Source organism: Phormidium tenue FACHB-1052, assembly GCF_014696675.1.
Lineage (GTDB): Bacteria > Cyanobacteriota > Cyanobacteriia > Phormidesmidales > Phormidesmidaceae > Nodosilinea > Nodosilinea tenuis_A.
The window spans coordinates 54,315-111,985 of the sequence record NZ_JACJQN010000014.1 but is presented as its reverse complement, the minus strand read 5'-3'; the positions used below and the strand labels follow the sequence as shown (position 1 = coordinate 111,985).

General features: G+C 56.7%; 43 protein-coding genes and 2 riboswitches (2 of these 45 cut by a window edge). Of the genes, 18 read left to right on the top strand and 25 right to left on the bottom strand.

All coding sequences use genetic code 11. The features are described from left to right. Positions 1-340: the final stretch of a D-Ala-D-Ala carboxypeptidase family metallohydrolase gene (locus H6G07_RS18615; protein ID WP_073608096.1), read on the top strand. 1,208 nt of this gene lie to the left of the window's left edge; the window shows 340 of its 1,548 coding nt (coding positions 1,209-1,548); its start codon lies off the left edge, out of view; its stop codon occupies positions 338-340. Positions 341-515: 175 nt separating this feature from the next. After that, positions 516-2,141 (top strand): alpha/beta hydrolase family protein, encoded by a 1,626-nt coding sequence (locus H6G07_RS18610; RefSeq protein ID WP_139296998.1) that lies wholly within the window; start codon positions 516-518, stop codon positions 2,139-2,141. A 5-nt stretch (positions 2,142-2,146) separates the two neighbouring features. On the opposite strand, the gene H6G07_RS18605 is transcribed toward H6G07_RS18610, so the two are convergent. The 6 genes from H6G07_RS18605 to gltB form a co-directional block, all read right to left on the bottom strand. After that, positions 2,147-2,971, bottom strand: a complete 825-nt coding sequence (locus H6G07_RS18605) for an SDR family oxidoreductase (RefSeq protein ID WP_073608094.1) — start codon at positions 2,969-2,971, stop codon at positions 2,147-2,149. Continuing rightward, on the bottom strand, positions 2,968-3,621 hold the full coding sequence (gene rnc, locus H6G07_RS18600; protein WP_073608093.1) for a ribonuclease III: 654 nt from the start codon (positions 3,619-3,621) through the stop codon (positions 2,968-2,970). The genes H6G07_RS18605 and rnc overlap by 4 nt, the downstream gene beginning before the upstream one ends. A gap of 189 nt (positions 3,622-3,810) precedes the next feature. Then, positions 3,811-4,824 carry a hypothetical protein gene (locus tag H6G07_RS18595; protein ID WP_073608092.1) on the bottom strand — a complete coding sequence of 338 codons (1,014 nt, stop codon included), beginning with the start codon at positions 4,822-4,824 and terminating at the stop codon, positions 3,811-3,813. A 2-nt stretch (positions 4,825-4,826) separates the two neighbouring features. Beyond that, positions 4,827-5,396 carry a DnaJ domain-containing protein gene (locus tag H6G07_RS18590; protein ID WP_073608091.1) on the bottom strand — a complete coding sequence of 190 codons (570 nt, stop codon included), beginning with the start codon at positions 5,394-5,396 and terminating at the stop codon, positions 4,827-4,829. Between the two features lie 507 nt (positions 5,397-5,903). After that, positions 5,904-7,388 carry a glutamate synthase small subunit gene (gltD, locus tag H6G07_RS18585; protein ID WP_073608090.1) on the bottom strand — a complete coding sequence of 495 codons (1,485 nt, stop codon included), beginning with the start codon at positions 7,386-7,388 and terminating at the stop codon, positions 5,904-5,906. 142 nt (positions 7,389-7,530) lie between these two features. Continuing rightward, positions 7,531-12,141 (bottom strand): glutamate synthase large subunit, encoded by a 4,611-nt coding sequence (gene gltB / locus H6G07_RS18580; protein ID WP_073608089.1) that lies wholly within the window; start codon positions 12,139-12,141, stop codon positions 7,531-7,533. Positions 12,142-13,489: 1,348 nt separating this feature from the next. On the opposite strand from gltB, the gene H6G07_RS18575 reads away from it, so the two are divergent. After that, on the top strand, positions 13,490-14,524 hold the full coding sequence (locus H6G07_RS18575) for a sulfotransferase family protein (RefSeq protein ID WP_084173047.1): 1,035 nt from the start codon (positions 13,490-13,492) through the stop codon (positions 14,522-14,524). A gap of 58 nt (positions 14,525-14,582) precedes the next feature. Here the strand turns inward: H6G07_RS18575 and H6G07_RS18570 are convergent, their stop codons facing one another. Further along, the gene (locus H6G07_RS18570; RefSeq protein WP_139296997.1) at positions 14,583-18,806 is read right to left on the bottom strand and encodes a DEAD/DEAH box helicase; all 4,224 of its coding nucleotides are present in this window, start codon (positions 18,804-18,806) and stop codon (positions 14,583-14,585) included. A 373-nt stretch (positions 18,807-19,179) separates the two neighbouring features. On the opposite strand from H6G07_RS18570, the gene H6G07_RS18565 reads away from it, so the two are divergent. Together H6G07_RS18565 and H6G07_RS18560 are read left to right on the top strand one after the other, a co-directional pair. Beyond that, positions 19,180-19,467, top strand: a complete 288-nt coding sequence (locus H6G07_RS18565; RefSeq protein WP_084173045.1) for an Asr1405/Asl0597 family protein — start codon at positions 19,180-19,182, stop codon at positions 19,465-19,467. Further along, entirely contained in the window at positions 19,464-20,051 is a 588-nt protein-coding gene (locus tag H6G07_RS18560) for a (2Fe-2S) ferredoxin domain-containing protein (protein ID WP_073608087.1), read from the top strand. The genes H6G07_RS18565 and H6G07_RS18560 overlap by 4 nt, the downstream gene beginning before the upstream one ends. Before the next feature lie 203 nt (positions 20,052-20,254). Here H6G07_RS18560 and dpsA read toward each other — a convergent pair whose 3' ends face one another. Further along, on the bottom strand, positions 20,255-20,791 hold the full coding sequence (gene dpsA / locus H6G07_RS18555; protein WP_073608086.1) for a DNA starvation/stress protection protein DpsA: 537 nt from the start codon (positions 20,789-20,791) through the stop codon (positions 20,255-20,257). Between the two features lie 362 nt (positions 20,792-21,153). On the opposite strand from dpsA, the gene H6G07_RS18550 reads away from it, so the two are divergent. Continuing rightward, positions 21,154-21,627, top strand: coding sequence for a Fur family transcriptional regulator (locus tag H6G07_RS18550; protein WP_073608085.1), 474 nt, complete (start codon positions 21,154-21,156; stop codon positions 21,625-21,627). Here the strand turns inward: H6G07_RS18550 and H6G07_RS18545 are convergent. The 4 genes from H6G07_RS18545 to thiC all read right to left on the bottom strand — a co-directional run bounded on the left by H6G07_RS18545 (position 21,613) and on the right by thiC (position 26,332). After that, complete coding sequence (locus H6G07_RS18545; protein ID WP_171972987.1) at positions 21,613-22,269, bottom strand: DNA-3-methyladenine glycosylase family protein; 657 nt, start codon at positions 22,267-22,269, stop codon at positions 21,613-21,615. The genes H6G07_RS18550 and H6G07_RS18545 overlap by 15 nt on opposite strands. Before the next feature lie 40 nt (positions 22,270-22,309). Next, on the bottom strand, positions 22,310-23,197 hold the full coding sequence (locus H6G07_RS18540; RefSeq protein ID WP_073608083.1) for an AEC family transporter: 888 nt from the start codon (positions 23,195-23,197) through the stop codon (positions 22,310-22,312). A gap of 89 nt (positions 23,198-23,286) precedes the next feature. Then, the gene (locus H6G07_RS18535) at positions 23,287-24,765 is read right to left on the bottom strand and encodes a CoA-acylating methylmalonate-semialdehyde dehydrogenase (RefSeq protein WP_073608082.1); all 1,479 of its coding nucleotides are present in this window, start codon (positions 24,763-24,765) and stop codon (positions 23,287-23,289) included. A gap of 196 nt (positions 24,766-24,961) precedes the next feature. Then, the gene (gene thiC, locus H6G07_RS18530; protein ID WP_073608081.1) at positions 24,962-26,332 is read right to left on the bottom strand and encodes a phosphomethylpyrimidine synthase; all 1,371 of its coding nucleotides are present in this window, start codon (positions 26,330-26,332) and stop codon (positions 24,962-24,964) included. 176 nt (positions 26,333-26,508) lie between these two features. After that, a riboswitch (TPP riboswitch) is annotated at positions 26,509-26,606 on the bottom strand. Positions 26,607-26,998: 392 nt separating this feature from the next. On the opposite strand from thiC, the gene H6G07_RS18525 reads away from it, so the two are divergent. Beyond that, entirely contained in the window at positions 26,999-27,535 is a 537-nt protein-coding gene (locus H6G07_RS18525) for a DUF4383 domain-containing protein (protein ID WP_242026861.1), read from the top strand. 297 nt (positions 27,536-27,832) lie between these two features. Here the strand turns inward: H6G07_RS18525 and H6G07_RS18520 are convergent, their stop codons facing one another. The 5 genes from H6G07_RS18520 to egtB all read right to left on the bottom strand — a co-directional run bounded on the left by H6G07_RS18520 (position 27,833) and on the right by egtB (position 33,850). Beyond that, complete coding sequence (locus tag H6G07_RS18520) at positions 27,833-28,813, bottom strand: hypothetical protein (RefSeq protein WP_139296996.1); 981 nt, start codon at positions 28,811-28,813, stop codon at positions 27,833-27,835. Between the two features lie 12 nt (positions 28,814-28,825). Next, complete coding sequence (locus H6G07_RS18515) at positions 28,826-29,089, bottom strand: hypothetical protein (protein ID WP_073608078.1); 264 nt, start codon at positions 29,087-29,089, stop codon at positions 28,826-28,828. 338 nt (positions 29,090-29,427) lie between these two features. Next, a complete protein-coding gene (locus H6G07_RS18510; protein ID WP_073608077.1) occupies positions 29,428-30,933 on the bottom strand; it encodes a sodium:solute symporter family transporter in 1,506 nt (501 codons plus the stop codon). A gap of 175 nt (positions 30,934-31,108) precedes the next feature. Further along, positions 31,109-31,204, bottom strand: a riboswitch (TPP riboswitch). 252 nt (positions 31,205-31,456) lie between these two features. Continuing rightward, on the bottom strand, positions 31,457-32,428 hold the full coding sequence (gene egtD / locus H6G07_RS18505; RefSeq protein WP_073608217.1) for an L-histidine N(alpha)-methyltransferase: 972 nt from the start codon (positions 32,426-32,428) through the stop codon (positions 31,457-31,459). Between the two features lie 114 nt (positions 32,429-32,542). Next, on the bottom strand, positions 32,543-33,850 hold the full coding sequence (egtB, locus tag H6G07_RS18500) for an ergothioneine biosynthesis protein EgtB (protein ID WP_073608216.1): 1,308 nt from the start codon (positions 33,848-33,850) through the stop codon (positions 32,543-32,545). Between the two features lie 498 nt (positions 33,851-34,348). Between egtB and H6G07_RS18495 the strand changes: the two genes are divergently transcribed. The 7 genes from H6G07_RS18495 to H6G07_RS18465 all read left to right on the top strand — a co-directional run bounded on the left by H6G07_RS18495 (position 34,349) and on the right by H6G07_RS18465 (position 45,787). Then, a complete protein-coding gene (locus H6G07_RS18495; RefSeq protein WP_073608076.1) occupies positions 34,349-34,699 on the top strand; it encodes a DUF760 domain-containing protein in 351 nt (116 codons plus the stop codon). 127 nt (positions 34,700-34,826) lie between these two features. Then, positions 34,827-35,990 carry an A/G-specific adenine glycosylase gene (mutY, locus tag H6G07_RS18490; RefSeq protein WP_244901916.1) on the top strand — a complete coding sequence of 388 codons (1,164 nt, stop codon included), beginning with the start codon at positions 34,827-34,829 and terminating at the stop codon, positions 35,988-35,990. A gap of 158 nt (positions 35,991-36,148) precedes the next feature. Beyond that, positions 36,149-38,089 (top strand): DUF3352 domain-containing protein, encoded by a 1,941-nt coding sequence (locus tag H6G07_RS18485; protein WP_073608075.1) that lies wholly within the window; start codon positions 36,149-36,151, stop codon positions 38,087-38,089. 60 nt (positions 38,090-38,149) lie between these two features. Continuing rightward, complete coding sequence (locus tag H6G07_RS18480) at positions 38,150-38,953, top strand: WecB/TagA/CpsF family glycosyltransferase (protein WP_073608074.1); 804 nt, start codon at positions 38,150-38,152, stop codon at positions 38,951-38,953. 149 nt (positions 38,954-39,102) lie between these two features. Further along, positions 39,103-40,569 (top strand): sugar transferase, encoded by a 1,467-nt coding sequence (locus H6G07_RS18475; RefSeq protein ID WP_139296995.1) that lies wholly within the window; start codon positions 39,103-39,105, stop codon positions 40,567-40,569. Further along, the gene (locus tag H6G07_RS18470; protein WP_139296994.1) at positions 40,566-43,193 is read left to right on the top strand and encodes an O-antigen ligase family protein; all 2,628 of its coding nucleotides are present in this window, start codon (positions 40,566-40,568) and stop codon (positions 43,191-43,193) included. Before H6G07_RS18475 ends, H6G07_RS18470 begins: the two co-directional genes overlap by 4 nt. 29 nt (positions 43,194-43,222) lie before the next feature. Then, positions 43,223-45,787, top strand: a complete 2,565-nt coding sequence (locus H6G07_RS18465; protein WP_073608071.1) for an O-antigen ligase family protein — start codon at positions 43,223-43,225, stop codon at positions 45,785-45,787. Positions 45,788-45,939: 152 nt separating this feature from the next. Here the strand turns inward: H6G07_RS18465 and H6G07_RS18460 are convergent, their stop codons facing one another. The 4 genes from H6G07_RS18460 to H6G07_RS18445 form a co-directional block, all read right to left on the bottom strand. After that, positions 45,940-46,776, bottom strand: coding sequence for an ABC transporter ATP-binding protein (locus tag H6G07_RS18460; protein ID WP_073608214.1), 837 nt, complete (start codon positions 46,774-46,776; stop codon positions 45,940-45,942). A gap of 126 nt (positions 46,777-46,902) precedes the next feature. Further along, complete coding sequence (locus H6G07_RS18455) at positions 46,903-48,903, bottom strand: ABC transporter ATP-binding/substrate-binding protein (protein ID WP_073608070.1); 2,001 nt, start codon at positions 48,901-48,903, stop codon at positions 46,903-46,905. Between the two features lie 177 nt (positions 48,904-49,080). Further along, positions 49,081-49,926, bottom strand: a complete 846-nt coding sequence (ntrB, locus tag H6G07_RS18450) for a nitrate ABC transporter permease (RefSeq protein WP_139296993.1) — start codon at positions 49,924-49,926, stop codon at positions 49,081-49,083. Positions 49,927-50,032: 106 nt separating this feature from the next. After that, positions 50,033-51,346, bottom strand: coding sequence for a CmpA/NrtA family ABC transporter substrate-binding protein (locus tag H6G07_RS18445; RefSeq protein ID WP_073608069.1), 1,314 nt, complete (start codon positions 51,344-51,346; stop codon positions 50,033-50,035). A gap of 615 nt (positions 51,347-51,961) precedes the next feature. On the opposite strand from H6G07_RS18445, the gene H6G07_RS18440 reads away from it, so the two are divergent. Continuing rightward, positions 51,962-52,726, top strand: a complete 765-nt coding sequence (locus tag H6G07_RS18440) for a hypothetical protein (protein WP_139296992.1) — start codon at positions 51,962-51,964, stop codon at positions 52,724-52,726. Positions 52,727-52,825: 99 nt separating this feature from the next. Here H6G07_RS18440 and H6G07_RS18435 read toward each other — a convergent pair whose 3' ends face one another. After that, a complete protein-coding gene (locus tag H6G07_RS18435) occupies positions 52,826-53,263 on the bottom strand; it encodes a hypothetical protein (protein WP_073608067.1) in 438 nt (145 codons plus the stop codon). An 81-nt stretch (positions 53,264-53,344) separates the two neighbouring features. After that, positions 53,345-54,334 (bottom strand): glutathione S-transferase family protein, encoded by a 990-nt coding sequence (locus H6G07_RS18430; protein WP_073608066.1) that lies wholly within the window; start codon positions 54,332-54,334, stop codon positions 53,345-53,347. Between the two features lie 135 nt (positions 54,335-54,469). Between H6G07_RS18430 and menB the strand changes: the two genes are divergently transcribed. The 3 genes from menB (at position 54,470) to H6G07_RS18415 (ending at position 57,055) form a co-directional block, all read left to right on the top strand. Next, positions 54,470-55,303: a 1,4-dihydroxy-2-naphthoyl-CoA synthase gene (gene menB / locus H6G07_RS18425; protein WP_073608065.1), complete on the top strand. Its 834-nt coding sequence runs from the start codon at positions 54,470-54,472 to the stop codon at positions 55,301-55,303. Positions 55,304-55,334: 31 nt separating this feature from the next. Then, a complete protein-coding gene (locus tag H6G07_RS18420; RefSeq protein WP_073608064.1) occupies positions 55,335-56,066 on the top strand; it encodes a DUF4336 domain-containing protein in 732 nt (243 codons plus the stop codon). A gap of 89 nt (positions 56,067-56,155) precedes the next feature. Next, the gene (locus H6G07_RS18415) at positions 56,156-57,055 is read left to right on the top strand and encodes a mechanosensitive ion channel family protein (RefSeq protein ID WP_073608063.1); all 900 of its coding nucleotides are present in this window, start codon (positions 56,156-56,158) and stop codon (positions 57,053-57,055) included. Here H6G07_RS18415 and H6G07_RS18410 read toward each other — a convergent pair. Together H6G07_RS18410 and H6G07_RS18405 are read right to left on the bottom strand one after the other, a co-directional pair. Beyond that, the gene (locus H6G07_RS18410) at positions 57,052-57,492 is read right to left on the bottom strand and encodes a bacteriohemerythrin (protein ID WP_073608062.1); all 441 of its coding nucleotides are present in this window, start codon (positions 57,490-57,492) and stop codon (positions 57,052-57,054) included. The two genes, H6G07_RS18415 and H6G07_RS18410, sit on opposite strands and share 4 nt — an antisense overlap. Before the next feature lie 63 nt (positions 57,493-57,555). Beyond that, a protein-coding gene (locus H6G07_RS18405) for a hypothetical protein (RefSeq protein ID WP_073608061.1) crosses the window boundary here: on the bottom strand, positions 57,556-57,671 show its 3' portion. It continues 91 nt past the right edge of the window; only the last 116 of its 207 coding nucleotides appear in the window; the start codon falls outside the window, past its right edge; its stop codon occupies positions 57,556-57,558.

Genomic DNA, 57,671 nt, shown 5'->3' with positions numbered 1-57,671 from the left:
TACGGGGGCTTACCGTCGCCCCGCCAACGCTGGCGTCGTCTATAACATTTTGAAAGTGGCCGACGCCATGGAAGAAATTCGCAAGATGTACGGCGATAAGCCGCTGAAAATCAATTCCTGGTATCGTGACCCGGCCACCAACGCGGCGGTAGGCGGAGCCTCAATGTCGCGTCACCTATCGGGCGATGCGGTGGACTTTGTGGTGCCCGGTGTGCGGTGCTTTGATGTATATGCGCGGCTCAACGGCTGGTGGGGCAACCGGGGCGGGCTGGCCAGTTCTTCGGTGTTTACCCATATCGATGTGCGGGGCTACCGAGCCCGTTGGAGCTACGGCTACTAGGCCCGGTTTTGTGCGGCGAGGCTTGATGGCTCTGCGGTGGGTTAATCCTCATCGCAGAGCTGCTGGGCGATGTCGATATCCTTGTTCAAGGTTTGTAGGGGCACAGCATGCTGTGCTCCTACCTAGAGCAAGCAGGGACGCCAAAAGGTTCCTAGCTCTGGTAATTCTCACCCTGATGCTCAGCCTAGGGGGAATGCCGATCGCGGGCCTGGCGCTTTTGCCCCCGCCGGAGACGGCTCTTACCCCAGATTTGGCAGATTTTCCTCTAGTGAAATCCTACGATTTGGGCATGGCCAATCTGGCCCAGAGTGGCACGGCTGTAGACACCATGCCGCTGGCGCTGACGGGGGCGATCGCCCTTCCTCCCGGCAATTCTCCTGTTCCCTGGGTCGTGGTGCTTCACGGTCGCCATGCTGGGTGCCACTTTCAGCCCGAGGCTACCAGCCAGTGGCCCTGTGACCCTGAACCTCGCTTTGATCTGGGCTTTGCCTACCTAGCCCAAGCTCTGGCTGAAGCTGGCTACGGTGTGCTGATTCCCAATCTCAATGCGGCTTTTAGCGAGACCTACGGGGCCACCGCCGACACCCGCAACGACTTTGCTGACCAGCGCAGCGGCCAGATTATTGACGCTCACCTCACCCGCCTGACCCTGGCTAACCAAGGAGATGTCTCTGGTTTTGGGATACCGTTGGTGGGCCGCGTTGACTCGACCCGTCTGGCGATGGTGGGTCACTCTATGGGCGGTGGCGCAGCGGCCCTCAGCGCTCTGCAAGGTAGAACCGTTTCTGACCTGAACCCGTCGGCCCTGGTGCTGATCAGCCCTACCCGCAGCTACCCCATTGCCCAACGCCCCAATGCCTACCAGCTGCCTGATGTGCCGACGGCGGTGATCGCTGGGGGGTGCGATCGCGACATTTTTGACCTCAGCAGCCTCTACTACGTCGAAACCGCCCGGCAGCAGCCCCGCACTACGCCGATTGCCGGAATTCTACTTCCAGGAGCCAACCACAACTATTTCAACGCCGCTGTGGCTGAGGATGATTATTATCGGCAACCAGATAACGGGCCGTTGTGCAACCCTCAGCGATCACGCGATCGCCTATCGCGGGTGGCCCAAGAAGACTTTCTCGCCCAATATACCCAGGCGTTTTTGCGCACCGTCTGGTCTCCCCCTGGATCGGCTGGCCTCGCTGAAGTGGGCATGGCTCCTGACCGAGCGGCTCCAGCGGAGCTGTTTGAACAGTCGGTACTCACCGCTCTCGTGTCTCCCAATGCCCAGCGCTACACCGTCTTTGAGGCTGAGGATGCTCCGGCTGCCATTCTCACCGCCGGTCTCAAGGCAACCTTCTGTGAGCCGCTGACCGATTGCCAGCAGCCCTCACGCCCCTATCCACACTTTCCGACCCTGCTCACCCTGGGGTGGGAGGCCGCTACAGAATCGCTGCAAGTGCCCCTGGAGGGCGTCAACGTCAGCAGTTTTACCAGCCTGGAACTGCGTCTCGCCCCTGACCCATCCTGGTCGATACCCCAGGGGCAGCCCGTGTTTGCGGTGGTGCTGCGCGATCGCCAAGGAGGGGCGGCACGAGTCGAAATTCTCTCGACGGTGCCTGCTTTGAGGCAGTTTGAGGCTGACTCTACCCACGGCAACACGGCACCCCTCTATCCCAGCGCCCTGCGCGTTCCCCTAGGGCAGTTTTCAGGCGTAGATCTGGCGGCGTTGACGAGTGTGGAGCTAGTGTTTGATCAGGTTCCCCAGGGCAAACTGCATCTGGCCAGCATTGAGTTTGTGGGGCAAAATTAGGCTTTCTAAATGCCCTCGAAGGTGCTGTGGCGAAAGGTGTAGCCTGCCGCCTTGAGTTTTCGATTCGACACCCGCACGTTGTAGGGCCGAGCACTGGGTTGAGATGGATCCCACTGTACGGGTTCCAGTTGGTGGGCCTGGCAGACGCGATCGATCAGCTCGCGTACGGTGGGAATTTCGTCTTGCACCAGGTTGTAAAGGCCGCTGAGGGATTGGGATTGGGCAAAGGCGATCGCCCCTACAATGTCATCTAAATGAATCCAGTTGCTGCCTTCGTGGCCGGAGCCGGGGCGGGTGGTGCCAGCGGCGCGGCTGTAGATTTTGGCTAACTCGCGCCCTAGGCCGTAGATGCCGCCGAGACGGAAGATGCAGACGTTGCGCTCGGGCGTAGTTGCCTTCAGCAGAGTTTGCTCGGTCTCGGCCATGGTGCGGGCATTGTCGGTGGCGGGTTTGACTGGGTCATCTTCTCTCACCCAAGCGCCATCGTAGTTGCCATACACGGAATAGCTGCTGGTGAAGATAATCTGTTTTAGGCTAGGAGCCTGATCGAGAGCGCCCACAACCGTTTGAGCCGTCTTTAAGTAGACTTCTTCGTAGTTGGCCTGGCGACCGGCCCCTACGCAGATGAGCAGCGTGTCTTGATCTTGTAGGAGAGCGGCAATGCCACCTGCATCTGACCCCTGCACTACCTGCACAGCCGCTGCTATGGAACGTAACTCTTCAATTCGGTCGGGGTTGGTGGTGGTGGCGGTGACCTTGACGCCTTGGCTGCCCCAAAGCTGGGCCACTGCTTTGCCCACGTATCCACAGCCCAAAATTGCTGCATTCATGGCTTTAAGATCCTCAGTGCTGCGATCGCGGCGTTTTTACGTGCTTCTTTGATGCTGCGGCCTTGGCCGATGCCATAGTTTGTGCCGCCAGCCCAAACTTCTAGGGTAAATACTTTGGCGTGGTCTGGGCCAAGGCGCTCTTTTTCTAGGTAGCTGGGCAACGTGCCACCCATGTGGGCCTGTACATATTCTTGCAGCTCAGTCACGGGGTCGGTGGCCTGAAGGTCTAGGGCGCGATCGATCAGGGGGCTCATGATCGCCTCAACATAGCTATAGGCGGCGGCAATGCCAGCGTCTAAGCGGTAAGCGCCGATCACCGCTTCAAACATGTCGGCCTGAACGCTGGGATTGTGGCGTTCGTGCTGGGCTCCAGCCCCAAGGCGCATTTGGTCGGGAATGCCTAGCTGCACTGCTAGCTCTGCGAGGGAAGGCTCATCGACGAGGCGATCGCACCGCTGCGACATTTCCCCTACAGCCAGGTGAGGATAGCGGGCAAAGATTAAGTCGCGCACCACAAGTTCAAGAATGCCGTCGCCCAAAAACTCTAGGCGATCGTAGTCGGGGCCTTCGTTGGGATGTTCGTTGGCGTAGCTGCTGTGGGTGAGCGCTTGCCGAAGCAAAGCTGGATTTTGAAAACTAGGCAGAAGCATTTTAGGCTCACTAGACAGAAAAACCGGGTTTCTTGCTCTAAACTTCAAAAGCTAATTTAGCTATTAAAGTTTAGTCGAAACCCGGTTTCAAAACCGGTGAGCTTAGGATAGTTCAGTGGTGTCCATGAAGTGGCGATCGCACTCTTGCGCGGTTCCACTAGGGAAATAGTAGATTGTGAATCTGCTTAACTAAGCGGCAGGTGGAAAAGACCTACGCCCTGATGCAGCAGTTGGTTGGTGATGACCAAACACAGACTTAACTCTGTAAAGCTTTAGCAGCACCTCTTCAGCGTCGGGGTATCGTTCCATAATAAAGTTGATCATGTCATCAGCTGTGCAACTAACTCTAGTACCACCATTCCAGGTATGAAATTCTTTGTGAATTTCCTCATTGAGTGTAATGAGGTTATCTACACAGGCTGCCAGATCTGGATATGCTTTGTCAGAGTAAATATGATGCGCTGCAAGATCGAATTTATGTGCTCTACTGCTCTGAATTAGAGTGATCTGGCATGTCTTTCGATCTCTGTCTTTAGCAGCATTTTTTGCCTTTTCTATTTCTTTTTTTCGAGACTCTTCAGCGCTAATAATCAGCTTAAATGCTTTTTCTCCTACTACCTCAAGCGCTTTGCACCATTCTCTGCGATCTTTTACAGTAAGCGATTGAGACAATTCTTTGCCCAAACGATAAAAGCCAGATAAAGAATAATATCTAACGCCGTCAAAATCATCAAAGTCTTTGAACTTTTCAAGGGGTTGTCCAGAACTTTGAATTGCATCAAACGCTCGATTAAGACGGGCATAGCTTGTGCAAAAAATATTGACTGCATCCTTCTTAGATAGAAAATGCCTGTTGTTTCGAAGGGTTAAAGAGCTACAGTTCTCATGAATTTTTCGTCGAACAAATGCATTTCGAAGTTTTTCTTTGTGTCTAGTTATAAACTCAATAATGGTAGCCCAAAAGCTTTTGGGTTCTACTGAGTCCATATACTTTGCGATCGCAAATGCTCCGTGCTCTGCAAATATACGTTCTTTATAGTTCCTATTAATGTAGATATAGTGATCTTTCTCGCGTAGTTCCCACTCATCATTGGGATCGGACTCGAAGAATCTTATGATTTTCTCTAACTCTTCAACGGTTATTTCTAGAGCTTTCGCTAACTCTTCGTCTCTAATAGTGAAATTTGAGGTGTCTCTTGCCATTTCTAAGCCTCCGCACCAATGCTTTGGTACATGGTGTTGATGCGGTCAAAAACTTTAGCGTCACCCGTGCCTGGAGCATCTGGATGATATGTTTTACTTAAAGCGTGATAAGCCTTTTTGATATCTTCTTTTGAAGCTGATTTTGGATCTAGGTCAAATACTTGCCAAGGCGAAAAATATTTAAATATATCAATTCCATTGATGCAGCCGTAGCCCTTCTCCTGCTCCTCCCCAGGAAGAACGCCAATAAACTTTCGGTATAGAACTTCCCAGGAATCTTTCAGGCCTAAGTTCATTGGCTCCATACCGTCTATGGCCATTTTGAAGGAGCCAGATTTCTTCAGCTCAGTTGTATTCTTGACCTCAAAATAGCTGTAAACAGCCTTTTTAAGCTCAGCCATCGACAGGGGCTTGATCTTCTTCGCTGGTTTCTTAGCTGCTTTATCTTTTTTCTTGTGATTTTCAATAACAAACTGAGCAAATTCAAGAAGTATTTCGGAGCCAACATTGTGATGCTCGGCGAGGCGACTAATCTCTTCTTGAATGAGTGAGTTAAGCTGATTAGATGGCATAGTAAATTCGCTTTAGATTTGAAGGTAGAAACTGCGTATAGCTACCTATCGTCTGGTAGGCACTACTAGCTTTCCCTAAATTTTGCTCCACTCTAACAACCTAAAAGATTTTTGCTTGGAGGTTCAAATGTTCTATTTAAGGTTGTGATTCGCTCAATCGCTCGCTGAACTGGTAAAACTGAACTAGTAAATTCCCTGAAAGAAGATGTTTTCTTTATACACAACGGTATGAGTTGAGCGGTGAGCACCGTCTGTCATTTACTCAAACTATCATTGCTACTTAGCAGAGGATTACTCAATATATTTAGATGGCTAAAAATTTATTTAGCCTTGGTTAAACATTTATCCAACCTTGCGATCGCTCCTATTAGCCTCTTGGTACAACCACCGCCTAAATCTGCCGTTTCGTAGGCAAGCCACAATAAACCAACCCTCAAGACCCATAAGTCGTGCTTACGGGCCTTGAGGGTTGAGCTAGGCAAATAGACCTGACTTCGAGTTAATGGGCTAGGGCAGCTCGGTGGTGCCCATTAGGTAGCGATCGCACTCTCGCGCCGCCCCACGCCCTTCATTGATCGCCCACACCACCAGGCTCTGCCCCCGGCGACAATCCCCAGCCGCAAACACGCCCGGAATTGAAGTGGTGTACTGCTCATGCTCAGCCTTCACATTGCTGCGGCCATCTTTTTCGAGACCCAAAGCATCGATCAACGGCTGCTCGGGGCCAAGAAACCCCATCGCCAGCAGCACCAGATGGGCGGGAACAACCTTCTCGGTGCCAGGCACATTCTGCGGCACAAACCGACCGTTTTCGTCTTTGCCCCACTGAATCTGCACGGTGTGGACAGCTTTGACGTTGCCCTGCTCATCGCCCTCAAACTTGGTGGCGGTAGTCAGGTAGGCGCGGGGGTCGTCACCAAACATCGCGGCGGCTTCCTCCTGGCCATAGTCCATCTTGTAGACCTTGGGCCACTCGGGCCAGGGGTTACCTGCCGAGCGGGTTTCAGGCGGCTGGGGCATGATTTCCACCTGGGTGACGCTGTTGCACCCGTGGCGAATGGAGGTGCCCACGCAGTCGGTGCCCGTGTCGCCGCCGCCGATAATCACCACATCCTTGCCCGCCGCCGAGATGTAGTCGTTGCCGGGGTAGCCATCCAGCAGCGATCGCGTATTGGCAGTGAGAAATTCCATCGCAAAGTGAATGCCCTTCAGCTCTCGCCCTTCGATGGGCAGGTCGCGAGGCTTGGTAGAGCCGGTGCAGAGCACTACAGAATCGAACTCCTTGAGCAGATTTTCAGCCGAAATGTCTTTGCCGACTTCGGTGTTGCAGACAAAGGTGACGCCCTCAGCCTCCAGTACATCCAACCGACGCTGCACCACCTGCTGCTTATCGAGCTTCATGTTGGGGATGCCGTACATCAGCAAGCCGCCGGGGCGATCGGCCCGTTCGTACACAGTGACCCAGTGGCCTGCCGAGTTGAGCTGGGCGGCGGCGGCCAGTCCGGCGGGGCCAGAGCCAATCACCGCGACTTTTTTGCCCGTGCGCTGCTGCGGTGGCGTGGGGGTAATCCAGCCCGATTCCCAGCCTTTTTCGGCAATGGAATACTCAATATTCTTAATCGTCACCGGGGGGCTGGTGATGCCCAGCACGCAGGAGCCTTCGCAGGGGGCGGGGCAGACGCGCCCGGTAAACTCAGGGAAGTTGTTGGTCTTGTGTAGCCGCTCCAGGGCTTCCTCCCACAGGCCGCGATAGACCAGGTCGTTCCATTCAGGAATCAGGTTGTTGACGGGGCAACCGCTGGCCATGCCGCTGATGGTCATGCCGGTGTGGCAGAAGGGGGTGCCGCAATCCATACAGCGAGCGCCCTGGGTGCGGAGGTTTTCCTCCGGCATGTGGAGGTGGAACTCATCCCAATTTCGAATGCGATCGGCGGGGGCAACTTCTTGCGCCACTTCCCGCAGGTATTCCATAAAGCCAGTCGGTTTTCCCATGGTGGTTGTCCTGAAGATGTTTGGATGCTTTGGGATTTTTGTGAGTCAGAAGAATTTGTAGGGTGCATTCGCGAAGCAATGCACCACGGTGCAAGATTTCTCGCGCGGTGCATTGCTGGCGCGAATGCACCCTACGGTTGATCTAACTTCCGCCAATGCGGGCGACATCGCGGGCGTTTTCTTCGAAGGCGGCGGTGAGGGCATCGTCGCCGGTTAGCCCATCGGCCAGGGCTTTTTGGATGTGTTGCAGCACCCGCTTGTAGTCGCGGGGCATTACCTTCACAAACCTGGCGATCGCGTTATCCCAGTCTTCTAGCAGGCTCAGCCCCCGCTTGCTCTCGGTGTAATCGACATGGCGCTGAATCAGCTCGCGCAGGTCGCGAATTTCTTCGGGGTCGGTGAGCTGTTCTAAATCCACCATTTCGGTGTTACAGCGAGTGGCAAAATCACCGGCTTCGTCGAGCACGTAGGCGATGCCGCCGCTCATGCCCGCCGCAAAGTTGCGCCCAGTTAGCCCCAGCACGATCGCCTTGCCGCCGGTCATATATTCGCAGGCGTGGTCGCCGACGCCTTCTACCACTGCGGTCACGCCCGAGTTGCGCACGCAGAAGCGCTCACCCGCTAGGCCCCGAATGTAGGCTTCGCCACTGGTCGCGCCGTAGAAGGCGACGTTGCCAGTGATGATGTTTTCGGCGGGCACGAAGGTCGACTGCTTGGGCGGGTAGACAATCAGCTTGCCGCCGCTGAGGCCCTTGCCCAGGTAGTCGTTAGCTTCGCCTTCCAGCTCTAGGGTGACGCCCTTGGGCACAAAGGCCCCAAAGCTCTGGCCAGCGCTGCCCTGGAAGTGGAGGTGAACAGTGTCTTCCGGCAATCCTTCCCAGTGACGCTTGGTGATCTCGTTGCCGAGAATGGTGCCCACTACCCGGTTAATGTTTTGGATGGGTAGGGTAGCGGTGACCTGTTCGCCCCGCTCGATCGCAGGCTCGCACAGCTCCAGCAGGGTGGTCATGTCTAGAGATTTCTCGAGACCGTGATCCTGGGCCATCTGGCAGTAGCGACCGACCTCGTGGCCAACCTCCGGCTGGTGGAGCATGGGGGAAAGATCGAGGCCCTTGGCCTTCCAATGGGCGATCGCCTGTTTGGGCTCCAGCACATCGGTGCGGCCCACCATCTCATTGAGGGTGCGGAAGCCCAACTCGGCCATCAGCTCGCGCATATCCTGGGCGATGAACTGCATGAAGTTGACCACGTGGTCGGGGTCACCCATGAAGTGCTTCCGCAAGTCAGGATCTTGGGTGGCGACACCTACGGGGCAGGTGTTCAGGTGGCAGACCCGCATCATGATGCAGCCTAGGGAGACCAGGGGCGCGGTGGCAAAGCCAAATTCTTCAGCCCCCAACAGAGCCGCGACGACAACATCACGACCGGTTTTCATTTGGCCGTCGGTTTCGACGATGACGCGGCTGCGCAGGTTATTCATCACCAGGGTTTGGTGGGTTTCCGCTAGACCCAACTCCCAGGGTAGCCCGGCGTGCTTGATGGAGGTTTGGGGTGAGGCCCCGGTGCCGCCGTCGAACCCAGCGATCAGAATTACATCGGCGTGGGCCTTGGCTACCCCAGCGGCGATGGTGCCAACGCCCACCTCAGACACCAGCTTGACGTTGACGCGGGCGTCGCGGTTGGCGTTCTTGAGGTCGTGGATCAGCTCAGCTAGATCCTCAATGGAGTAGATGTCGTGGTGGGGCGGGGGCGAAATTAGGCCCACACCGGGGGTCGAGTGGCGCACCTTGGCAATCCAGGGATAGACCTTGCGGCCCGGTAGTTGCCCGCCTTCGCCCGGTTTCGCACCCTGGGCCATTTTGATCTGGATCTCTTGTGCTTGGGACAGGTAGAGGCTGGTAACGCCGAAGCGGCCAGAGGCTACCTGCTTGATGGCGCTGTTTTTGGAGTCGCCCTTTTCGTTGGTCCAGGTGTAGCGATCGGGGTCTTCGCCGCCTTCGCCCGTATTAGACTTGCCGCCGATGCGGTTCATGGCGATCGCCAGCGCCTCGTGGGCCTCCTTCGAGATCGACCCGTAGCTCATCGCCCCGGTCTTAAACCGGCGGGTGATGGCCTCTACCGGCTCCACCTCGTCAAGGGGAATCGGCTCGCGCTGCTTGAATTGCAGCAGATCGCGCAGGCGGAACATCTGCTTGTCTTGCTCGTTGACTAGAGTGGCATAGCGTTTGTAGGCCGCGTAATCCCCAGTGCGTACCGCTTTTTGCAGGGTGTGGATGACCTCGGGGCTGAGCAGGTGGGCTTCGCCCTCTTTGCGCCACTGGTAGTCACCGCCCACATCAAGGGTGACACGGTCGGTGGGGCGATCGGGGAAGGCATGGCGGTGCCGTTTGAGGGCTTCTTCGGCCAGCATGTCCAGCCCTATGCCCTGAATGCGCGAAGCTGTCCAGGTGAAGTACTGGTCGATGACGGTTTGGTTGAGTCCCAGAGCCTCGAAGATCTGCGCACCGCGATAGCTCTGAATGGTGGAGATGCCGATCTTGGAGGCGATTTTGATCACCCCCTTGGTGACCGCCTTGATGAAATTCTGACAGGCCTTCTCCAAATCCATGGGGGGAAGGAGCTGGTCGGCCATCATGCCTTCGATGGTGTCGAACACCAGGTAGGGGTTGATGGCACCACAGCCGTAGCCGATCAGGGTGGCGAAGTGGTGGACTTCGCGCGGTTCGCCCGACTCTAGCACCAGGCCAACGCGGGTACGGCTGCCGTTGCGAATCAGGTGGTGGTGTAGGCCCGCGACGGCGAGCAGCGCAGGGATGGGGGCGTGGTCGGCGTCAATGGTGCGATCGCTCAAAATGATCAAACTGGTGCCGTTGGCGATCGCCTCATCCGCCGCCGCAAAGATGCCATTTAGCGCCGCTTCTAGCCCCGCTTCACCGTCAGCTGCCTTGAACACAATGGGCAGTGTCGTCGAAGGAAATCCGCTAGCCCCAGCATTCTTCAGCTTGGCCAGCTCCGCATTGGTGATGATTGGCGTTTTGAGATTGATCAGCCGACAGCTCTCGGGCTCGGGCTTGAGCAAATTGCGCTCGCTGCCGATGGTGGTATCGGCCGAGGTAATGATCGCCTCGCGGATGGAGTCGATCGGCGGGTTGGTCACCTGGGCAAACAGCTGGTGGAAGTAGTCGTACAGCAGCCGGGGCTTATTCGACAGCACGGGCAGCGGCGTGTCGGTACCCATAGCCCCGACGGCTTCGACGCCGCTCTCGGCCATGGGCTTGAGCAGCAGGCGCAGCTCCTCGAAGGTGTAGCCAAAGGCGGTTTGGGCGATCGATAGGGGCGCAGGGGTGGGTAGGGGCAAATGGCCATTTGTCCCTACGGAGTCTGTGGCCTCCGGCAGATCCGCCAGTTTGACCAAATGTTGATCGAGCCATTCCCGGTAGGGTTGCTCGGCGGCGATCTGGTGCTTGATCTCCTCGTCGGAGACGATCCGGCCCTCTTCCATATTCACCAAAAACATGCGGCCCGGCTCCAGGCGGCCCTTGTAGGCGACCTGCTCGGGTTCAATGGGTAGCACTCCGGCTTCTGAGGCCATGATCACCAGGTCATCCTTTGTGACGGTGTAGCGGGAGGGGCGCAGGCCGTTGCGATCGAGCACCGCACCCATCATGGTGCCGTCGGTAAAGGCGATCGCCGCTGGGCCATCCCAGGGCTCCATCAGGCAGGCGTGGTATTCGTAGAAAGCTTTTTTCTCGGCGCTCATCGACTCGTGGGCCGTCCAGGGCTCGGGCACCATCATCATCATGGCGTGGGGCAGGGAACGGCCCGCCAGCGTCATGAGTTCTAAGGTGTTGTCGAAGATGCCGGAGTCGCTGCCTTCTTTGTTGATTAGGGGCTTGGCGCGATCGAGGTCGCCGCCAAACAGCTCAGAGCCAAACATCGACTGGCGGGCATACATCCAGTTGATGTTGCCGCGCAGGGTGTTGATTTCACCGTTGTGGGCCACATAGCGGTAGGGGTGCGCCCGCTCCCAGCTGGGGAAGGTGTTGGTGCTAAAGCGCGAATGCACCAGAGCAAGGGCGCTTTCCATCGCCTCATCGGCCAGGTCGGGAAAGTACATCCCCACCTGCTCTGGCGTCAGCATGCCCTTGTAGACCACCGTGCGGCACGACAGGCTAGTGGCATACCAGTAGGGGTCTACCCCGGTGGGGTGAATGGCTGAATGGGTGCGCTTGCGAATGATGTAGAGCTTGCGCTCAAAGGCCTGGTCGTCAGCCAAGTCGGGCGATCGCCCAATAAATACCTGCTGCATAAACGGTTCGCTGGCCTTAGCGGTCTCGCCCAGGGAGGTATTGTCGGTGGGCACATCGCGCCAGCCCAGCACGTTCTGCCCTTCGTCTGCGGCGATTTGCTCAAAGACTTGGCGACCTTTGGCGCGATCGCTCGCATTCGGCGACGAGAAAAAGAACCCAACACCGTAGTGCCCTGGCTCTGGCAGGGAAATGCCCTCTGCCGCCGCTACCTGAGCCATAAACTTGTGGGGCATTTGTAGCAAAATACCTGCCCCGTCACCAGTGTTGGCCTCGGCCCCCACCGCGCCCCGGTGAGCCAGGTTGACCAAAATTGTTAGCCCCTGCTGCACAATGCTGTGCGACTGAGCGCCCTTCATATGGACAATGAAGCCAACTCCACAGGCATCGTGCTCGTACTGGGGATGGTAAAGACCTTGAGCTTGGGGCGGTTGAGATAGGGTCATTGATTTATCGAGCAACAGGAAGGAACTCAAACAGGGACAGCTATAGACTGCGCCTAGACATTCTGCGATGAGGCGTGGGTTCCTGACTAGTCTCTTAAGAAAATAATCAGATCAATGCCTTAAAAAGTTTGCGAAATATCACAAAGGTCAGGGCTTTTTGATCGCCAAGATTTTCTGCTAAATCGAGCACATCTACAAGAAAAGATATACCAGGTTGGTCACTGGGTTGGCTTGGTTGAGCTGGAATTGGCTGGTTTTAGTGCCAATAGGCTCATTTTTCGTCAGGTTGAGGGGCTGTTCCCAACAGGATCAATTGTCACCCTGGTCGCCTACTAACCCCTTTTTCTACTTTTCAGGCATTTGTTTGAGGTCAAAATTCCTCTTTTATAGGCCTGATGCCTTCTCGTAGATTAATGATAATCTTGGCCTTTCTCACCCAAGACAATATACTCCAAAGGTTGCTTTGAAGCCTATTGCTGTTTGAAAAATTGCATAGACTTGCAACCTGTGTAGCCTGTTGAAGATATGCAGCTTTGGGACTCACAACAATTCCACAGTTTGGGCTAACAGAGCGAGAGATCTAATTGTTTGTGCTGGTCAGGCAAGGGCTGCAAACAATGACCACAATTGGTGCGATCGCTAAGCCATAAAAGCCTTATTTTGCCGCTTTTAGGGTTGTGGCAGCGGCAAATGTTGCGATCGCTCCAGCAGGCCGCACTTCCCTTTAGTAAAGTCCTCTGCGTCCTTAACCGGCGTTGCTGAATTGAGGAATGAATCTGCAAAAGCAACGGTTGCTGCATCGGCCCCCCAACCCCCCAAAATTGGGGGGCTTTGAAGTCGTCTGGTTCCCCCCAGAATTGGGGGGTTAGGGGGGCAAATCATACTGCTGATCAGCAACGCCCTTAACCTTCGTGGAGCCTATCCCTGCACTCTTCTCGCCTCCTCTCCAGGCGGCTATGACTTTCTACCCTAGTTCAGACTTGGTGGGTGCTGACCTGTCAAGCAAAACCTGATCTTTTACATGATTTGCGCTTAAATGTCAATCTGTCGCCTGGTTGGTATTTTGCCAGGGTTGCAAGCTCGCTGGCACTGCTTCCAAGCCCTCTGACCCATTGATTTGCCGTTTCGTCGGACTCTATTTCTAAAGATAGATATGGGGTAAATGCACTTTATCAAGCAGTCAACTTCACAGAAACTTTATCTAGAATAATCAAAACTTTAATTAATCTAAAGTTAACCCTGCCTACTATGTCTTAAGTATAAGTTTACCTTTAGATAACCTTTGCTCTGCTTTTGTAGGGGTTATCTATCGCCTTTAAGTACTGCCCCAACTTAAGGACTCATAGATATGGTGAAGCAAGGTGCATCGCCCAGCTTTGCTGCGGCTGCGGCTGTCAATACGTTGGCCCAGAATCGCAGTACTCAGCGCCCGCTTGTTAGCTCTCCCTTTTTTATATGTTGCTCAGGGCGCTCTGGCTCTACCCATCTGCGCCTCATGCTAGATCATCACCCCCAGCTATCTTGTATCGACGAGGTGGGCTACATCACCGAGTTGGTGTCTGACGATGGCGCTATCCCTGATATTGCAACGTATCGCCAGTGGTTAGAATCTGAGTTTATTTTTCAATCTTGCTGCGACTTTACTATTGACCCTGACCTAGATTTTCGTGGGTTGGTGAATGATTTTCTTTGCCAACAGAGAGATTGCAGCGACAAGCTGGCAGTGGGGGCGATCAGCCACTTTGACTTTATTCGGCTTTTAAGACTTTGGCCCAATGCCCGATTCATCCACCTGGTGCGCGACGGACGAGATGTTGCCTACTCTTGGATGAAAGAAATGCATCTCTTTGGAAATCCCTGGTTCGCCGCTGAAAAGTGGCGTGAGGCAGAGCAAGCCTGGGATCGCCTGGCTCAGCATCTGCCCGAGGGGCAATATTTAGAAATTACCTATGAGGATATGGTCAACGACACGGTAGGGACGTTGACAGAAGTTTGTGAATTTCTAGGCGTTGACTACAATGCTCGAATGCTGAACTTTAGCAAAGCAGGCAGCTACTTTACTCGGCCTGATCCGAAGTTTAGTGGGTTATGGCGATCGCATCTCTCTCCCTGGGAAATCCAGGTAGTAGAAGCCAATATCTCAGATTTACTGATCGATCGAGGGTATGAGCTCAGCAACTTGCCTAGGTTGCCGGTCAACTCTCTAGATATCAAACGGTTTAAGCTGGCTGATAAGGTATTTATGTGGCAGCGCCGCATCAGCTTTTTTGGCCTGCGCTTAGCGGTGGCTGAGTATATGTCACGTCGCCTGAATATCAAGGGGTGGCACCGCCGGGTGAAGCAAGACATGAATGCGATCGCGATCCCTACCCTAAAACGTTAACGGCTTGACAAAAGAAGAGTAGATTCCGCAAGCAATCCCAATTCCCAGTCACAGACCCTTAGCCCGCGCTGATCAGTTGAAGCAGTTGGTCGGTAGAGATCTTGCCGCTCATGTCGGTGCCTTCAAGCAGGCTGTCGGCTAGGTCGCGTTTTTGCTTGTGCAAGTCCACAATCTTTTCTTCGATGGTGTGTTTGGCCACCAGTCGGTAGATAGTGACGGGGCGTAGCTGGCCGATGCGGTGAGCGCGATCGCTGGCCTGATCCTCCACCGCCGGGTTCCACCAGGGGTCCATGTGAATCACATAATCCGCTGCGGTCAGGTTTAACCCGGTGCCTCCGGCCTTGAGGCTGATCAAAAACACATCGCCTTCACCGGCCTGGAAGGCATCGACCCGCTTTTTGCGATCCTTGGCGGGGGTGCTGCCGTCGAGGTACTGGTAGCTGACATTTTGCCCGTCGAGAAACTCCCGCAGAATGGTGAGGTGATCGACGAATTGGCTAAACACCAGGGCCTTATGGTTATTCTCCAGCAATTCTTCCAGCACTTCGCCAAAGGCTTCGAGCTTGGCGCTGGGCAGGGCGGTGGTGCCCTTGACCAGGCGGGTGTTGCAGCAGGCGCGGCGTAGCTTCATGATCTCGGCTAGCACTTGCAGGTGTTTGGTGCCCGACTCGATGGTGGGGTCGGCGAGTTTTTCTACCGCTTCGCGCCGCAGCGCTTCGTAGAAGGCCATTTCCTGGGCGCTAAGCTCGACCTGGAGGGTGATTTCGGTGCGGGCGGGCAGCTCGTCGAGCACCTGGGTTTTGGTGCGCCGCAGAATGAAGGGCTGGATGAGTTTTTTCAGGCGGTTGCGGGCGGCTTTGTCCTGGTTGCGCTCGATCGCATTGGCAAACCGGGTGCTGAACTGATCCTGCGACCCCAGCAGGCCGGGGTTGATAAAGCGAAACAGGTTCCACAGTTCGCCTAGGTGGTTTTCGATCGGGGTGCCGGTGGTGAGAATTTTGAAACCGCCCTGAAGCTTCATCGCCGCCTTGGATCGCTTGGTGGCGGAGTTTTTGATTGCCTGGGCCTCGTCGAGCACGATGGTCTGCCACTCGACTTTGGCCAGCATGTCTGACACGTCATCCTGTTGCAGCAGGCCGTAGCTGCACACCAAGAGGTCAAAGGGCTGGAGGTTGTCGAGGGTGCGCTGGCGATCGCCCGTGCCAAACTGCATCGGCTTCAGCGTTGGCGCAAACTTTTCGGCCTCGCTCAACCAGTTCATACACACCGAGGTCGGTGCAATAATCAGTGTCGGTCCCTCGGGAGCACGGGTGAGAATTAGCGCCAGGGCTTGCAGGGTTTTGCCCAGGCCCATGTCGTCGGCCAGGCAGGCTCCTACGCCCCAGTGGGCCAGCCGCGCCAGCCAGTTAAAGCCCTCAACCTGGTAATCCCGCAATTCTGCCTGCAAAGTGGAGGGCAGCTCAGGTTTGAGATCCTTGGCTTCCTTCAACCGCTTGAGGTGGTCTTTCCAGTGTTTGTCGGTTTTGAGCTGGCCCACCTCATCCATCCAGTCTTCCATGGCCAACGAGGCGAGGGGATGGAACCGCACACCGTCGCCGCTGGTCTCAGAGTAGGCGCGCAGGTCATCAAGCCGCTTGCGAAACTCCTGGGTGAGGGCGAGGAATTGGCCATCGGCCAGCTTCACAAATCGACCGGGGGCAGCGTCGAGCAGCTCCATTAGCTGTTTCATGCCCAGCACTTCGTCGTCGCTGATTTGCAGTTCGCCGCTGGCGGCAAACCAGTCACGCTGCCGCTGAATCTGAATTTTGAAGTTGCTGAGGCTGACCCGGTTGGCGATGCGGAGTTTTTCGCCCTCGGGCCATTCCACCACTGCCTGGTCGCCTACGTCTTGCAGCTCTAAAATTAACTCCAGGCAGTCTTCGGGGTCGTCGATCAGCCATTCGCCGTCGGTGTCGTCGAGGCGTTGCAGGGTGGGGCAGGCTTTTTCGAGGGCGCGGGCGAGTTTTTTCTCTTCTTTTAATTTGCGGTGGGTTTGGAGTCGTCGGCCATCGATCTCGGCGATCACCATTTCGCCGCCGGTTCCCGGTCGATAGTAGGGGCCGTCGTCGCCAAAGGGCCGGGTGAGCAGAGAAACTTTGAGACCTTCCCCCGCAGGCAGCAGGTGCAGATGGGGTTTAGGCACCGCTTCCACCGCTTCGGCATCGGCCACACCGCCGCCAATGTCGGAATGCACGGTGACCAACCCAGCCACGGCATTGATGGCGGCGAGCACCTGTTCCTTCGCGTTCTCAGGCACCTCTAAAGAATTTTTTGGCCCCAGCACCTCGGCAATGCGGTGGTGCTGGGGGGTGAACTCGATCACCTTGAGGCGAGTGGGGGTTTCTTTGATTAGGGCGATCGCCTGCTTGCTCGCCACTGCCGGGGTCAGCGAAATCGCCAGTTTGCCCGCTTTCGTCTGGCGCACCAGCAGAGCGGGTTCCCCCTTCACCACCTCCACCGGCGTCGTCGAGGCATCTTCCCAAAACACCAGGGGATGGCCCACCAGTGCCAGCAGCACCTGGGGCGAAAATTTGTAGTTGTCGTAGCCGTAGCTGTAGGGGTCGTGGGTGAGGTGCGAGCAGATTTCGCGATCTTGGGTGGTTAGGTAGGGAAAGCTGGAGAGTTCTTGTTTGAGGCGGCGCAGGGCGATCGCCCGTCCCTTGCTCCAGCCGCCCTTAGCGCTGAGCTTTTGCTCCTTGGGCTGGAGCTGCCAGCTCTGCTCGGAGTAGTAGGTGATAAACCAGGCCAAACGATAGTCGCTGGCGACGGGGGCCTTGGCCTGCTGGGAGGGTGTGGTGGGGTTGAGGCCGATCAGCGCGGTGAGCGACAGTTCCCAAGGCTGTTTGGGTTTGAGAATATCCACCAGGGGCACAATGCCGGTTTTCTGTTGTAGGGCGGCGGCTTTGGCGCTGTAGGTGTTATCGCCTAGACGAGTGAGCAGGGTGGCGGCTTCGAGAGCCAGCCAGTCGTAGCCAGCTTCGGTGGCGGCTTTATAGAATGCCTGAGCCATTCTGGGCAAACGTGCCTGGGCGTTTTCTACATCTACCCAATAGAGGCAGATCATGTCGATCAGCACTTCAATGCTGGTGTTGTTGTCCAGGTCACTGACGGGACTGTTGGTGAGATAGCGCTTAGCGGCGGCATTGCCCTGGAGCGTTTGGGCCACCTTCTCCAGGCAGTTATAGATCACGCTCATCCAGTGGTGGTAGCTCTGCTCGGCGATGATGTGGGCGTAGCCCTCGGCCTCTCTAAAGCTAAGGGAGGAGCCCTCTTGCATGAGAGCTAGGGGCAAAAAGATGCCGGGCAAATTGTCAAAATAGATCTTGCGTTTGCCGGTGCTTTTTTTCAGCAGTTTAAGGGCAACGCGGCCAGCTTCGATGGTTTGGGGGTAGTCGCCCCGTAGGCAGTCGAGCCAGCTTTGGTGCAGCAGTTCTTCGATGGGGTCGTCTTTGGCGTAGCGCTCTAGGGCGACGTCGGCCTCTGCCAGTCGGCCTCGGGCCATGAGCTGCTCGATCCAGATGCTTTTGAGGCGATCGCTGGCGGTGGAGTTGGGCTGGCTACATTCCTCTTGGAGCAGTTCAAAAAAGTGCTCGTTGGGGACGAGGTCGGTAAAGGAACTGCGGCAGAGGCTGCCCAGAGCGGCTTCGTAGATTTCAGGAACTCGCTTGAGGGTGAGAAACCAATCGCGATCGAAGGGATTGTCGCAGATCAGCGCATAGACCTCGGCTAGAGAGATACGGCTGGCGTTGTAGGGGTTGCTGTAGAAGCTCTCGAACTGCTTTTTGATAAATTTCCAGTCGTAGCGGTAGACGCCAATGCGCACCTCGCGGATGAACTCGTCTTCGCTGGAGAACAAAAGCAGATCTTTATTCCAGCCGTGGGTGCGAATGGGCAGGGCTGCCTGAATTGCAGTCACCATCGGCTCAAAGCGGCCCTGGGCAACGGCATCGCGGGTGAGCAACTCAGTGAGCAGAGGTTGGGTATGGGAGCCCTGGTTGCTCGCCGCCACGATCAATTCCTTGCGTGACAGCCGAGTGAACAAGGGGTTCAGGTGATTAATGCTGGTCGGGCTTTTCTGAACGCTTTTCAGGTAGCGATTATAGATGTCAAGCAGCTTGGTTCGGTTTACCGGGGCGTAGAGCAGCGACAGCAGCTGCAACAGCTCTTTCTCCTCAGGGGAGAGCTGCTTGTAAGTGGTCAGTAATTGATCGCGCTGGGCAGCGATTTTGTTGGGGGCGGGCATGGGCGATCGCAATAGCTGCTCTTGGATGCAATTGTATCGGTCAGGGCAAACCCACGCTGTTCCAATCGCGCTTTTCTGATCGCACTGACCGGCAAGACTAGCCCTGGCAATAGGCAAGCCTTATTGAAAATCTGTTGCATTAATCCCAGGGCTTGGGTATCTTAGTAATAACGATAGTCAATAACAACAACAGCCGATGTCCCCAGGGTATCGCCTTCAGTAATTCTCAAAAAATGCCTCGATGCTTGCTAGGACAGGGGTTCAGCTCTTTTAAGCCTCGGCTGAGCCCCATGTTCTAGCGTTTAGTTCAGAGTTAGTTTCAATAAGTTCAGGCCCCTGGCGGTCATCACTATGGAGATTCAGTCGAGTTAATATGCACGTTTTAGAGTCAGATTATTTAGGGTCAGGGCAAGACCTGCAAAACGCTGCCCCCGCTGAAACCGTGGTTGATTTAGACCGGGTCACCCGCTGGAACGTCTACCGTCGTCTGCAAGAGCTGAGCTTAGTGTGTGCCTGTGGTGGCGATCGCCCTCTCACCGTTGCCATTCACACCCCCGCTGATGCCCTGCTGGTCTGGAGCGTGGTGCAGGCGGCCACCCAGCCTAAGCAAGTTCTCGCCGACCACCTCAAGTGCTGCTGGCAGCAAAGGAGTTTGACATGAGAACCCTCCACGAGCCCGCCATTCTAGAGGCTGAAACCGCCACCCCGGCTGGCCACGTGCTCAAAGGCCAGTACAGCGGGGCCTATCGCTCCGACAAAGGCAAGATCAAGGGGCTGCTGCTGCAAGCGGGGGAGACTGAGTTCACCGTCAAGCTGCCCAAATATCTGCGCCCCATGCTGTTGCGAGAGCTAGCGCCGGGCGATTTTGTGCAGGTCTGGGCCTATCCTGAGGGCGATCGCTGGCGGGCCATCAATATTTTGCCGCTGCCCCAGTGCGAGGCAGCGGTGCTGAGCCAACAGTGGGGCGACCTGGCCCCGGCCCCAGCGCTGGCTCAAACCTCACCAAAGCGCATGTGCATCGAGGTCTGCACCAAAGGCAAATGCTACAAGCAGGGCGGTCGCCAGCTCCAAACCGCTCTGCAAGACGCTGTAGATCGCGATCCGGCTTTGGCCCACGTGGCCATTAAGGGCACTGGCTGCATGAAAGCTTGCAAGCAAGGCCCCAACCTGCGCCTGCCCAATGGACAAATGCTGCACCGGGCCAGCCCTGCCGAAGCGCTAGCGCGGCTGGATGCAAAACGATGACTGCCCAGGAATTTGACCCCCAGCGGCTAGATCACTGGCTGGTGATTATCGCCTTTGTAGCGCTCTCTAGCTGGATTGTCTGGAAGGTGTATCTCGATGGGTAGGGGGTGGGCGTGAGCCAGCGTGAGATGTGCGAAATTGGGGAAAGTGCCGATGTAGGAAGATCCCCCCTGCCCCCCTTAAAAAGGGGGGTAAGAGAGTGGCTACCAGCCCAGCTTCAGGCTGTCTGGGGTGAGGAAGTGCTCCAGATGGTAGGCTCGCTCCTCGGTTTTCAGCAAAATTTGCTCGTAGAGGTAGCGGGTAGCGCGATCGCCCAAACTTTCAGCCTGGGCAGCCAGCCGACGAATCAGCTCGATCAGCGCTTGCTCAGCCTTCAGATCGTGGTCGATCATGATGCGGCAGCGGTAGGTGTCGTCGTTTTCCATGTCGAAGCAGCACAGCTCCGCCAGTTTGCCAAAGCTCAAAGGCGGAATTCCCCCCAGCCCATGCAGGCGCTCACCCACTTCGTGGGCATGGCCTTGGGCCGCTTCGTAGCTCTCCTCAAAATAGTTGTGGAGCATGTAGTACTCAGAACCTTCCACCACAAAATGGTGTTTTTGGTACTGCAACGACAGGGCCGTAAAGCTGGCATAGAGCGTCGCCAGTCCATCCACCACCGGCTCTGTAACCGACTTCTCAAGCAAAACTGGGTTGTTTGCTACCTCGCCATAGGTTTGCAGCAGTGTTTCAGTGATTGGCATAACCATCCCCCTTTATCAGCAGTAAAAGCCACCCCAATGTTTGGCAGCTACTTTCTGAGCCTACCCTACTTTTTTGAATCTAGCTAATAACTTTAGTTGCTTAGAAAGTATAGAGAAATGCAAAAGTAGATTGCCAATATGAATAGCGAAAATGATTTTCAATAACCATGGAATTGTATATCGAAAATAGTTTTCGATAGTCTTAAATCCTTTGGTAAAAGACACGTTTGACGGTTTTGGCTAGTTTGTCCCAGAACCACCTTGGCCTCGCAAACCTGTTTTATAAATATGCCCCTAGCCAGATGACGATCCCTAATTTATCTCGGCAAAGCCCCAGCTTCTTTAAGCGCAACGAACCCACAATGGAAAACGAACCACCGCTGCCCAGCTTAAATCAGGAACCCGAATTACTCAAAACCGTTCTTAATAAAGAGGGGTTTCGGTTCACCAGTCAGCGGCAAAAGATTCTGGATTTGTTTCAGCTAGCGGCCCTAGGGCATCATCTCAACGCCGAAGAGATTCACCAGCAGTTGATAGATCAGGGCGAAAAGATTAGCTTTTCAACGATTTACCGAGCGCTGCACGTCATGGTTCGGCTCGGGCTGCTGCAAGAGCTAGAGTTAGCCGAGGGCAGAAAGTATTACGAACTCAACACTCCCTTTATGGATCAGCACCACCATTTGGTCTGTGTTCACTGCGGGGATGTGGAGGAATTTGAAGACGCTAAAATGACCCAGGTGGGCAGCAGTGAAAGCGCCTCCCACGGGTTCTCGCTGCTGAACTGCCAGTTTACGGTGTATGGCATTTGCCCTAGCTGTCAATCACTGCTGGGCTAAATGTCGATAGTAGTGCCACAGTAGATGGGCCACTGCGCCCCGGCAGGGATGCAGCGATGCTGTAGAGGCCAATAGGTCTTGGCGCATGGGGCGGCTTTCCAGATTGTGTAGCCGCTGGTAGCTAATTTGAATGGCCAAATCTGAGGCGGGGAAAGTGCTCAACCGCTGGAGGCAAAACAGCAGATAGACTTCCGCTGTCCAAACGCCAATGCCTTTGATCTGAGTTAGATGGGCGATCGCCTCTTGGTCGGGCAAGGTGGCGAGGGTTTCTAAGCTGAGCTGGCCCAATGAAATAGCGGTTGAAAGCCGCTGACAGGTAGCAATTTTGGCGCGGCTCAGCCCTACCCGCTGTAGGGTGGTGGCTGGAGCAGCGGCGATCGCCTCAGGCGTCAGCTCCAGTTCTTTCTGCAACCGCTGAAAGATGGCCTGGGCAGCCCGCGACGAGAGCTGCTGCCCCAGAATAATTCGCACCAGCGAGGGAAAGCCCGGTGCCCAGGCGCGTACGGTGAGAGGGCCAGCTTCGACCTCAATGCGCTGAAAGGTGGGGTCGCGAGCGCACACCACCGCCACCGCCTGCCGCAGCTCAGGGCTAGGTGGCAGTAGCTCGCTATCTAGGATCTTGGCTACATCATTCGGCGGCATTGCAACAATCATCCTAAATCCAGAATTCAAAACCGCCCGATCAATTGCTGAGCCACAGCACCACGGGCAGGGTAAACACACTGAGCAAGGTCGAAAGCACAATAGTTCTAGCGACGCGGGTTCTGTCTCCACCCAGTTCCGTTACCCAGATCAGCGAGTTGACGGCCACGGGCATGGCTGCCTGGAGCACCAGCACCTGCCGGTCTAACCCCTGCAAACCCAGCGCCGTACCAATGCCGTAGGCCAGTAGGGGTGCCACCACCAGCCGCAGCACCGCACCGATTACTTCATAGCGACCGAATACCAGCTCCGTCCGCGCCAGCTGTACCCCCAGTGTCAGCAGCGCCACCGGAATTGCGCCCTCCCCCAGTAGTGCCATGCCCCGCTCCAGCGGCAGCGGAAATGCTTCCTGGGTAGCCTGAAGCCCGATGCCCGCCAGGGCGGCCCAAAATACCGGCAGCCGCAGCGTGACGTTGAGCCCTGCCTTGAGCCCGGCCTGCTGTAGCACAATGGGAAAGACGGTGGCAATCATGACGCTAGAACCCACCAGATACACGACTGCTCGCTCTAGCCCGGCCTCGCCGAGGGCAAACAAAATGAAGGGCAGCCCCAGGTTGCCGACATTTGAAAACATCACGATGGCAATGAGGCTCTTTTGCTCATCCGCTGAAAAGTCGAGGCGACGGCTCAGCCCCACCGCCAGCAGGTATAGCACCACGGTATTGAGCAAAAAGCTGGTGACGATCGCGATCGCACTGCCCATCGCTAGCGTGGTCTCGGCCAGGCTGGTCAACACCAGCGCGGGCAGCAGGGCGTAGATGTTTAACCGCGTCAGGGTTTGCATGTCTAGCTCAAAGCTGCGCCCTACGCCAAACCCCACCAGGGCGACCAGGGCAACGGGCAGCATCGCCGAAATCAAAACTTCCATAGACACTTAGTGATTTTTACGCCACCACCTGTGACAGGGTGACTGGTTCGGGGGGCGATGCGGCGACAGAACCACGGCGATCGCCGATGCTAAAACTGGCGACTCCACTCCTTGGGCCAGCGCTCGACCACCACCTTGGTTTGCGTAAAAAACTCCACCGCATGCGCTCCCTGGCCGTGGAGGTCGCCGAAGAAACTGTCTTTCCAGCCGCTGAAGGGAAAGAACGCCATCGGTGCCGCCACGCCGATGTTGATGCCGATGTTGCCAGCGGTGGCTTCGTAGCGAAACTGGCGGGCGGCGGCACCGCTGTTGGTGAATAGGCAGGCCATGTTGCCCCAGGGGCTCTGGTTTACCAGGGCGATCGCGTCCTCCACCGTATCCACCGCCATCAGCCCCAGCACCGGGCCAAAGATTTCGGTGTGGGCAATTTCTCCGGTCGGGGGCACGTTTTGCAGCACCGTAGGTTTGACAAAGTGACCGGCTTCCAGGTCGGGAATTTGGGCATTTCGACCGTCCACCAGCACAGTCGCTCCTTCCTCAGCGCCAGTTTGAATTAGGCTCTCAATCCGCTGCTGGCTCTGGGCTGTGATCACCGGCCCCATCTGTACATTGGAGTCCAAACCGTTGCCAACCGTGCGGGTGGCGGCGGCTTGGGCGATCGCATCGGTAAACCACTCGGTCGCTGCCCCCACCGTTACCGCCAGAGACGCCGCCAGACAGCGCTGACCGGCACAGCCAAAGGCGCTATCGGCCACAATGCGGGTGGTCATGTCCTGGTCAGCATCGGGCAGTACGATAACGGGATTCTTCGCCCCGCCCTGGCACTGCACCCGCTTGCCGTGGGCCGCCGCCTGGGCGTAGATATACTTGGCGACCGGGGAAGAGCCGACAAAGCTGATCGCCCGAATGGTGGGGTGTTCCAAAATCGCATCCACCGTTTCCTTGGCCCCATTCACCAGGTTCACCACGCCGGGGGGAAAGCCCGCCGCGTCCAGCAGCTCGAAGATGCGCTGCATGGTCAGGGGCACTTTTTCGGAGGGTTTGACGATGTAGGTGTTGCCGCAGGCCAGGGCGTAGGGCATAAACCAGAAGGGAATCATGGCGGGAAAGTTGAAGGGGGCGATCGCCGCCGCCACCCCCAGCGGTTGCCGAATCATAAACTCGTCGATACCGCTGGCAATATCCTCTAGCACCGTGCCCTGCATCATCATCGGAATACCGCAGGCTACCTCTACATTCTCGATCGCCCGCCGCAGTTCACCCTTCGACTCGGCCAGGGTTTTGCCGCATTCCTGGGTGATGATCTGGGCTAGCTCGTCCAGGTGGTTTTCCAGCAGGTCTTTGAGCTTGAATAGGGGCTGCACGCGCTGGGGCGGGGGTACGCGACGCCAGTCTTCGAAGGCGATCGCCGCAGCTTGGGCGGCCTGATTGACTTCTTCTTTGGGGGAAACGGGCACCTGACCCAGCACTTCCCCCGTAGCCGGATTATTCACCGAAAGCACATCCCCTGCCGCAGACGGCACCCACTGGCCGTTGATGTAGTTCTTGAGAGTCCCCAATTCGGTCATAACGGTGCCTGATCACTGCTCAATAAGCATCATAGGTGCTGTTTTGACGCATAGTTTTTTGCCTCTCAAGAGCGCAGGCTGTGTGCCTTTACCTTGAAAATATCTTTTGCGCCAGGGGTAGGGATCCCGTAGGGGCATAGCATGCTACGCCCCTACAGGGTCTCGATTATGAATCTGGCTTTCCCAAATCGCGAATCTAAACTGTGGCCTTCTCCTTAGCCAAGAACTTCTCTAGCTCGGTCAGGGCGTCGGCATCGACCTTGGTCTGCATGGGGCAGAACTTGGGGCCGCACATAGAGCAAAACTCGGCGGTTTTGTAGATGTCGGCGGGCAAGGTTTCGTCGTGGTACTCTTTGGCACGCTCTGGGTCTAGCGACAGCTCGAACTGTTTGTTCCAGTCGAAGTTGTAGCGGGCGTGGGACATAGCATCGTCGCGATCGCGCGCCCCAGGCCGATGCCGGGCAATATCCGCCGCGTGGGCCGCAATCTTGTAGGCGATCAGCCCAGCTCGCACGTCCTCAGCATTGGGCAGACCCAGGTGCTCCTTCGGCGTCACGTAGCAGAGCATGGCCGCCCCGCTCCAGCCCGCCAGCGCTGCGCCAATGGCCGAGCTGATGTGGTCGTAGCCAGCGGCAATATCCGTTACCAACGGCCCTAGAACGTAGAAGGGGGCTTCGGCACACTCTTCCATCTGCTTTTTGACGTTGTAGTCGATCTGATCCATCGGCACGTGGCCGGGGCCTTCGACCATCACCTGCACGTCGTGCTCCCAGGCCTGGCGGGTGAGCTGGCCCAGGGTTTTGAGTTCGGCCAGTTGGGCAGCATCGGTGGCGTCGTGCAGGCAGCCGGGGCGGAGCGAATCCCCCAAACTGAACGAAACGTCGTAGCGCTTGAAGATTTCGATGATGTCGTTGAAGTGGGTGTAGAGGGGGTTTTGCTTGTGGTGGTGCAGCATCCAGCGGGCGAGAATGCCGCCGCCACGCGAGACAATGCCGGTGATGCGATCGCGCACCAAGGGCAAGTGCTCAATCAAAATCCCGGCGTGGATGGTCTGGTAATCGACCCCTTGCTGGGCGTGCTTCTCGATGATGTGCAGAAAGTCATCGGCGGTGAGGTTCTCAATGTTGCCGTGAACGCTCTCCAACGCCTGATACACCGGCACTGTGCCAATGGGAATCGTCGAGGCGTTGATAATGGCGGTGCGAATGGCATCGAGATCGCCACCCCCAGTCGACAAATCCATCAGGGTGTCGGCTCCGTACTTCACCGCCAGGTGCAGCTTGGCCACTTCTTCGTTGATATCTGACGAGTTGGGCGACGCGCCGATGTTGGCATTTACCTTGCACTTCGAGGCGATGCCGATCGCCATCGGCTCCAAATTTGGGTGGTTGATATTGGCGGGGATGATCATGCGGCCCCGTGCCACCTCATCGCGGATCAGATCCTCGGGCAGGTTCTCTCGCTTTGCCACGTGGGCCATCTCTTCGGTGATGATGCCCTGGCGAGCGTAGTGCATCTGCGACACGTTGGCATGGCCCTGGCGCTTAGCGATCCATTCAGTTCTCATGGTTTACCTCTGGTGTGGCGCTAGAGGTCTTGCCTGGTAGATCACGTTGGGTAAGTGAGGATGGGTAAGGCCGAACAGGGTGGAGCGATCGCAAGCAAAGCTCAGCCATCTGCTGAATCTTCACCCAATGCCCTGGCATAGCGCCAGAACGTCAATCTATCCGTTGTTTCGGCTGATAACCTCAAGCAACGCTTTCCTCCGCTGGTATTAACCAGGTCAGGTTCTGAGGGTATGATCTCAGTCCGATGCGAGTCGGACACCCCTAGCTTGCAGGCATCGTACCACTGATATCTAGGGGAAGCGCGAATTAGTTATGGTTCCTCACAGAGCGTACCGACGCCCTACGGTCAGGACGCAGACAAAAACCGTTAGCCATAAATACTCCTACTGACAGGTAAAGCGCTAACTAACTTAGTTCTTCAGTCAGAGGAAGCGGCATCACGTAGTTCTTAGGATGCACTTAGCGTTACCGCTGACTTTTTCTACAGGAGTGGCGACGCTATCAGCTGAGGTCATGGAGCCTCTCTGAGCATAGAGCGCAAAAAGGATAGAAAAGCCAGCTACGAAAGCAGTAACCAATCGAGTTCCACAGTCTAGATAGTTGAGAGCAGTATAGCTACCGCTTTTATTTACTAGTCATAGATATTACTGTTCTTACGGAAAGTTTTGTCGAAAGATTTTGTCGCACGGAGTATCTTAAAAATGAACAACATGAACAGTGAACAAAAATGTGCATTAGCACTGGGAATCATCTTTACCTTTTTAGGAATTGCTGGTTTCATTCCCGCTCTCATCAACCTGCCTGGCGCAGAAATGGGAGCTAGTGTACCGGTAGACACAAGCGATATTCCAGTTAGCGGTGGGCCTACTTACATAGCTGCTTACCTAAGAGGTTTTGGCTATTTGTTTGGACTTTTCCCGACCAACCTGCTTCACAATATGGTTCACTTGGCTATTGGCGGCTTTGGTCTGTTTTCGGCTACAGGTAAAGAAGGGGCATTTAGGTACAATCGATTTTTTGCCATTAGCTATTTGCTACTTGCCATCATGGGGTTGATCCCGCTTTCCAATACCCTGTTCGGCATCATGCCCATCTTTGGCAACAACGTCTGGTTCAATGCGGTAACCGGGGCGATCGCGGCTTACTTCGCCTTCGTCTGGCATCCCAGCCATCCCGAATCAACGGCTCCTTCTACCCAATAGTTAGCTAATAGCTCTGCCATCAGCTGACGCTACAAATTGACTTTATAAGCGTCAGGTCTGGCCCTAAGCGCACGGTGATTTTTGGCCGTGCGCTTATTTAGTGCTCAACGTTATATGTACGGTTTGCGAGCTAACGGTTCGGCGTTGAAGACGGCTGAGAACCTATGGATCATTCGCCTGGCGCTGTGTAAGCAGATAGTCCTAATTAAACGATGTTGTAGGGTGTGTTGTGGCGAAGCCCAACTCCTGCGGTTCGTTGGGCTTGTAGGATTGAACCCAGTTTCATGATTTTTGATATTAGGCAACACTATTAATTATGATTTTTCTGGATACTTCTTTCAAAAGTTCTATCTCATCGCGCAGAAAATCCATATTTTTTGGATTTGCAATAAAAGGAACCGCCTTCGACTCATCGAAATCAGGATTTGAATGAACGATGGAACACCTTAGTGCGTAAACTCTCTTTGTCAATGTATCGTAAAAGTTGTTTTCGTTGGAGCTATCAATTGCACACACATTCAAGATCTTTGAGCACTGTAGGCTATGCTCTTTCTCAAAGTGATCTTTTAGGCCTATATTTTCTAAATGCTCTGAAATAGATTCTTTTTCTACAAATTCACGAAAAACTCGACCTATTTTGACTTTATCAGTGGTGTACTTCTCGTTCTCTTTCTTAAATATGTTTATTGCTTGAGAAATATATTCTTTGCTTCTAATGTGGAAATCTGGATTAGACATTATGTTTTTTATCTTCCGTGAAACTGCCGCATAGGCTGCCTTATCCATAAAATACTCAACTATATGAAAATAGCAAATGTATTTGAAGGGCAGATAGTCTACTTTTTGCGCTATGTGGAAATACTCAATTAATTCCGGTACATATTCTTTATACAGTAATTGGATTGGGGTTTCAGGGATTTCGTTAAAACTAGATCTGCGGCCAGTTCGCCTCATCTTATAAGTTTCGATATTTGCCGTTTCAAACACCAATCCGTAGGAACATTCAATGTCAAATAGTACGGAATTAATAATATTTCGAACGTCAGATTCCAGTCCTTCATTTGAGGGGCGCTCAAGTCCTTCAATAGCTAGTATTGTACTCGTTCGCCGAAGGAAGCGAGTTCCCTTCATGAATGAGGCCAATATTCCGACTGATGTATCTGTAAACTCTTCTTGTTTTATTTGTATTCTTACATCGTTCCTGTGATAATTCAATTCTATCTCAATCATCACCTCTCTATCTCGAAGCTTAAAAGCAGAACGGCCAATATCATTCAAATAAACTTCAATTCAGCCATCATATCTAACAGCCAGAAAATCTTTGAAAAGCTCAGGCTTTTTGACAAGAACTTCTGATAATTTTGCAAAATCTTCTTCTTTTCTTAATACAAATTGGAATGCCTCTAGACCTCTTATGTTTTCAACTATATATCGAGTGAATTCTGATTCCTTCCAGTCACTATGCTCTCCGGACTTCATCTTAATTACATAGTCGTCCTTGATGACACTGACGCCCTCATGGGCATCTTTAAATTCTTTGATTTGTTGTTCCATATAAACTCTCTGAATTTGCCTAAGTTATATATTGGATCTGGCATGTAAGCTAGCTATTTCTCTAATGTCCGATAAATCTATACGATGAGGCTCAGTTTTTAAGGGAATAGACAGATTATCCGCTTGATAGGTTCAGGGATTTGAAGCTTCATTGATAGATCCCAGGGTTATGTAAGGATGCTAAGGGCATTATTCGTTAAATATGATACGTAATACCCCAACAGCAGGAATTGTCCAGCATCCATCTAAGCCACTACCTTTGCCATCCCGTCTACGATGCCACAAGAAACTTAGAACCTGTGGCATGATAGAGGCCGCTAAGAGAGGCAATCGGGTTTCTACCTGTTGGGCAACTTCCCCACAGAAAAAGTATCTCCCTCCCCATAGGCGCGGATGTCGCGGCTGAGAATGCCGAAGTCAAACGCTTCCGTCTTACCGCCCTGGGCCTTGATCTGGATCCAGAGCAAGCAAATCAGCGTCGACACCACGATGGGGGCGGCAAAGCTGACCAACAGATCGCCTCCAAAGGGCAGCCCATTCCAGGGGCTAAAGTCGGGCCGGGGAAAGAACAGGGCACCGGTTGCGATCGCAACCACCGCACTCCAAAACGCCATCGTCCCCGTCAGTCGTCTGGAATATAGCCCAAACAGCACCGGAAACAACGCCCCGGCACAGACCAGATCGGCCAGTAAAAACAGGTACAGCACGTTGTAGCCCCGCGAGGCGATCAGAATGGCGGGAATGCCCACGGCCACCGTCAACACCCGGCTCAGCCGCAGAATGCCGTTGGTAGATTGATCGGGGAAAAAGCGCAGCAGCTCGGGCGTAAACACGCTGGCAATGCCATTCAGCAGCGAGTCCAGACTGCTCATTACTAGGGCCAGCACCAGCACCAGCACTGCAATGCTCACCCAGCCGGGAAGGTTCAGCGCTTGAATTAGTGAGAAAAAGGCGCGATCGTCGTTGAAGCCAAAGTTCATAGCCAAAATGCCCAGCAGCCCCGCAATGAACAGCATAGGCAAGATCACTAAGAACGATCCTAAGAACGATCGCCGCACTACCTGATCGCTCTTGCAAGCGTAGATGCGTTGCCAGTTGGTCTGGTTAAACATTTCGGCGGCAATCACCGCAATCACCAACGTCGCCCCAAATTTGATGCCGGGGCCGTTGGCCAGGGTCAGCAGCTCTGGGGCGGTCTGGATGACGGGGGCGATCGCATTTCCCCAGCCGCCCAAAGCAAACACCGCAATGCCAAAGCTCAGCAGCAGCAGCGGCACAATCACCGCAAACTGAATTGCATCGGTAAAAATCGTTGCTTCCAGGCCGCCTACTATAGTGTAGATAAACACAGCGCTAATCACCAGCAGAGCCGTGAGCCAGAGGGGTACCCCGGCCATGAGTTCGACGGCTTTAGCGACTGCCGTTAGCTCTGCCGCCAAATACACAAACATGTAAAACACCACGATCGCCAGGGTCAGCCGATACATGGCCTTACCAAAGCGGTGCAGCACATACTCATTTAATGAGTGGCCCTTAGGCATGAGAAACCGCATACGCGTGCCCATAAAGGCAAACAGCGCTGCCGGGGTCGCCTGGCCAATGCAGTAGCCAACAATCCCGGCGATGCCGCTAGTGGCCCCCACCTCCGGCGGACTAAACAAAATCCAAGCGCCCATGGCCGAAGCCACAATGGTCGCCAGAGCCATGCCGGTGCCCACCCGATTGCGGCTCACCATGTAGTCTTCGAGGCTAATGGTGTGGCGGCTGGCCTGGAGCAACCCAAGCAGGGTAAAGCTAGCCGCCGTAATCAAAATCACAGCGATCGCTGTCGCACCAAGGGTCATAGAAACGCACCTCACAAACAACGGTGTGGCGCTAGAGGAGATTCCTGGGCGGGTGAGGGCGGGTCAAACCGAACAACAAGCGCTACAGCTAGCAAGCATCAGGCCATGCCGATACATCACTAATCGTTCTAGATCTACAAGTCCAGAACGCCTATAGGCTCGTCGTTTCGGTGCGTGACCTCAAGCAACGCTTTCCTCCGCTGGTATCAACCAGGTCAGGTTCTGAGGGTATGATCTCAGTCCGATTCCTCGGACACCCCTAGCTTGATAGCATCCTACCACTGGTGTTTGCTGCGATCGCGAATGGATTACAGTTCCGCAACGCATTGCTTGCTGTAGAAAAGTGGCGTTGATGAATTGAGGAATGAATCTGCAAAAGCAACAGTTGCTGCATCGGCCCCCCAACCCCCCAAATTTGGGGGACTTTGAAGTTGTCCGGTTCCCCCCAGAATTGGGGGGCTAGGGGGGCAAATCATACCGCTGATCAGCAACGCCAGAAAAGTTTTTTCTATAGGCCAGCGCCCTAAATCTGCTTTAGATGGTGCAGGCTAAAGAGCTGCTGCTCATCAGTCCACACCTGCACCGGCTGAAAACCCGCTTCCATTGCCAAGAGCTGAAACTCATCCACCGTGTATTTATAGGAATGCTCAGTGCGTAGAGTTTCGCCCGCTTTGAACGCAATCGCTGTATCGCCCAGATGCACCGTTTGATCGCAGAGGCTAGCGATCGCCATCTCGATCCGCCCCTGGGCCTCGTTGTAGTGCGCCCGATACTCAAACTGGCTCAGGTCAAAATCGGCCCCCAGTTCTCGGTTGATCCTTTCCAGCACATTCAGGGCAAAGGCTGCTGAAACCCCTTGGGCATCGTCGTAGGCGGGTTCGAGAATGGTAGGGGATTTCTTAAGATCTACCCCCACGATTAAGTCGCCCAGCACCGCCACAGTTTTGAGGAAAGTGATCACCTCGGTAGGCTCTAAATTGCCAATGGAAGAACCGGGAAAAAAGCCGATGGTGGGGCGGTTCTGCAGCTCAGGAATGGCGGCGATGGGCAGGGGTTGGGTGTAGTCAGCGCAAACGGCGATCGCATCCAGCCCCCCAAAATCTCCCATCAGCGCCGCGCAGGCCTCCTGCAAATGCTGCCGCGAAATATCGACTCCCACGTAGGTTGTTACCTGAGGCGCAGCATTCAGCAAAATGCGAATTTTTTGGCTGCTGCCGCTGCCCAGTTCAACCAAGACGCGGTGGTCTAGAGCCGCCGCAATAGCCTCCGCATGGGTCTGCAAAATGGCCATCTCGGTGCGCGTCAGGTAATACTCCGGCAGTTGGCAGATAGCATCAAACAGCTCCGACCCCCGCTTGTCATAGAGAAACTTAGGAGAAAGGGTCTTCTGCGGCTGGCTCAAACCCCGCAGCACGGCGCTGCGAAAGTCTTCCACGGGTGGGTGAAAGTCGTAGAGCTTGACGGGAGAGGGCTTGGTTTGAGAGGTGGGGGGCATGGGGAGGTGGGGGAGTGGGGGAGATAGGGGAGTGGGAGAGATGGGTAGGGAGTAGGGAGTAGGGGAGTGATCGAGGGTTAAAAGCTCCATCACCCCCTTAACCCCTACCCCCCCTTACCCCTTCGCTAGCCGCAGGCCGCTAAACTGCCACCGGGCGCTGGGCGGAAAGAAATTGCGGTAGCTGGGGCGAATGTGTCCGGGTGGAGTAACGCAGGAGCCGCCGCGCAGCACCATTTGGTTGCACATAAACTTGCCGTTATATTCTCCCACGGCACCGGGGGCGGGGCGAAAGCCGGGGTAGGGCAGGTAGGCGCTCTGGGTCCATTCCCAAACATCGCCGTAGAGCTGCTGAAGGTTTTGGGATGCAGAGGCTGGTTGAGGGTGCAGGTGGTCGGCAGCGAGAAGGTTGCCCTGGATGGGCATCTGGGCGGCGGCCACTTCCCATTCGGCTTCGGTGGGGAGGCGATCGCCCCGCCAAGTGGCAAAGGCATCGGCCTCAAAGTAGCTGAGGTGGCATACGGGAGCCGCTGGGTTCACGGGCTGCATGCCGCCCAGCGTAAACACCCACCATTCACCGTCGCGCTGCTCCCAGTACAAAGGCGCTTGCCAACCTTCGCTCTGCACCATGCCCCAACCCTCGGCGAGCCAGTGAGCAGCGGTCTGATAGCCCTTGTCAGCAACAAATTCTAGATATTCGCTGTTGGTGATCAGACGGTTGGCCAAGGCAAAATCTTGGAGATAGACCCGATGGGCTGGGCCTTCGTTGTCAAAGGCAAACCCAGCAGCTTGATGGCCAAGGTCATAGAGGCCGCCAGGAAAATCTATGAACGTCAGCGGTGCTGAGGATTCAGCCTGTCCCAATGCGACATCTGAACGGTAGGCGGGGCGCAGGGGATTGATCGCCAAGTTGTATTTGAGGTCGGTGAGGATGAGTTCCTGGTGCTGCTGCTCGTGGTGCAGGCCAAGATTAGTCAGTTCTGCCACGGTGGGATGGTCGGCGCGATCGCCCTCTCGGGCCGGTCCTTGACCATCGCCCAGCAGCCTCTCCATCGCCGCATCCACATGGGCGCGATACTCGTAGACCTCCTTCACCGTAGGGCGCGACAGCAGACCGCGCTGGGGGCGGGGGTGGCGATCGCCCACTGCCTCATAGTAGGAGTTAAACAAATAGCCGTAGCCAGGGTGAAATTCTCGGTAGCCTTCGAGGTAGGGGCGCAGAAGAAAGGTCTCAAAAAACCAGGTGGTGTGGGCCAGATGCCACTTCGGAGGGCTAACATCGGCCATGCTCTGCACACCATAGTCTTCAATCTCAAGTGGTTCACAGAGGGTTTCGCTGAGGTGGCGCACAGCCCTATACTGAGCCACTACAGCGGTGGCCAAGGAGACCTCTAACGATGGTGCAAAGGGTGAAGAAAGCGTCATTTTGGGGCTTTTGGGGACATTGCTGGCAATTGTGACAGATAGCACTCATGACAAAATGATGACTACCTTAAATTGTCTAAAACCTTCCTGGGATTATTCTGGCTCTATCCTCATCCCAAACCATGCTCTACCGAACATTTGATCTCAGTAACCTCGATTAGGATTTTCAGTTAGATGGAATACCCGTAGAAAGTCTTGCTTCAGCTTGAACCCTAGGGTTGACCCAGACATCTATCTATGGAGAAACATCCCACAGCCGTTTCAGGGCAAAACCTCTCCACCAGTGGTACGGTTCTGCCTACCCAGCGACAAAACCTAGCCTGTTAACTTAGTTACATGGGTTTCAGGAATGACTGAGCGACTCCATGTAGATAGTCAATAGTGACGTAGACAACAAAAAGTTAGGGTTCTAATCCCAATGGGGAACAATAACCCTATCCAGCTCAATTCGATAAACCCAGGCCGCACGCACACTGCTAGCCAAGCGAGGTATCTCCTGTGAGCAATTCTTCCGGTAAAGCCCAAGACCTTTTCAACGGCTTCAAAAACTCCTCTGAGCATCCCAACTCCCTCATGCAGTACGTCCATGGCATGAGCCCTGAGACGATTGCCCAGCTCTCTAATCCTGCTTCTACCGAAGTGCAACAGATGATGGAACACAACATTATCGGGCTGCTCGGCGGGCTGCCCTCCCAGCACTTTGACGTAGAAATCACCACCAACCGCGAAAACCTGGGTCGTCTGCTGGCCTCTGCTATGATGAGCGGGTATTTTCTGCGGGGCGCTGAACAGCGCATGGCCTTTGAGGACTCGCTGATGTCGGCAGAATCTGCCCCGGATCCCGAATAGTCGAAGCTGAGTGAGCCCTAGTCAACCACCTGTCCCAGCGGATCAACCAAGTTTCAATTCCTCCTTTGGCCGTCGCCGTTCTACCGCGCGCGACACTGAGGGTTCTTACACAACGAGCACGAGGAGGGTGCTAAACCCTCTTTCCCCCAATCCGGCCCTGGCAACGCTGCCCTGGCCGGATTTTCCTGTTGAGGCGTTGCGAGCAGAGCTGCTGGCCTGGTACGCCGACTGTGGCCGCACCCTGCCCTGGCGCAATATTGACCACCCCTACGCCATTTGGATCTCGGAGATTATGCTCCAGCAGACCCAGGTGAAGACGGTGCTGCCCTACTACCAGCGCTGGCTAGAGCAGTTTCCCACCGTGGAGGCGCTAGCCGCCGCTGACCAGCAAACAGTGCTTAAAGCCTGGGAAGGGTTAGGCTACTATGCCCGCGCCCGCAACCTGCACCAGGCTGCCCAGCGCATTGCCACAGAGCATAAGGGCGCAATTCCCCAAGATTTTGACACCATCACCACGCTCCCCGGTATTGGCAAAACCACGGCGGGGGGCATTCTCAGTTCGGCGTTTAACCTACCCCACGCCATTCTCGACGGCAATGTGAAGCGGGTGCTGGCCCGGCTGGTGGCGCTGCCGGTGCCGCCAGCCAAAGCCTTAAAGGATCTGTGGGTGCTTTCGGAGCATCTTCTGGATCCTCAGAACCCCCGCGACTTTAACCAGGCGTTGATGGATCTGGGTGCAACTCTCTGTACGCGGCGCAATCCTCAGTGCGATCGCTGCCCCTGGCAGGCCCACTGCCAAGCCTATAATCGCAATATTCAATCGGAGCTGCCCATGTCAGAAACCAAAGGCCCCCTGCCCCACAAGCAAATTGGCGTCGCTGTGATTTGGAATGGGCAAGACCAAATCCTGATCGATCGCCGCAAGCAGGAGGGGCTACTGGGTGGGCTGTGGGAGTTTCCCGGCGGCAAAATTGAACCCGGCGAGACGATTGAGGCCTGTATCGCGCGGGAAATTCAGGAAGAACTGGGGATTGAGATTGCGGTGGGCGATCGCCTCTGCACCGTCACCCATGCCTATTCGCACTTCAAAGTCACCCTCAACGTGCACCACTGCACCCATCTGAGCGGCGACCCCCAGCCCATCGAGTGCGATGAGGTGCGCTGGGTCACCCTCGACACCATTGAAGAGTTTCCCTTTCCCAAGGCCAATATCCACATCATCAACGCCCTGCGGGCCTACGCGGCGGGCCAAATACCCGTGGATGTGGTCGAAATTTCGCCCTCAACGTAAATAAACCGCCATAGTTTACAGACATCGCTCTTTTCCTCGGTTTTGATAGAAAAGATTGTTTGGAGCGCAGCGTAGCTATGGACACTGGGAATCGAGGACTGGGTTGGATTCGGTGGACAAGCCTCTATCCCCTGGGACGAAGGTTGGCCTTAGGACTTATGGGGTCAGGGATAGCGGTTGGCACCCTTCCGCCCCTAGCCACCCACGCCGTTGAACCCGACGCCTGGCATCATCTGCCCAACAACACCGCCCTGGTGCTGCTGATCGACACCACCACTGATACCTGGGGTCAGCTCAGTCAGTACCAACTCTTTAAACTGCTGGACGAAGAACAGGGATTGACCCCAGCCCTACCGGGGTTGCCCTACCTGCCCTACGGGATTGACTTTGCCAGCCAGGTAGCTCCCTGGATCGGCGACACCGCCGTGGTGGCGCTGCTGCCGGTGCCACCGGGCGAATCGGCGACTATTGCCGAAGCCTCGATCATGGTGGCTCCAGTTACTAACGCTGAAGCCTTTGCCGCCTTTCGCGACAGTTTCTTTGAGCTGCAAGGGGATGCCCCAGAGGTGACCTCTGCCCTGGGCACCGAGATCTACTTTTGGCCTACCCCCGAGTTTGACGAGTGGTCTGAGCCAGCCATTCCAGAAGCCTGTGGCCCCGCTGAGGTCAACGCAGACCCCTGCAATTGGGACGATGAAGCGGATCCAGAAGCTATCGACGATCCCAGCCTCGAAGCCGGGGAGGCGGAGATTGTGCCGCTGAAAGCCAGTCCTACTCCGCAAATTTTGCGCTTTAACGGTGCGGTAGGCTTGCCCCTTACCGTTAGCCCCTTTCATGAAGAGGAAGAAACTTTTGAGGTCGAGGTGCCAGTACCCCTGCCAGAGTTTGGCCCTAGCGGCCTGGCCGTAGCCTTTTTGCCCGACGCTCTGATCACAGCAGAAAGCCCCGCCGCCCTTGAGCAATACCTACACCTGCGCCAGAGCGCAGCCCAAAACTCCCTCACCGATAGCCGAGAATTTCAGCGCACCCTAACTAATCGACAGCGTACCCAGGCTCTCTTTGCCGTCTATGGCAACGCCCTGGAGCTGCTGAACTACAACCTTTCGGCCACGGATCTGCCCGCCGCCGAGCTGCCGCTGCCTTTCCCCACGCCTCCCACCAGCCTGGATGACGAAACGCTGCGAAGTCTGCGATCGCTTAACTTTGGCGGCACTCTAGAGGCCCTGGTGTATCCCATGGCAACCGGCATGCAAGTTCGAGGCCGCTACTACTACGATGCGGTGCCCTTTACCTTTGGCCTCACCCCCACGGTGGCCAACGCCGACAGCCCCCTAGAGCTGCTGCCTGCCTCGACTTTTGTGGTCATGAGTGGCCGCAACATCGCGGGCCTTTGGCGCACTGTGGCCAGTGTTCTAGACCAGGCTAGCGACTTTACCCGCGATGGGTTGGCCACGGTACGCGCTGGGTTCACCCTCTTCACCGGGCTTGACCTCGACGACGATGTCTTTGGCTGGATGGACGGGGAATATGCGATCGCCGCCTTTCCCACCGAAGGTGGCCCCTTGCAGTACGTGGGGCTGGGGCTGCTATTGCAGACCAGCGATCGCCCCACCGCCGATCGCACCCTGGCCGCGGTGGATGACCTGCTGCCCAGCGTTGGCCTCACCGTTCACCCCAGAACCGTCAATCAACAGCCCGCCACAAGTTGGGAATTGTTTTCTAGCTTGAACGGTGACTATGTGCCCGACCTCAGCGTGGGCAGCCACGGCTGGGTCACCGACGATACCCTGGCTATCACCTCTGGCGCGGTGCCTATGGCCAGTATTTTGGCCCCCTCACCCCACGATCCTCTGTCTGACTTTTTCTTGTTCGACGAGGCGACAGCGACCTTCCCCACTCCCAACGACGGCTACTTTTATCTGAACGTGGGCGCTACCCTAGCCCTGGCCTACGAAGTGTTTGGCTTCCACGACGACCCCAGCTTCGATGTCGCCAAACCCTACCTCGGCAGCCTGCGCAGCCTCAGCGCCACCACCGCCTTCACCCCCAACCACATGGAGCTTCAGGGCCAGCTCGGCCTCGCCCCCCGCCGAGATTAGAAGCTAAGGGGGCCAGACCTCAGACCCCGATAGAATAGGTGCTATGCAAGGGTCACTACCATGACGGAGCCAGTGCTTCAAGCTAGGCGCATTCTCAAAACTCGGGTGGATGCCACCAGCTATAGGGATGCTTGCGATCGCATTCAAACCTGGGCCACCACCGGGCGATCGGGCTACGTGGTCGCTGCCAACGTCCACGTGGTGATGACCGCCTACTGGGACTCGCAGTACCAGCGCATTCTCGAAGATGCTGCCCTGGTGACCTCCGATGGTATGCCCTTGGTGATGGGGCTGCGGCTGCTGGGGGTGCCTGGCCAGAGCAGAGTCTATGGGCCAGATCTGATGCTGGCCTGGTGCGATCGCGCCGCCCAGCTCGGCCTACCCATCTACCTCTACGGCGGCACCGCCCCCATGCTAGAGAAAATGGCCAATTCCCTCCAGCAGCAATTCCCCGGCCTGCCGATTGCGGGCACCCACGCCCCGCCCTTTCGCCCGCTCTCAGCCGAGGAAGCCGCCGATGATGTGGCGCGCATTAACCAGTCGGGGGCGCGGGTGGTGTTTGTCGGCCTGGGCTGCCCCAAGCAAGAGCAGTGGATGCACCGCCACCAAAGCCAGGTCAACGCTGTCATGATCGGCGTTGGCGCGGCCTTTAGCTTCTTCAGCGGCGATGTCTCCCAAGCACCCCGCTGGATGATGCGCCTCGGCCTAGAGTGGCTCTACCGCTTTGGCCAAGAGCCGCGCCGTCTGTGGCAGCGCTATCTGGTGAATAACCCTATGTTTGTGCTGCTGTTTGGGGCGCAGGTGGCCAGATATCGGCTGTGGGGAGCACGGGCTAGCGAAAAGGGTTCCAGGTTTAAGGTTTAGGGTTCACGGTTTATGTACCCCCTCACCCCCTACCCCCTCACCCCCTACCCCCCTAAACCTTCCACCTCAAACCCATCCTCCAATGATGGATTCTCAGCACAATTGCGGAATACTAGGGCCAACTCATCCCTATGCGTCTGCCCCCTGCTATGGATTGTCACCGTGCCGTACCCGCCGTAATGCAACAGCGGCCCCGCTACCGCCAAGATATTCGCGCCCCCCGAGGACTTAGATTTCAGCTACGCGACGCCTTGGCTGGCTCGGGGCGGCGGGGGCTGGTGCTGCTGGCTACGGATATTTTGGCGCTGGGGCTGTCGTGGAACATTGCGCGATCGCTCAACCAATTCTTCTCACCCATTCCGCCTCAGCTCGTATGGTGGACTTGGCTGGGGCTGCCCAGCCCCTTTTGGGTGCTGGTGGCCTGTGCCGTGGGGCTGTTTGCCTACGGTGGGCTCTACGACACCAAATCACAGGGGCAAAAGCACCTGCGGGCGGGCAAGCTGCTCAGCCTGGTGTATCTGAGTGCGCTGGTGGTGATGTATTTCTACGACCCCAAGCTGGATTTGCCGCGATCGCTGTTTTTCTCGGCCTGGTTTAGCGGGGTGGGGCTGGTGGTAGGGCTGCGGCTAGTGGCAACGCTGCTGCTGCGCCCCCTCACCCAATCCAAGGTGCCCGCCTCAGTCTTTCTGATTGCCCCTGCCCCCCGGCTCAAGCGCCTGGCCGATGTGCTCTCTCAGCGGGCTAGGGTTCCCGTCATTGGGGCAGCCCTGGCGACCACCGCCAACTCTGCTACCACCTACCAGGCGATTTTGGCCTCCGGAGCCACCCTAGTGCTGGCTGAGAGCATTCCCTCCGCCGACCTGGCCTCTGAGTTGTACTGGAAGCTGCGGCGGGCGGGCATTGCCATGCAGCTGCTCCCCACCAGCCGCGACATGCTCTACCGCCGGGGCACCCCCGAGACTGTAGCAGGCTTGCCGACCCTGCGTCTCGACGCCCCCCTGATGGGCGGCTGGGACTACCGCCTCAAGCGCTCGATGGACTACCTGGGGGCAGGCCTAGGTGTGATCGCCCTGGGGCCAGTGCTGCTGGGCATTGCCCTAGCGATTCGCCTCGACTCAGCCGGGCCAATTTTCTTTCGCCAGGAGCGAGTGGGCCTGCACGGCAATATCTTCCAGGTGTGGAAGTTTCGCACCATGGTGGTCGATGCGCCTCGGCTCCAGGCCGAGCTAGAGCAGCACAATGAGTCGGCGGATGGGGTGCTCTTCAAGGTCAAGCACGACCCGCGCATTACTCGGGTAGGCCGCCTGCTGCGCCGCACCAGCCTCGATGAGTTGCCCCAATTGTTTAACGTGCTCTGCGGCCAGATGAGCTTAGTGGGGCCGCGTCCGCTGCCGGTGCGCGATGTGGCCAAGTTCGACGGTTGGCACAACATTCGTCACCAAGTGCTGCCGGGGGTGACGGGGCTGTGGCAAATTTCGGGCCGTTCTGACATCGACACCTTTGATGATGTGGCTCGCCTCGACCTGCACTACATCGATAACTGGTCGCTGAATTTGGATCTAGAAATTCTCACCGCCACCCTGGGAATTGTGCTCTGGGGCAAGGGGGCCTATTGACCGCCGATTCTTCCCCTTCGCCAGGGGCAACAGATTCCGGCGATGCGGCGAACTCGGGAATTGACCACCGTCGGAACGGCTGGACTGGCCAAAAGCCGGGGCTATGGCTGGCCGGAGGACTGATGCTCCTGATCTTTAGCTGGCTGCCGCTGAGCTATTACCGCATGGTTGGCTGGGCCTGGATTTTGCTGTGGCAGGCAGGCGGTATAGCGCTGTTGGTGGGGCTGTGGCGGCGGCTGCACTATCCAGAGGCTTGGAGCACTGACGCAGCACAAGCATCTGGCTCAGAGCCCGAACGAGCTTTCTACGCCCTGGGTTACGGACTGGATTGGGTGGCGCTGGGGATGGGTCTTGTCCTGGCCCTGTCGGCGCTGGTGTCGCCGTTTCCCCGTGTGGCGCTGTGGAATGTGAGCCTGGTGGTGACCTATATTGCGGTGCTGTATTTCTACCGCAACGTGGTCGATGCGTCTGGGCCCGGCCAACGCAGCTGGCTGAGTCGCCTCCGGCTGTGGTGGGGTTTAGTCGTGGTGGCCGCCGGGGCCGCAGTGGTGAGCCTGACCCTCTGGCGACCCGACAACGCTATGTGGGCGGCAGACAATTTTCTGACGGCGCTGCGCAACCATCAGCCCCTGGGGCACCACAACTTTGTGGGCGGCTATTTTGTGCTGATGCTGCCCCTGGCGGTGGCGGCGGCGGTGGCTACAACGGGCTGGCTGCGTGGAGTTTGGCTGATTTCTGCCGGACTGATGCTGGTGGCGTTATACGTCAGCGGATCGCGGGGGGCGGCGCTGGGGCTGGTGGTGTGGCTGCTGATCACTTGGCTAAGTCGCTTTAGAGATCTCAAACCATCCCAGCGCTGGCGCTGGGGTTTAGCTGGCCTGGGGGGAACTGTGGCTCTGGGGTTGGCCCTGGCTAGCAATCCCCGCATTCGCGCCTGGTTTAGCGCGGGCGGTATTACCGACGGCCCGACCCTCGATCGCTGGTTTATGTTGCGATTGGGCGGCAATATTCTGCGCGATCGCCCCTTGTTTGGCATTGGCCCCGGTGTTATGAGTCGGGTGTCAAACCTCTATCGCCCGATCGAAACGGGGGCAGGCCTAGAGCATATTCAACAGCTCCACAATACCCCGGTGCAGATTGCGGGGGAACTGGGGCTGGTTGGGTTGGGGATATTTTTAGCTGGGATTGTGCTCGTTCTACGGCTGTGGATCGGGCTTTGGCGGCAGCCGCTCGAAGCCACGGATCGGGCGCTGCTGGGAGGCATTGGCGGCAGCCTGTTGGCCTACGGAGTCTCTAGCCTGACCGATTATCAACTGGAGAATATTCCGATCGCAGGCACGCTCCTAGGAATTGTGGTGCTGCTGCTGGTGTTGGGCGATCGCTATCTACCCACGGCCACACCGTTGGGACAGGCTGCCAGGCGGCGATCGCGACTGGCAGTTTCTCTATGGCTGGGGATACTGTTGACCCTATGGCTACCCTTCACACTCACCGTGGCCTACGGTGCCCTGGCCGATCGCGCCTTCTACAACCAGCAGCTCAACCTGGCCGACACCCGTTGGTACAAGGCCCACCGCCTCAGCTCTTGGGATCCGACTGCTTCGGCGGTAGCTAGTGAAGCGCTGTGGGGTCTCAACCAGGTTTTGGGAGAATCTGAAGCGCAGGATAATGTGCGATCGCTGCTGCTCGACTACGCCCACCAGGCCCAGCAGGCCGCCCCCAACGATGCCTGGTTCAACCACAATCTAGCCGTTTTACACCAAACTACTGACCCAGCTAAAGCCCTGCCCTATGCCTCCCGCGCCGTGCAGCTCATGCCCCGCCACCGCCACTACGGCTACTGGCTGCTGGGCGATCTGCTGCAGAAGACGGGGAACGAAACAGGTGCCATTGCTGCCTTCACCCTAGAAGCCCTAGTCAACCCTGCTGCGTTGACTTATCCCCAGTGGCAAGCCGCTCCCTATCAGGCGATTTATGCCTCTGTGGTGCAGGCCACCCTCGCCGAATACGATGCCCTACTCAAAAACGTTGTTCCTAGCGAGCCTGGTTTTGCCACCCTTTACGAAACCCGTGCCCTACTTGCCTGGTGGACTGAGCAACCCACCGTGGAGGTCGATCCCAATGTGCTACGACCTGTGGTTTCGGGGTTGCTCTTAGCCGAATCGGATCCTGAGGCTGCCCTTGAGGCGGTAGCGCACGACCTGCGTCTGGGGCAACACAGCCCCGAGCTGAGGCTGCTCGCCGCCTGGCTCGACCCCAGCACCTATCCCATCAGCCCGGCCCAGCCCCAGGATGGCCCACCCGACCTAGACGATGTGCTAATTGAAGAAAGCCTTGGCACCCAACCGCTGCGCCTGTGGCTGACCTCCGTCGTCACCGACCCAGAGGAGGGCTATCGAGGGTCGCTCACCTTCGCCTACCGCAACTACCAGGCCAAACAAATTACCCTCATGCTGACGCCGCAAAACCTCCAGCACTATACCCTGGTAGCCAAGCTCAACCTCTTCCCGGCCTGGCCGAGGGAGTTTCCTGCCCTCGACCATCGCCTTGAGGCTCTCCGCACCCAAGCTCTGGGCCTGCCCCACCCGACCCACAACCACTTTCACCTGACAAAATCAGATTAATTTGCCCCCCTTACCCATCTACCCAAGCCATGACCGAGGATGCCCTACCCCAGCCAAAACCCTCAGCCCAAGATTCTAGCGATGGCACGCTGCTAGCCCTGCTCATAGCAGCGCTCTACGTAGTTTTTACCCTGCTGCCGGGCAGCAGCACCTTGATAGTGGCTTGGCCCTGGGTATTTTTGTGGCAGGTAGGGCTGACTTTGCCCATGCTGTGGCTGCTGTGGCAGCTTTGGCACCGCCCTTTCAAAAAATTGGGGAACGGTTTCGACTGGGTGGCCCTGCTGGCCGTAGTTGGGCTGGTCGTCTCTACGATAGGGGCAGAATTTCCGGCCCAGGCGCGATGGTATGGGTGGGCGGCGGTGGGGGCGATCGCTACCCTCTATGCCCTCGGTAGCTGGCTCCGCCATCCCCAGCGGTTCCACACTCTGCTGCGGTTTCAGGGCTACCTGGGTCTAGCCTTCATTCTGCTCAGTCTGGTGCTGTGGATCACCCAGATCTATCAACCTGAGCTGGCGCGGTTGTCAACGCTTCAGGGCTACGGCGTCAATCAGACATTTAACTTTGGCCTCACCAGCCTGCGCAATTGGCAGCCCATCGGCCACCAAAACTACGTGGCGGGCTATCTGGTGCTAGTGCTGCCTTTGCTGGCAGGGCTGGCCTGGAGCGATCGGGGCTGGCGACGCTGGCTGTGGCTAGCGGGTATGGTGCTCGGCTTGCTCAACCTTTACACCACCAGCTCGCGCGGCGGCTGGCTGGCACTTATGGTCACCGGATTGATCGCGGTGGGCATTTCTCTGCTCTACAACCGTTTGCCCCGCCCCCTGGCGTTGGCGATCGGCGGCACCGCCCTGGGCTTGGGGGTACTGGGCATCATCGCCAATCCGCGCCTGCGGCAGGTCTTGGGCAGCCTAGCCCAGGGCAATTTTGCTGGGGGAGAATTGTCCTACCGGGTGGTGACCAACGTCACGGGATGGCGCATGGGCCTGAGCCGTCCCTTTACCGGGGTGGGGCCGGGCAGCGTGCCGCTGGTCTACCAGAAATATCGCCCCCACTGGGCCGGGCGCGATGCCGAGCTACAGTTCCAGCTGCACAGCACCCCGGCGCAGCTGTGGGGGGAGATGGGTATTTGGGGCATCGCCACAGCCTTGGCCCTAGTACTGGTGCTGGTGCTGCTAACGGTGCGGTGGATGCGGCGCGGCGCGCAGGATACCCCCAACGGGCTGCCCCCGGTGCTGGTGTGGAGTCTGCTAGCGGGGCTGTTTGCTTTTGGGTTGATGAGTCTGACCGACTATCAGCTGGATATTCCGGCGATCGCAGGCACCCTCGCCCTCTATCTGGCCGTGCTCGCCTGCACCTTCAACCCCGTTTCCACAACCGAGGACTTGGCTTCGTCGCCCCGTCGTCACCGCTGGCTGGCCGGAGCTGGCCTCGGCCTGATGCTGGCCATGACCCTCTGGTTAGTGCCCACCCACCGTGCTTGGGGCACCGCCAGCAGTGGCTTCTCGGCCCTGACAGCAGAACCTGCCGATATCGATCGCTTTGCCAACCAGCTAGAGCAGGCCCATAAGCTGTCCCCCTGGGAGCCCTACTACCCCTACCAGCTGGGCTACCACCTGGGCGAATTTGCCCTGCAAACGAGCGATAACCCGCCCCTGCGCCAGGTGCTGCTTGACGATGCGATCGCCTGGTTTAAAACCGGCAATCAGGCGGTGCCCTACCAGGAATTTGGCCAATCGAACCTGGGCTGGCTTCAAATTGAAAAGGGCCAGTTCGATGAGGCTGAGGCGTCGTTTAGGGAGGCGATCGCCCTGGTGCCCGCCAAAATGGGTGTGTTCTTTGGTCTGGGGTTTGCCTGCCTGCGAACCGGCGACCTCGACTGCGCCACCGAGGCCTTTACCCTAGAAGCCATCCGCCATCCTGCCCTGGTGGCCAGTCCTCTCTGGCGAGTGGAGGGCTTTGCCGATATCTATCCTGCCGTGCTCAACCAGGTCGAACAGCGCTACGGGGAACTGCTCCAGCAGACCGAAGATCCAACGTTGACCAGTTTTTTACACCAGGCTAGGGGCAGTCTGCGCTGGTGGCGCGGTGATTTGGCTGGGGCAGGCGAAGACTGGCAAACCAGCGGCGGCGACCTTCAGCAGGGCTGTCTCACGCTCGCTGAGGGCCAGCCTGTGGATGTTGACACCTGGCCCGAAACCCCGGCCAAGTACGCTATTCTGGCCTGGCAAACCCCCGATCAGCGCCAAGCACTGCTAGAGAGAGCCTGGGTCACTCAGCCCGAAGATATTGATGACCTAGCTCTAGCTTTGCCGGAGCCCCAAATGATTACTCAACTCGTTGCTAGCATGGCAGGTGCTGCGGATTTCACCGATTGGCTTCAGCGCACGGCACCGAGCTGGCAACCCCGCAGCCAGCGCCTGGGCTTTGGGATCCTTAGCCGCCATATCGACGGGCCTAACCCCTCGGACTTTTTGCCTCGGGTAGAGAACATCCCGGTGGTGCAGTTCTTCGAACCGCTGTTTACCTCGCCGACGTTCTTGCCAGCGCTGGATAGGGCCTTGGAACCGTATCAAGCTGAACTGCGATCGCAATAGCCGTTCCTGCCGTCTCGGCACTGAATCTTGCGTCGGCCCCCAAGCCCGCAACACCCAATTCAATCAACCAGTAGAGGCCTCGGCGCACCTAAGTCAAAGGCTTCAGAGCGAATACCCTGAAGCCTTTGAGGATAGCGAGAGAGGATTCGACCCTAATCGTCGGCGTGGGCGTGACGGTTATAGAGGAAGTCGAGGGCTTCGTTGCGCAGCTCGTAAAACTTGGGGTCTTCCATCATGCGGGCGCGATCGCGGGGGCGGGCAAAGGGCACCTGCATGATTTCGCCGATTTTGGCGGCAGGGCCGTTGGTCATCATCACCACGCGATCGCTCAAAAACAGCGCTTCGTCGATGTCGTGGGTGATCATCAGCACGGTGATCTGGTGGTCGCGCCAGATGGTCAACAGCTCCTCTTGCAGTTCTTCTCGCGTGATCGGATCCAATGCACCGAAGGGTTCGTCAAGGATCAGCACCTTGGGACGCAGGGCGAGGGCACGGGCAATGCAGACCCGCTGCTTCATGCCCCCGGAGAGGGCGCTGGGCTTTTTGTTGGCCACATCGGCCAGACCCACCATCTCCAGGTGCTCCATGACGATGTGCTTTTTCGCGGCTTCGGGCTTGTTGGGGAAGACCGAGTTAACCCCGAGGTAAATGTTTTCGTAGGCGGTGAGCCAGGGCAGCAGCGAGTAGTTTTGAAACACCACCATGCGATCGGGGCCGGGTTCCTGAATGGTTTGGGATTGCAGGCGCACTTCGCCGTCGGTGGGCTGGCGAAACCCGGCCACCATATCCAGCAGGGTCGATTTGCCACAGCCTGAGTGGCCAATGACGCAGACAAATTCCCCTTCATTGATGGCCAGATCGATGCCGTCGAGCACCACAAAATCGCCTGTGGGGGTGGGGTAGACCTTAGAGAGGTTGTCGAAAATCAGGAACGGTTCCTGGGTCTGACGGTCAATGGTGGACTGGGTAGGGGAGTTGAGCACTTGCATGATTTGGGGAGTGAGTGGGTGGGGAGCTGGGAGTGGATAGGTGGGCAAGAAACCGGGTCTCTGGAGAGGAGTTAGCCTAGGTCAGGAATCCACAGAAGCAACCCGGTTTCTGAATAGCCGGAGCCTCTACCGTGCGTTGGCAATATCCATGGGGATTTCTTCGATGCGTAGGTCGCGCTTGATGGCGTATTGCTCCAGGTATTTCAGCGGTTCGTCGGGGTCAAAGACAACGCCATCAAACAACTGAATGGGATGGCGATCGCGCCCTGTATCCACCAGCCCCAGCTCGCGGGCGGCTTGGCCAAAGATGTCGGCCCGCTTCACCCGCTCGGCCACGGCCAGCCAGTTGCGAGGGAAGGGTGTAATGCCCCAGCGGGCCATCTGGGTCATCATCCACACCGCCTCAGAGACGTCGGGGTAGTTGGCCTTGCCGGTAAAGAACTGAATGTAGTTGAGCACCGGCTCGGGATCGCTGCCGTCGCCGCGATCGTAGGGATCTACAAAGCCTTGACGAATGAGAGCTTCGTCAGCCCCAACATATTCGGGCTTGCAGAGCATGTCGGCAATCTCTTCGCGGTTGCGGCGATCGTCGCAGTATTCGCAGGCTTCGAGCAGCGCTTTGACCAGGGCCACGTGGGTCTTGGGATACTGTTCGGCCCAGGCTTCGGTGACGCCGAGCACTTTCTCCAGGTGGCCGGGCCAGATGTCGTTGTCGATCGCCATCACCACGCCCAAACCTTCGCTGACGGCGCGGGCATTCCAGGGTTCGCCAACGCAGTAGCCGTCGATGGTGCCCGCCTTCAGGGTCGAAACCATCTGCGCCGGGGGAATCACCGTGACGCTGACATCGCGATCGGGGTCGATGCCGCCAGCGGCCAGCCAGTAGCGCAGCAGCAGGTTGTGCATTGAGGTGGGATGCACGGCAGCCAGGGTGTGGACGCGATCGGGACGGCGATCGATCGCCGCTTTGAAGTCGGCCAGGCTGCGCACGCCCTCGTCAAATAGACGCTTGCTAAAGGTAATGGCGTTGCCGTTGCGGCTGAGGGTGAGGGCGCTGACCATGGGCCTGGGCTGCTGGTTGCCGTAGCCCAGGGTCATACCCAGGGGCATACCCGCCACCATCATGGCGGCATCGAGGCGGCCAGTGGCCACGCCGTCGGCGATCGCATTCCAGCTCGGCTCCCGGTTCAGGGTGACGTTGCTCAGGCCATGGGCCTCAAACAGGCCCTTTTCTTTGGCGACGACCAAGGGCGCACAGTCGACCAGGGGAATAAAGCCCAGTTCCAGATTGACCTTCTCCAGGCCATTGGCGGCTACGGCCACCACGGGCTTGGCCTTATGCAGCTTGGCCCGCTTCTGCTGGTTGAGGAAGTAGACGATCTCGTTGCGCAGGCTGTAGTAGTTGGGGTGCTTGACCACCTCCATGCGCTCGCGGGGCCGGGGGAATGGCACATCGACAATCTGGCCCACGTGGGCCTCGGGGCCGTTGGTCATCAGCACGATGCGATCGCTCAGCAGCAGCGCCTCATCCACATCGTGGGTGACCATGACGCAGGTGACTTCGTTTTCCTGGCAGATCTGCATTAGCTGTTCTTGTAGCCCGCCGCGCGTCAAGGCGTCCAGTGCCCCAAAGGGTTCATCCAGCAGCAGTAGCTTGGGGCGAATGGCCAGGGCGCGGGCGATCGCCACCCGCTGCTTCATGCCGCCCGAGATTTGGCCAGGGCGCTTGTTCGCCGCCTTTTGCAGGCCCACCATCTCGATGTGGTGGTCAATCATGCGATCGCGCACCGCCTGGGGATGCTTCTTCATCACCCGGTCTACCGCTAGGGCAATGTTTTCGCGCACCGTCAGCCAGGGCAGCAGGGAATAGTTTTGGAAGACGACCATGCGATCGGGGCCAGGCTCGGTGACCTGCCGCCCTTCGAGCACAATGCCGCCCGCGCTGGGCTGATCTAGCCCTGAGAGAATGTTGAGCAGGGTCGATTTGCCGCAGCCCGAGTGACCTACCAGGGAGACAAACTCCCCTTTGTGAATTTGCAGGTCGATGTTTTTGAGGGCAATGTACTCGCCGCCTGTGGGCAGCTTAAAGACGCGATCGATATGGTCAACTTCAACAAAGACAGACATAGCGCTCAGGGAATGAAGGTGCAGTTCGAGCGAGCAAGCCAGAAAGTTTGGCGGCGTAGGGTGGGCATTGCCCACCACACACCTTTGGCAGAATCACAGGTTTAGGTCAGCGCGTCCCCTGACACATTGGCGATTTGACCGCTGGGTCGTGCAGGGGAACGGTGGGCAGTGCCCACCCTACTGCTTCTGTTCTTCGGGCAGCACCAGGCCACCGACGAATACAATCAGGCGATCGAGCAGCAGACCGACAATACCCACGTAGAGAATGGCGATGATGATGTCGCTGATGCGGGAGCTGTTCCAGGCATCCCAGATGAAGAAGCCGATGCCCACGCCGCCGATCAGCATTTCTGCCGCCACGATCGCCAGCCAAGATAGGCCAATGCCAATTCTCAATCCGGTGAAGATGTAAGGCACGGTGGCCGGAAACAAAATTTTGAAGAAGTACTGAGACTTAGATAGCTGGAGCACCCGCGCCACGTTGTTGTAGTCTTGCGGAATCTGGCGAACACCCTCGGTGGTGTTGATGATGATGGGCCAGATCGCCGTAATAAAAATCACGAAAATAGCGGAAGGATTCGCCTGCTGAAACGCCGCCAGCGAAATCGGCAGCCAGGCCAAGGGCGGCACCGTGCGCAAAATTTGAAACAGGGGGTCGAGGGCGCTATACATTAGCGAGCTGGTGCCCACCAAAATGCCCAGAGCTATGCCGACCACCGCCGCCAGGGTAAAGCCCAGGGCAACCCGCTGCAGACTAGTCCACACCTGCCAAAACAGACCCTTATCGGTGCCACCGTAGTTAAAGAAGGGGTTGATGATCAGTTCCCAGGTTTCTGTCACCGTGCGCACCGGGGTAGGCAGGTTGGCATCAGGCCCCATGGTGAGCACTTGCCAGATGACCAAGAAGATCAGAATCGCCACCACCGGGGGAATCAGTCCCTTGAGCGCATCCAGAGACGAATTGGCGAACTTTTGCAGGTTGAAGCGCGATCGCGTCGGGCGAATATCGAGGGGTGCCGTCATTGGGGTTGCATCTCCAGGATTGAGAACAGCGGACGAAGAATTTTCCAGACCAGCAAACTCAGGGCAGGTAGTTCCCCTCTCCGGGGGGAGAGGGGTCAGGGATGATCTACACCCGCTTGATCTTCAGGCTGTCGAGGTACGCCTGGGGATTTTCGGGGTCGAAGGTAACGCCGTCGAAGAAGGTCTCAACTCCACGGGAGGTGCTCTTGGGAATCATGGCTTCTTGGCCCAGAGCGGTGGCCGCTTCGCGCCAGAGGTCTTCGCGGTTGACCGCATCGACCCACGCCTTGGTGTCAGTATCGGCGGGCAGCTTACCCCAGCGGATATTCTCAGTTAAGAACCACAGGTCGTGGCTCTTGAAGGGGTATGAGGCATTGTCAGCCCAGTATTTCTGCATCAGGTCGGGCAGCTCTTCGACGCGGTCGGTGCCAAAGTCGAACTTCCCTTGGGAGCGATCGATAATGTCTGAAACAGGCACATTAAACCAGGCGCGTTCGGAGAGAATCTGGCACATTTCCTCCTTATTCTCAGGCTGATCGCACCACATGGCACCCTCTAGCGCGCCCATCAGCAGCGCTTTGGCAGCTTTGGGGTTGGCATCGACCCAGTCAGCCCGCATACCCAACGCTTTCTCAGGGTGGTCTTTCCACAGTTCGCCCGTGGTGAGAGCGTTGTAGCCAATTTTCTGGTTCACCAATTGCAGCGGCCAGGGCTCACCCACGCAGAAGGCATCCATGTTGCCCACTTTGATGTTGGCCACCATCTGCGGCGGGGGCACCACAATGGTCGAGATGTCTTGGTCGGGGTCAATGCCGCCAGCGGCTAGCCAGTAGCGCATCCACAGGTCGTGGGTGCCGCCGGGGAAGGTTACTGCGGCCTTGAGTTCTTTGCCTTCGGCCTTGCGCTTGGCAAACACCTCTTTGAGCGGGGTGCTGTCTTTGGTGACCTTGAGATCGAGGTAGTCGTTGGAGAGCGAAATACCCTGACCATTAGTGTTGAGGCGGGCAAGAATGTACATTGGCACCTTCTTGCCGTCGGTGACAATGCCCTCAGAGATCAGATAGGGCATGGGGGTGAGAATGTGCGCCCCGTCAATGCCGCCGCCGCCAGAACCCAGCACCAGGTTGTCGCGGGTGGTGCCCCAGGAGGCCTGCTTCTCAACCGATACGTCGGTCATGCCGTACTTGTCAAAGAACCCTTTGACCTTGGCGATAATCAGCGGGGCAGAGTCGGTTAGCGCAATAAAGCCCAGCTTGGCGGTGGTCGTTTCTGGGGCCTCGGACGAGTTGGCGGGCGCTGCGGTCGGGGTGTCTGACGAAGCTGAGTCAGATTCGCCCTGACTGCAAGCGTGGAGCAGCACAGTACCGGCTGCTGCGGTGCCGGCGGTCATCAAAAATCTACGGCGATTTAGTCGAGTCATATTGTGCTCACTCCAACGTTAGGCAATGTGGTGAATTGGAAAAAAGAATCGGGTAGCGGCATCTCACCGTTGTAGTCATCCCCGAGGAAATCTGAGTCTCAACCTAAATTGCTGCTCACAGAAGCCAGTGTTTAGCTCTCTATAAAATCAGAAATTTTCTAAACAAACTGTGGCAATGTTGGCAGAACAAACAAGAGATAGGTGATTGATTAGGAGGCTTTGGGCTAAGATTCGCCCCTAGATTAGCCAGACTCTAAGCTGGATGCTGCAAAAAGGAGAGCTTCTCTGTCAGGTTAAGCCGTTTCAGTAAAGCAGTGTTTAGGATTTACAAAGCCGCAGCCCCACGATTTTTTGCTTACTACAAATACCGAGGGAAAAGTCAGCATTTCTGCGGCCTTACACTGCGGTATTTGAGCTTAAATTATTCAAACTTCGCAACGTGTTTTGTATTTTTAGTTACGCTTTGTAGCAAGCCATCCTTTTATCGCATGAGCAACATGTAGGATTTGCATAATTCGCCGCGTAGGTCATGGCTCAGCCCAGCGCTTACCATAACAACAGCCCAAGCTATGGGTTGAGGTTGTGTAGAGGGCTGCTCTAGGAGCGATCGCAACCATGGTGTTGCCAACGAAGTGGCGAATATTGCTGACGGTGCTGCCGCTGACGGGCCTGTATGGGCTGGCTAAGGTGGCCGTACACCGTTTGGGCTGGGAACCGTGGGCCTTTGACCCCCTCACCGGGTCGCTGTTTGGGGCGGCAACTTTTGTGATTGCCTTTGTGCTCAACGGCACCCTGAGCGACTTCAAGGCCAGTGCTGATATGCCGGTGCAGGTGGCCAATGCCATTGAGGCCATTCAAGACAGCAGTTTATTGGTGGCCAAGGCTAACGGAGAGTATGACCCTATCCCCCTGACTCGAAATCTGGTGGCTATTGTGCAGGCTATCCTCGACTGGCTAGAGCAAGAAAAACCCCAGGATGCGATCGCCCCTAACCTCGACCAGCTCAACGTCTCCTTGGCGGGGATGCTGCCCTACACCAGCGGCCCCATCATCAGCCGCATGCAAGCGGAGCAGGCCAAAATTCGTCTGCTGCTGGCCTACATTGGCATCAATCGCGATACCGACTTTATCGGCCCGGCCTACGTGCTGCTAGAGCTGTTTTTGGTGGGGGTCTTGTGCGCCCTGCTGCTGATTGGTTCTGCCAGCTTTAGCGAAACCCTGGTGGTGTCGTGCCTGCTGTTTACTGCCTTTACCTATTTGCTGCTGCTAATTCGCGATTTGGATAACCCATTTCAATACGATGGGCGATCGAGCGTTGATGCTGACCTGTCAATCTTGGCGGCCCTGCGCGATCGCCTTCAGAAAAGCCTAGCGTCGTAACGCGTCTCAAAAGGAGTCGGGTCTCTACTGAGCTTCAGCATCAATGCTGGCAACCCGCTCAGAGACCCAACCCCCAAACTCTTAGCCAAGCATCTCGCCTTACAAGAATTTGTTGGCCATGCCGATCAGCCCAGCCATTTGCCCTAGGTCAACCTCGCCGGAGAGCACCTTTTGCAGTAGCCCGCCGCCTTGGGCATTCGACCCTTTGACTAAAAATTGAGCGATCAGCGGGGTCAAGCTTCTGACCATGGCCGGATCGGCCCCGACTCGCTGGGCGATCGCGCTAACCTGATCATTGGCCAGCAATCGCTCTACTGCCCCCGTCGCCGCGACGGTTTGCAGCGTCCCCATCAGCCCTCCCGGATTGCCTCGGCCCTTATCTTGCAGCACGCCCTGGAGGCTGCTGGCGATGCCGCCAATTTTGCTGTTGTCCACCGGGGCGTTGTTGAGGTTCCCTAGCAGTGAGCCGATCAGGCTACCGTTAGCTTCGGTATCGGAGGCGGCGATCGCCTGGTTGACTATTCCCATTAAATCCATTGTTTCACCGTTTGAATTACGTTTTGCACAGGCTAAACTCTCTGCCCAGCATCAGCAAGGCATTCTTGCAGCTAGAAGTTCCTACCGGGCGCTACCGGCGGTCAGGCTAAATCGTTTGGCGCGATCGCTCTTTTCCTCAAAGTCGATCACCGGCCCCAGGGGTACAATCTGGTGCGGGTTCACTCCAGGGTGGCTCATGTAGTAATGGCGTTTGATGTGGTCTAGGTTGCAGGTGTTTTTGAAGGCAGGCTGCTGGTACAGATCGCGCAGGTAGCCCCACAGGTTGGGGTAATCAACAATGCGCCGCAGGTTGCATTTGAAATGCACGTAGTAAACCGCATCGAAGCGGTAGAGGGTGGTGAATAGGCAGATATCGGCTTCGGTGAGGTGATCGCCGCACAGGTAACGCTGGCGATCGAGCACGCCTTCCCAGTGATCGAGGGCGTCGAATAGCTCGGTCACTGCCTCCTCGTAGGCACCCTGCTTAGTGGCGAACCCAGCCCGATACACGCCATTGTTGATGGGCTGATAGATGGCGTCGATGGCGCTGTCGATTTTGTCTTGCAGGTTGGCGGGGTAGAGGTCAACGGCATTGGTGGCCACCTCATTCCACTCCGTATCGAGCATGCGAATGATCTCTCGCGACTCGTTGTTGACAATGGTGTGGGTCTGCTTATCCCACAAAATGGGCACCGTCACCCGGCCAGAAATGTCGGGCTTGGCCTTGACATAAATCTCCCGCAAATACTGCGCCCCATTCACCTGGTCGGGAACCGCGCCAGGGTAGTCGCTAAAGGCCCAGCCTTCGTCACCCATGTAAGGATCCACTACCGATACCGAAATGGCATCAGTTAACCCCTTCAGCTCACGCATAATCAGCGTGCGATGCGCCCAGGGACAGGCCAGCGAGACGTAGAGGTGGTAGCGATTGGCCTCTGGTTTAAATTCGCTCGTACCGTCCGCTTTCGTGAAATGGTGAAAGTCGGTTTCGGGACGTACAAAGCGGCCTTTATCATCCTCTTGGCTGCGTTCTTTTTGCCACTGACCGTTCACAAGTAGGCCCAATCCCATAGGGTCTCCTTCATTTTTCTTCAAATATCGGGTTTCAGCATACGGTGTCTTGCCAATGCCGTCCTCTGGCTTGAGAAAGAATTCCACACCCCGATGTGAGACGCTAGACACCAGTGTTATCTGGATTCGCCCCCTATGCAGGTTGCCTGGCAAGACGTAAAGCCCTACGAAGACATCATTTACCAAAAGGCCGATGGCATTGCCAAAATCACCATCAACCGGCCCCACAAGCGCAATGCCTTTCGCCCCAAAACCATTGTCGAGCTGTACGAAGCGTTTTCCAACGCCCGCGAAGACAGCCGCATTGGCGTGGTGCTGTTGACCGGGGCTGGCCCCCACACCGACGGCAAATACGCCTTTTGCTCGGGCGGCGACCAGAGCGTGCGCGGCCACGGCGGCTATGTGGATGACGACGGTGTTCCCCGGCTCAATGTGCTCGACTTGCAGCGGCTGATTCGCTCCATGCCCAAGGTGGTGATTGCACTGGTGGCGGGCTATGCGATCGGCGGTGGCCATGTGCTGCACGTGGTGTGCGATCTGACTATCGCTGCTGATAACGCAATTTTTGGCCAAACTGGGCCTAAAGTGGGCAGTTTTGACGGTGGTTTTGGGGCTAGCTATCTCTCTCGTATGGTAGGCCAGAAAAAAGCCCGCGAAATTTGGTATCTCTGTCGCCAGTACAGCGCCCAGGAAGCGCTCGATATGGGCATGGTCAACTGCGTGGTGCCGATCGAACAGCTAGAGGCCGAAGGTGTGCAGTGGGCGCAGGAAATTCTGCAAAAAAGCCCGATCGCCATTCGCTGCCTCAAAGCGGCCTTTAACGCCGACTGCGATGGTCAAGCGGGGCTGCAAGAGCTGGCGGGCAACGCCACCCTGCTCTACTACATGACCGAAGAAGGCTCCGAGGGCAGGCAGGCGTTTTTGGAAAAGCGAGAGCCTGATTTTCGGCAATATCCCTGGCTGCCCTAGGCGAGGGTGACGATGTTAAGGAGTTCCTTTTATGCTCAGAGCAATCGATCGCGATCTTTGGGTGGCCGAGCAGCCCTTGCGATATTTTGGGCTGAGCATAGGCACCCGCATGACGGTGATTCGTTTGGCTAGCAGCGAGCTGGTGGTGATTTCGCCAATTCAGGTGAGTGAGGAGTTGGTAGACGAGCTGAATGAGTTGGGCACCGTCACGCATATCATTGCGCCTAACCTGTATCACTATCTTTTCGCCGCAGAGTTCAAGGCGCTGTACCCAGCGGCGACGTTTTGGGCGACGGCGGGGCTGAGGGCAAAGTGGCCAAAGTTGGCGATCGATCAGGCTATATCCGGCGGCTCGAACAGTCCATGGGACGGCATTGAGCATCTGTTCTTTGATGGGTTCAAAACCCTGAGCCCCAGTGGCCCAGATCCGCTTGAGGAATGGGTGTTCCTCCATACCGCCAGCCGGACGCTGATTTTGACGGATACGGCTTTTTGCTTTGACGAGAGTTCTCCGTGGCTGACGCAGCTAGTCACTAAACTTGGGGGCGGCTACAAAAACCTGAGTCCGTCGTTATTAGAGCGAGTGGCAACCAGGGACAAGGAGAAGGTCAAAGCTTCGGCTGAGCAAGTTTTGCGCTGGGATTTTGATCGAGTGATTGTGGCCCACGGCAGCATCGTCGAGCAGGGTGGCAAGCAGCAATTCCAGCGGGGGTACGAGCAATTTCTGGGGTGTTCACTCCAGGGCAGCTCAACGTTTACCTAAGGGGATAGGCAAGCCCACTGGGGCAGATGACGATCGCACACCTCGGTGATAGGCTGCCAAAAGCCTGTTGTGATTGGCTTTCATTGCCCATGAACCTTCTGCTTGAGCGCGTCCAGACCAGTTTGCTTGATTTGGTGGGGCAGTTTATTCAGCTCTTGCCGGGGCTGGCGATCGCCCTGGTGCTGGTGCTGCTCACGGGCTACGCCGCCAAGGTGACCCAAAAGATGGTGGGCAGAATGGCGAAGCGCCTTGTGCCCAGCCGATCGCTGCAACTGCTGGCCATGCAAGTTACCCGCATTGGCACCTGGGCCATAGGAATTATTATTGCGGCGGTGATTGCCTTTCCCGATCTGCGGTTGGGCGACATTATTGGTCTGCTGGGGCTGGGCTCGGTGGCGATCGGCTTTGCCTTTCAAGATATTTTTAAGAACTTTTTGGCGGGCATTTTGCTGCTGGTGGAACAGCCCTTTCGCCTGGGTGACCAGGTGATCATGTGCGACTACGAGGGCACGGTCGAGGCGATTAAAATTCGCTCGACCCAGCTGCGTACCTACACCGGGGAGCTGGTCGAAATTCCCAATGCGATCGTGTTTACCAGCCCGGTGCGGGTGCTGACCGCCTTTCGCAGCCGCCGCACCGACCTGGGCATTGGGGTCGATTACACGACGCCCTTGCCCCTGGCTAAGCAAACCTTTCTAGAGGTGATCAACCGCACCGACGGGGTGCTGAGTGACCCAGCTCCCGAGGTCGATGTGGTGGGCTTTGGCGATAGCTCCATCGACTTTAAGCTGCGCTACTGGACGACGCCTCAAATGGCAGAGGTGCGCCGCATTCAAACCCAGGTGGCCATGGCCCTCAAGGCGGCCTGCGACGAAGCAGGCATTTCGATTCCCTACCCGATTCGCACGGTGCATCTGTTTGATCAAACCCAGTTCAGCGAAAGTCAGCCCTTGGCCAACGGCACTGGGGCTAGGGATGCTGCAAGCTAAGGGGTTTGAGCCTGAGTCGCACTGCGAATGCAGCGGCCAATGTTGGTGTCGATTTTAAGAATGTGGCTGGTCAGCCAGTCGGCTAGCTGCTGATAAATTTCGATGGCGACCGCTTCGCTAGCGTCGCTGGCTTTGTAGCGATCGTGCAGTTGGCCAAAGTTCTCGATGAAGGTGGTGTGGGCCTGCTGGTTGACCTCGGCAATGGGGCACTTGTGCTTGGCGGCGCAGGCTTCTTCATGCTCAAAGTGCCATTCGGCATAGAACTTAAGAAAGGCGAAAAGCTTTTTGATGGCAGTGCTGCCTTTGTGGTGGGCGATCGCCAGTCCCAGATCATTGACGGCGGCAATCAGCTCTTTGTGGTGGGCGTCAATCATCGGTACGCCGGTGCTGAGGGAGTCGTCCCAGGTGAAGGGCTGGAGGGTGATGGTGTTTTCCATGGTGGTGGGGGGGGGAGAAGTTTGGAGTGCTTAGTTTTGAGTTTTGAATTCTTAGTTCAAAATTCAAAACTTGTCTTTGGCGGTTTCGTGGCTCGCCATCAGCAACGGTAGGAGGGTGGCTAGCCATAGACCCAAAGCGGTGTCATAGGGCAGGGTGAGATAGAGCCAGAGCCACAGCG

Bases quoted from the DNA above. Each gene is read 5' to 3' on its own strand.
- H6G07_RS18610 (WP_139296998.1), top strand. From the start codon at position 516: ATGCTCAGCCTAGGGGGAATGCCGATCGCGGGCCTGGCGCTTTTGCCC.
- gltD (WP_073608090.1), bottom strand. From the start codon at position 7,388: ATGGGAAAACCGACTGGCTTTATGGAATACCTGCGGGAAGTGGCGCAA.
- H6G07_RS18485 (WP_073608075.1), top strand. From the start codon at position 36,149: ATGGGGTCAGGGATAGCGGTTGGCACCCTTCCGCCCCTAGCCACCCAC.
- H6G07_RS18570 (WP_139296997.1), bottom strand. From the start codon at position 18,806: ATGCCCGCCCCCAACAAAATCGCTGCCCAGCGCGATCAATTACTGACC.
- H6G07_RS18435 (WP_073608067.1), bottom strand. From the start codon at position 53,263: ATGGATTTAATGGGAATAGTCAACCAGGCGATCGCCGCCTCCGATACC.
- H6G07_RS18445 (WP_073608069.1), bottom strand. From the start codon at position 51,346: ATGACTCGACTAAATCGCCGTAGATTTTTGATGACCGCCGGCACCGCA.
- H6G07_RS18575 (WP_084173047.1), top strand. From the start codon at position 13,490: ATGGTGAAGCAAGGTGCATCGCCCAGCTTTGCTGCGGCTGCGGCTGTC.
- H6G07_RS18605 (WP_073608094.1), bottom strand. From the start codon at position 2,971: ATGAATGCAGCAATTTTGGGCTGTGGATACGTGGGCAAAGCAGTGGCC.
- egtB (WP_073608216.1), bottom strand. From the start codon at position 33,850: ATGACGCTTTCTTCACCCTTTGCACCATCGTTAGAGGTCTCCTTGGCC.
- H6G07_RS18475 (WP_139296995.1), top strand. From the start codon at position 39,103: ATGGATTGTCACCGTGCCGTACCCGCCGTAATGCAACAGCGGCCCCGC.
- H6G07_RS18510 (WP_073608077.1), bottom strand. From the start codon at position 30,933: ATGACCCTTGGTGCGACAGCGATCGCTGTGATTTTGATTACGGCGGCT.
- menB (WP_073608065.1), top strand. From the start codon at position 54,470: ATGCAGGTTGCCTGGCAAGACGTAAAGCCCTACGAAGACATCATTTAC.
- H6G07_RS18420 (WP_073608064.1), top strand. From the start codon at position 55,335: ATGCTCAGAGCAATCGATCGCGATCTTTGGGTGGCCGAGCAGCCCTTG.
- H6G07_RS18440 (WP_139296992.1), top strand. From the start codon at position 51,962: ATGGTGTTGCCAACGAAGTGGCGAATATTGCTGACGGTGCTGCCGCTG.
- ntrB (WP_139296993.1), bottom strand. From the start codon at position 49,926: ATGACGGCACCCCTCGATATTCGCCCGACGCGATCGCGCTTCAACCTG.
- H6G07_RS18465 (WP_073608071.1), top strand. From the start codon at position 43,223: ATGACCGAGGATGCCCTACCCCAGCCAAAACCCTCAGCCCAAGATTCT.
- H6G07_RS18460 (WP_073608214.1), bottom strand. From the start codon at position 46,776: ATGCAAGTGCTCAACTCCCCTACCCAGTCCACCATTGACCGTCAGACC.
- thiC (WP_073608081.1), bottom strand. From the start codon at position 26,332: ATGAGAACTGAATGGATCGCTAAGCGCCAGGGCCATGCCAACGTGTCG.
- H6G07_RS18595 (WP_073608092.1), bottom strand. From the start codon at position 4,824: ATGGCAAGAGACACCTCAAATTTCACTATTAGAGACGAAGAGTTAGCG.
- H6G07_RS18590 (WP_073608091.1), bottom strand. From the start codon at position 5,396: ATGCCATCTAATCAGCTTAACTCACTCATTCAAGAAGAGATTAGTCGC.
- H6G07_RS18410 (WP_073608062.1), bottom strand. From the start codon at position 57,492: ATGGAAAACACCATCACCCTCCAGCCCTTCACCTGGGACGACTCCCTC.
- H6G07_RS18545 (WP_171972987.1), bottom strand. From the start codon at position 22,269: ATGCCGCCGAATGATGTAGCCAAGATCCTAGATAGCGAGCTACTGCCA.
- H6G07_RS18480 (WP_073608074.1), top strand. From the start codon at position 38,150: ATGACGGAGCCAGTGCTTCAAGCTAGGCGCATTCTCAAAACTCGGGTG.
- H6G07_RS18430 (WP_073608066.1), bottom strand. From the start codon at position 54,334: ATGGGATTGGGCCTACTTGTGAACGGTCAGTGGCAAAAAGAACGCAGC.
- H6G07_RS18455 (WP_073608070.1), bottom strand. From the start codon at position 48,903: ATGTCTGTCTTTGTTGAAGTTGACCATATCGATCGCGTCTTTAAGCTG.
- egtD (WP_073608217.1), bottom strand. From the start codon at position 32,428: ATGCCCCCCACCTCTCAAACCAAGCCCTCTCCCGTCAAGCTCTACGAC.
- gltB (WP_073608089.1), bottom strand. From the start codon at position 12,141: ATGACCCTATCTCAACCGCCCCAAGCTCAAGGTCTTTACCATCCCCAG.
- rnc (WP_073608093.1), bottom strand. From the start codon at position 3,621: ATGCTTCTGCCTAGTTTTCAAAATCCAGCTTTGCTTCGGCAAGCGCTC.
- H6G07_RS18415 (WP_073608063.1), top strand. From the start codon at position 56,156: ATGAACCTTCTGCTTGAGCGCGTCCAGACCAGTTTGCTTGATTTGGTG.
- H6G07_RS18560 (WP_073608087.1), top strand. From the start codon at position 19,464: ATGAGAACCCTCCACGAGCCCGCCATTCTAGAGGCTGAAACCGCCACC.
- H6G07_RS18540 (WP_073608083.1), bottom strand. From the start codon at position 23,197: ATGGAAGTTTTGATTTCGGCGATGCTGCCCGTTGCCCTGGTCGCCCTG.
- H6G07_RS18535 (WP_073608082.1), bottom strand. From the start codon at position 24,765: ATGACCGAATTGGGGACTCTCAAGAACTACATCAACGGCCAGTGGGTG.
- H6G07_RS18515 (WP_073608078.1), bottom strand. From the start codon at position 29,089: ATGGAACAACAAATCAAAGAATTTAAAGATGCCCATGAGGGCGTCAGT.
- dpsA (WP_073608086.1), bottom strand. From the start codon at position 20,791: ATGCCAATCACTGAAACACTGCTGCAAACCTATGGCGAGGTAGCAAAC.
- H6G07_RS18550 (WP_073608085.1), top strand. From the start codon at position 21,154: ATGGAAAACGAACCACCGCTGCCCAGCTTAAATCAGGAACCCGAATTA.
- H6G07_RS18565 (WP_084173045.1), top strand. From the start codon at position 19,180: ATGCACGTTTTAGAGTCAGATTATTTAGGGTCAGGGCAAGACCTGCAA.